The sequence below is a fragment of the Bilifractor sp. HCP3S3_D3 genome (genome assembly GCF_052063915.1).
GTDB lineage: Bacteria > Bacillota > Clostridia > Lachnospirales > Lachnospiraceae > Bilifractor.
In genome coordinates this window covers 1-57,194 of sequence record NZ_JBQHWP010000018.1, presented here as the reverse complement: position 1 = coordinate 57,194, position 57,194 = coordinate 1, and the positions used below count along the sequence as shown (strand labels likewise).

Here is a 57,194-nt window from a genome sequence, read left to right as displayed (position 1 = left end):
GGGCAGGGATCGTTGCGGCCGATTTTCTTCGGCTTCACAATAGTGCCGGACTTCTTCTGTTCGAGATAGAGAGCTTTCTTCTTTTCCGCGGAAAAAATCAGGTCCCACTCCGGCAGGTTGTATAACCAGTCTGCCTTTGCGTCAACCATGTTCTTGTAGAGCTTTTCCTTGTCGAAGCCAAGGTTTACCTCGGTGTCCTCTGTCATGGTTTCAATCGGATTCGGCACCTTCAGGGAATCGTTGATCCCGTCCAGAAATCCGGTCATCGTCATAACGTCGATCTTGTATCTATCCGCAAGCTCCTTGACCGTACCCTTTACTACCTCATTCGGGTTCGTCAGAAGCTTCTCATATATTCCCTTCTCAACAAGGAAATAATCCTGCCAGAACTTCTGAAGTTCATTCTTATTTGTCTCTTTATTGTAGGCAATTGCCTGCCAATCCTGTAATAAGGCCATTTCAAAATACCATCCTTCTGTTTTCTAAATGCCGCGCGGCTGTCTTCGGATCCGCCCCAAACGATAGGATGCCGCAAGCATTCTAAAACAGTATAGATGAATCCGCATAGAATTTCAAGTCTGGAAACTTCTCGTTCTCATTTCTGCTTTGTCTGTGGACTTTTTTCTTCCTCTTCGGAAGCATCCCCGGTGTTTTCCATCCGTTCCGGCAGCAGCGTCACAAGGGTATTCTCGATCCTGTGATCCTGAATACGGTACACGCGGATATGCATGGCGTCCGTATCCAGCTCGAAATGGCTTCCGTCCTCGGGGACGTAACCGAGGCGGCCCAGAATATAGCCTCCGAAGGTGTCGTAGTCCTCGTCTGGAAGATTTCTGCCAAGGGCCTGATTCACCTCATCGAGGGATGCGCCGCCCTGGATTCGCCAGGTTGTCGGAGAAATCTTGATGATGTCGTCCGGTTCATCCGTCTCGTCGTCTTCCGTAAGATCCCCTACCAGAACCTCGAGCAGATCCTTCATGGTGATCACGCCGTCCATTCCGCCATATTCGTCCAAAACGATGGCGAAGTAATTGCCTGTGGTCTTCATGTGCTGAAACATAACATCCGCCTTGACCGAACCGGGTACGAAATAGGCAGGATCGACCGCGCGGGCCATAATTTCCTCCTGTGTTGCGCCGCGAAGGCGGAAATAATCCTTCGCATCCAGAACGCCAAGTACATTATCCGGAGTTTCCCGCACAACCGGGAACTGGTCGTGACGGCTCTCGTGAATGGTTTTCTCCCACTCCTCGAGCGGATCCTCCTCATACAGGCAGGCGACATCCTTCCTGTGTGTGCAGATCTCATCAACAGAGATGTCATCGAACTCGAAGACATTGCGGATCATCTCCTGCTCATCCGAATTGATGTTGCCGTGCATGGTTCCCCGGTCTACCATCATCTTGATTTCGTCCTCCGTCACATTCATTCTCAGACTCGCAGGATCGATCCCGTTGAGCCTGAGGATTCCGTTTGAGATGCCTGAGATGATTTCCGTTAACGGGAAAAAAATCACGCCGAAGAAGCGATACCATCCGGCCAGATCACACGCGGTCCTGGCCGTTTTTCTTCCGGCAAATGCCTTGGGAAGAATATTTGTCAGAATCATCAGAATGGCAGTGAACACAAGGACACAGATCACTGTGACGGCTGCCCGGGCAGCGCCATCGCCTACGCTTATTCCCAGTGCTCCGCAGAGCTTATCCAGGCAGACTGCGGTCAGCGCAGCTGAGCTCCCCACGATACAGAGCATATTCAGTGTGTGAATCGAAGTGAGAAATCTTCCGGAATTTCCCTTCAATTTCTGAAGATAGGGAACCGCCGTATTTTCTTCTTCCTTCAATTCATCAATCTGTGTGTCTGTCAACGCAAGTACGGCTGTCTCACAGGCGGTAAATACTGCCGAAAGCGCAATCATCAGGATCGTCAGGATAACGTACCATATCCAGGGACCACTGTCCATTCGTTATTTCCTCCAAATCAATCGTTCATAAGTTGTATAAAAAAGCATTGCCGTATGTCAAACGAGATAAAACACGCTGCGCGAGTTTTATCTCGCTATCGCGACGCTCGCCGCACACGAATACTTCGCATTCGGCTGCGGCTCACTGTTCGCGTAAACAAAGAGGCTTCCGAACCGGAAGCCTCTGATCCGAAATCACCCGATGAAATTTCAAACCTGAAACCATCTGATGAAATTTGAAAATTCCAAAGTGTATTATCTGAAGTAATTTACACCGGATTCAAAAAGCTTCATGTCTTTTTCACCGTAGATGTTGACGGATACCCCGTCTCCGCGGCGTTCCGCATGGCACATCTTGCCGTATACGCGTCCGTCCGGGCTGGTGATTCCCTCAATGTTGAAGTAGGAGCCGTTAATGTTCCAGTATTCATCATCGGTGAAGTTCCCATCGAGATCACAGTATCTGGTGGCAATCTGACCGTTCTCCTGAAGTCTGCGGATCCACTCGGAGTTCGCCGCGAATCTTCCTTCTCCGTGAGAAGCAGGCATCGTGTAAATGCCTCCCAGCTCTGTTCCGGCAAGCCATGGGGATTTATTGGACACAACCTTGACATATGCCATCTTGGAAATATGCCGATGAATGGTGTTGAAGGTCAGCGTCGGCGAGTCCTCCTTCTGACCGGTAATCTCGCCGTTCGGTACAAGACCGAGCTTGATCAGTGCCTGGAAGCCGTTGCAGATGCCCAGAGCAAGTCCATCTCTCTTCTGCAGGAGGTCATTTACCGCTTCCTTTATGCTTGCGTTCTGGAAAGCAGTCGCGAAGAACTTGGCAGATCCATCCGGCTCATCTCCGGCAGAGAAACCACCCGGGAACATGATGATCTGGGACTGTTCAATCGCCTTGCGGAACTCCTCCACAGAATCCACGATATCTGTTGCGCTCAGATTGCGGAATACCTTTGTGATGGTTCTGGCTCCGGCCGCCTCGAAGACTCTCGCGCTGTCGTACTCGCAGTTGGTTCCCGGGAATACAGGGATGAATACGGTTGGCTGCGCGAGCTTGTGGCCGCACACATAGATGCTGTCTGCTTTGAATAATCCCTTGTCCTCAACGCCGGTATCCTTTGCGGGAACGCCGGAAACGGTCTTGAACACGCCGCTCAATGTCCCGTTCCACGCGTTCAGAGCATCGTCCATGGAAATGGAGGTATTGCTGTAACGGAATACTCCGTCGCCATTTACCTCACCGATAACCGTGTAAGAAGAAGCAAGCTTACCGACCTGATCGGAAGGTACCTCAAGGATAAGGTCTCCGAGATACGGGCTGAAAAGGTCTCTCGCATCCACACTGTGATCAATGGTAACGCCGAGCTTATTACCGAACGCCATCTTGCTTACCGCGACAGCAATTCCGCTTCTCTCGACAACGTAGGCAGCCTTGACCCGTCCCGCCTCGGTGTCTTCATGTACCCTGCTGTACAGATCCATAACCTGATCATAGACCGGCAGCTCGTACTGATTCTTCGGAATGCGGATCCAGACCAGCTTGTCTCCCGGGGTCTTCAGTTCCGGTGTGATCACATCCTTCAGTTCCGCGACATCTACCGCGAAGGACACAAGCGTCGGCGGAACATCGATGTCATTGAAGGTACCGGACATGCTGTCCTTGCCGCCGATGGAAGCAAGACCGTACTCGATCTGCGCCTCATACGCGCCGAGAAGAGCCGCAAACGGCTGGCTCCATCTTTCCGGATCTTCTGTCATTCTGCGGAAGTATTCCTGGAAGGTGAAATGAATCTTGTGGAAATCACCGCCTGCCGCGACAATTTTCGCGATAGACTGTGTCACAGCGTAAACTGCTCCGTGATACGGGCTCCAGCTTGACACATAGGGATCGAAGCCATAGGCCATCATGGTGACGGTATTGGTCTTCAGATCCGGAACAGGAACCTTGGCGATCATGCTCTGCGTCTCGGTCAGCTGATATTTTCCTCCGTAAGGCATCAGAACGCTCGCGGCGCCGATCGAGGAATCGAACATCTCGACCAGACCCTTCTGAGAGCATGCATTCAGATCCTTGAGAGAATCCAGCCATTTTACCTTTACGTCGTCAATATCTCCGCTTCTCTTAAGAACGCTGTCTGCTTTATTCGGAATATCGACCTTTACATCGGTCTCCTGATGCGCGCCGTTGGTATCCAGGAAGGCGCGGGACAGATCCGTGATGGTCTTTCCTCTCCAGTTCATCACAAGGCGCGGCTCTTCCGTAACGACAGCGACCTTAACCGCCTCGAGATTCTCTTCGTGTGCGTACTTCAGGAACTGATCCGCATCCTTCGGAGATACTACCACTGCCATCCGCTCCTGGGATTCGGAGATTGCCAGCTCTGTGCCGTCAAGACCCGCATACTTCTTCGGAACCTTATCCAGGTCGATCCGGAGTCCGGGAGCAAGTTCACCGATGGCAACGGAAACACCGCCTGCGCCAAAGTCGTTGCACTTCTTGATGATGTGACTGACCTCCGGGCGGCGGAACATTCTCTGCAGCTTCCGCTCTGTCGGCGCATTACCTTTCTGGACCTCTGCACCGCAGGTCTCAAGGGACTGTGTGGTATGAATCTTGGAGGATCCCGTCGCTCCGCCGATTCCGTCACGGCCGGTTCTGCCTCCGAGCAGAATGATGATGTCGCCCGGGTCCGAATTCAGCCTCTGCACCGCTCTTCTCGGAGCCGCGCCCATCACCGCGCCGATCTCCATACGCTTCGCCACGTAATTCGGGTGGTAGATTTCCTTGACATAGCCGGTTGCAAGACCAATCTGGTTTCCGTAGGAGCTGTAGCCGTGCGCAGCCTGTCTCGTCAGCGTCTTCTGCGGAAGTTTGCCCTTCATGGTTTCAGAAACCGGAACGGTCGGGTCCGCCGCTCCAGTGACACGCATCGCCTGATACACATAGGTTCTTCCGGAAAGCGGATCACGGATCGCGCCGCCCAGACAGGTCGCAGCGCCGCCGAAGGGTTCAATCTCTGTCGGATGGTTGTGCGTCTCATTCTTGAAATTGATGAGCCACTCCTCATACTTTCCGTCTACATCGACCGGAACGATGATGCTGCAGGCATTGATCTCATCAGATTCCTCCTGATCGGTCAGCTTTCCATCCGCCTTCAGCTTCTTTGCTGCAAGGCATGCCAGATCCATCAGGCAGATATATTTTCCGTTTCTTCCTTTATAAAGGACGTCAAAATCATGACGATACCGGTTGTAGCTGTCCTCAATCGGAGCCCTGTAATCACCGTCACCGAAGGCAATGTTCTTCAGCTCGGTCGAGAATGTGGTGTGACGGCAATGATCGGACCAGTAGGTATCCAGCACGCGAATCTCGGTAACGGTCGGGTTTCTCTTCTCATCGTTCGCGAAATAATCCTGAATGAATTTGAAATCCTTGAAGGTCATCGCCAGGTTGAGGGACTGATAGAGATCCTGCAGCGCGTTCTCGTCCATCTCGATAAATCCGTCAAATACCTTCACATCTGCCGGCTCTTCAAAGCTCATCACGAGGGTTTCCGGCTTCTCGGCGGCACTTTCACGGGAATCAACCGGATTGATGCAGTGTCCCTTGATCACCTCCATGTCCTTGTCGCTCACATCTCCGTCAATGACATAGGTGGTGGCAGTGCGGATAATCGGCTGCTCATCGCCCTTCAGGAACTGTACACATTGCACGGCGGAATCTGCTCTCTGGTCGAACTGGCCGGGAAGGTATTCCACGGAGAATACATGGGCGTTCTCCGCCTTCGGAAAATCCTCTTTGTACAGAGTATCAACCGGCGGCTCGGCAAATACGACATGGCATGCCTTCTCGAATACCTCGTCGCTGATGTTCTCGACATCATACCGGATAAGGATTCTGACATCGTTCACACCGGAAACGCCCATATAATGACGGATCTCGTGGCTTAATTCCTTCGCCTGACCGGCAAATTCCGGTTTTTTCTCAACATATACACGTCTTACCTGGCTCATTCTTGCTGTCCTTTCCTATTTCTGAAAGTATAGACTGTTACGGCATCTGTATGGAAGGTCTTCATAAAGCCGGATTTTCCCGTCCCTGAAGGCCGATCCGCATATTCAGATACAGAATAACACAGTTTTACCGACAAGTAAAATCAAAAACAGGCGATCTGCCGGCCAATTTTTTTCATAAAAAATTCATCTTCTTCTCACCAACACGTTAAAACTTAATAAAATTTTATTATTTCATCTTTACAGAACGGGTCTTTCGAAGCAAAATATAGCTTGTCAATCAGAGTCCTGATACGTGACATTGAAATACGTCACATTGAAAAATACAGATTTTGGAGTTGGAATATGGTAATACATGCAGTTCTGCTTGCACTCGGCATAGTGGTTGGATTGTTTCTGTTCTATCTTTGGGGTATTCATCCGAGAATCGATGGAAAGAGAAAACAGAAAACGCTGGATCTGGCAAGATGGGATTTTGCCCACCGCGGCCTGTGGGATATGACGCAGAACATCCCGGAGAATTCGCTCCCCGCATTTGCGCGGGCGGCTGACCAGGGATACGCGATTGAGCTTGACGTGCATCTGACGAAAGACAAGAAACTCGTCGTTTTTCACGATGACTCCCTGATGCGTGTCTGTCATGTCCGGGGAACCTGTGAACGGATGAATGCGGAGGATCTCATGAAGCTTTCTCTTTCCTTCACTGAGCATCACATGCCGCTTCTGGAAGATGTCCTGCGCCTGGTAAATGGAAGGGTCCCGCTTCTGATTGAGCTGAAACTTCCTTCGGTCAGCACGGAACTCTGCTGCTATGTGTATGATCTTCTCAAGGATTATCAGGGTCCCTGCCTGATTGAGTCTTTCAATCCTCTGGGCCTTAGAAAATACAAGCAGCTGGATCCTGACGCGATTGTCGGCCAGCTTTCCGGTAAATACACGGCAAAAGACAGGCTGAATCCGCTGATCGCCCTTCTTTCCTCTTCGCTTCTGGTTAATGCGCTCAGCAGACCTGACTTTGTCGCTTATAACTTCCGCACGTCTGATGCTTTTGGTTTTTATCTGAATCAGAACCTGTTCCGGATTCCTGTTTTTGCCTGGACGGTGAGAACTTCCGAGGAATTTCGGAAATGCAGACATGCCTATGACGGAATCATTTTTGAAAAATTCCTGCCGGCTGAAATTGCATGATGAAAATTGAGGGTAAAATCAATGATTGAAGAACCGGGATACCTCAATGCCCTGAATGATTAAGGAGGATTTTTTATGCTGACATCTGTAGCGGCGTTTTTCCGATCCAGAAAACAGTTCTGGATTCTTCCCGCCTATGCGGTCTTCTATTCTCTTGTATTTCGTTATCTGGAGAAAACCATCCGGAATCCGGGAAGCTATCATCTGATCTACTGCCCGCTCGACCGGTATATACCTTTTATTGAATATTTTGTTGTGTTCTACTTTTCCTGGTTTGTATTCATGTTTCTTGTGTTCGGATTTTTCACCGCAATCAACCGGGATGTAACGGAATATCACCGCTTCCTCCTCTATCTTTTCTCGGGAATGACTATTTTCCTGATCGTCTCGGCGATCTATCCGAACGGGCTGGATATCCGTCCCGCAGCGCTTCCGAATCACAACATCTTCAGCCGGATGGTCGCAAGGCTGTATCAGATGGATACACCCACCAATGTTTTCCCGAGTATCCACGTATACAATTCCCTCTCCGCTGCCCTGGCAGTCAATAACTGCAAGATGCTGAAGAATTACAAGGGCCTCCGGATCGGAACCTTTACGCTGGCTTTTCTGATCATTCTCTCCACAATGTTTCTGAAGCAGCATTCCGTATACGATGTCGCCGGGGGAATCTTCATGAGCATTATTCTGTATCGTCTGATTTACCAACCGGCAGAAGCTGCGGAACCGCAGGCAGAGGCTGACAGCTTTGCCACTTCCGGGAGGTAACCGGTCTCAGGCAGCCGGCATCAGCCCGGTTCCCTATCAGCCGGGTTTGAATCCTGTCTGGTATTAAATTCTATTCAGAATAAATTTTCTACAGGATCGGGTTCCATGAATTCTATAAATCCAGAAATGACAAAGGCGGATATCAGATATCCGCCTTTACTTTCTTTAATTTGGCGAAGGATGCAAACATCCTCTTGATGCCGAAGTTTTCAAAATCGACCGTCACCTCGTAGTCTCTCGGCCCGTCCTTGATCTCTTTCACTGTTCCGATTCCGAACTTCACATGTCTGACCGTGTCTCCGGTCTGATAATCCAGATGATCCGGCTTTGATACCCGGAATTCTTCCAGGCGGAACCGGCCCTTCGCGTTCTTTCCGCCCGGGCGGGATACGGACGGATTCCGGTATCCGGAGCTGCCATAACCGGAGCTGCCGTAGCCGGACGCACCGAACCGGTTTTTCTCTGCTCCGGATGAGCCGTATCCGCTTCCGGATACTCCGCCCGACGTGCCATATCTGTTCCCGGATACTGTACTGCCCGACGTGCCATATCCGCCTCCTGTCCGGTCATATCCGCTTTCCTGTCTGCCCATGCCCATGATATCATCAAAGGACAGCTTCGGAGGATTCAGGAAATTCCGGGTGTCTGTCGTCTCCCGCTCCAGCTCGATATATTCCCGCGGGATTTCCCTCACGAATCGCGATGCCTTCAGGAACTGCGGCTCGCCTCTCACCATCCGCATGCGGACCGCCGTCATCGTGAGATCCTTTCTGGCCCGTGTGATTCCTACATAGCACAGGCGGCGCTCCTCTTCCATTTCCTCCGTGTCATGTTCACTGATCGAAAGGTAGCTCGGGAAGGTATTTTCCTCCATTCCGGCCATGTAGACATTGTCAAATTCCAGCCCCTTCGCGCTGTGCAGCGTCATCAGGAGCACATAATCGCTGTCCTCCTCTACGCTGTCGATGTCTGCCACGAGTGAGACCTGCTGCAGAAAATCCGAGAGCGAGGGTGTCTCCGCTGAGTTCGTGTAATCCTCCGTCTTTGAAATCAATTCATTGATGTTCTCGATGCGGGCCTTAGCCTCATCGTCTCCCTGCGCCTCCAGCTCCGCGACATAACCCGTCTCCGAGATGATCAGCTCGAGGATTTCGCGGACAGTGTAGCCGTCCGCGTTCAGGCTCCGGTATTTTTCAATCAGATTTGTGAATCCGCGAATCTTTCCCGCGGCACGTGACATGCCCGGGATCCGGTCCACCTCCAGAAGAGCGTCGTAGAAGCCGATGTTCTTCTCCTGTGCGTACTGCTCCACCTTACCGATGGAGGTCTGCCCGATTCCCCGCTTCGGGATGTTGATGATCCGTTCGACGGCGAGGTCATCGCTGCCGTTATCTACCGTCTTCAGATAAGAAAGCAGATCCTTGATCTCCCTGCGGGCATAGAAATTGATGGCACCGACAATCTTGTACGGGATATTCCGGGCGATAAATTTTTCCTCGAAGATACGGGACATCGCGTTAGTCCGGTACAGGACCGCAAAATCATGATACGCCATTCCATCCCGGCTGCATTTGCTGCTGATGTCGCGGGCAATATACTCTGCCTCCTGATATCCGTCGTCAAACTCACGAAAATGGATCTTTGATCCCTCTGTGTTCTCGGTCCAGAGCTTTTTCTTCTTTCGGCCGACGTTGTGAGCGATTACTTCGTTCGCCGCATTCAGGATGTTCTGCGTAGACCGGTAGTTCTGCTCCAGTCGGATCACCTTCGCGCCGGGATATTCCTTTTCGAAGTTGAGAATATTGCGTATGTTTGCTCCCCGGAACTTATAGATGGACTGGTCATCATCGCCGACTACACAGAGGTTGCGGTACCGCGAGGCCAGAAGCTTCACAAAAAGGAACTGAACGGTATTGGTATCCTGGTACTCGTCGATCATGATGTACCGGAATTTTTCCTGATAATAGGACAGGACATCCGGCTCCCGGCGGAACAGTTCGACGGTCAGTACCAGAAGATCATCAAAATCCAGCGCGTTATTCTCCTTCAGCCGCTTCTGGTAGGCATAATAGCATCTCGCATACTGCTTTTCGACCCATCCGGACGCATTTTTCTCATATTCCTCCGGTCCGATCATCTCGTTTTTTGCCGAGGAAATCTGACGAAGAATCGCCTTCTCCTTATAGACCTTCGGATCCAGCTCCAGCAGGCGGATTACCTCCTTCATGACCTGTCTGCTGTCATCCGTGTCATAGATGGTGAAGTTATTCTCGTAGCCGATAAGATTGATGTATCTCCTCAAAATCCTGCAGCAGGTGGAATGAAAGGTGGAAATCCAGATGCTCTCGGATCCGGCCGTCACCAGCTGATCGACGCGCTCCCGCATCTCTCCCGCCGCCTTGTTCGTGAAGGTGATCGCCATGATATTCCACGGGCTCACCTGTCTCTGGGAAATGAGGTACGCGACCCGACAGGTCAGCGTCCGTGTTTTTCCGGAGCCTGCGCCCGCCAGAATCAGAAGCGGCCCTTCCGTCGTTGTGACCGCCTCCCGCTGCGGGGCGTTTAAACTGCTCAATATGTCATTCATGAATCAATTCCTGTCTTTATTTTTGCGAAATTCCTCATCTGCGTTTTACGCAAATTCCTTTCCGGTTGCCTCGAGAGCCGCGGCAATGACCTTATCCATGTCGTAATACTTGTACTGCCCCAGCCGGCCGCCGAAGATCACGCCGGTCTCCTTGTCCGCCAGTGTCCGGTACTTCTGATACAGACTGTTGTTCTCCTCATTGTTCACCGGGTAGTACGGCTCCATGCCTACCCTCCACTCGGAGGAGTATTCACGGGAGATGACGGTCTTCGGCTGTGTCCCGAATTCAAAATGCTTGTGCTCAATAATTCTGGTATAGGGCACATCCCGGTCCGTATAATTCACCACAGCGTTGCCCTGGTAGTTCTCCTCGTCCAGAACCTCTGTCTCAAAGCGGACACTCCGGTACTGAAGCGGTCCGTAGCAGTAATCAAAATATTCATCGATCATTCCGGTGAACACGGTCTTCGCCGCGATATCCGGGTTGCTCTTCCGGAACTCGAAATAATCAGTTCCGGTCATGACATCACTGCCCTCAAGCATCTTCTCGATGATCTGCGTATAGCCTCCCATGGGAATGCCCTGGAAACGGTCGTTGAAATAGTTGTTGTTGTAGGTGAAGCGGCACGGGAGCCGGCGGATGATGAAGGCGGGAAGCTCGGTGCAGGGACGTCCCCACTGCTTTTCCGTGTAGCCCTTCACCAGCTTCTCATAGACATCTGTTCCGACAAGAGAAAGCGCCTGCTCCTCCAGATTCTTCGGCTCAGTGATGTGCAGACTCGCGATCTGCTCCGCGATTTTATCCTTTGCCTCCTGCGGCGTGCGGATATTCCACATCCGGCTGAAGGTATTCATATTAAACGGAAGGTTGTAGAGCTCATCCTTATAGACAGCAATCGGGGAATTGATATAGTTGTTGAATTCGGCGAACTGACTGATATATTCCCAGATCTGCCTGTCCGAGGTGTGAAAAATATGCGCGCCGTATTTGTGAACGTTGATTCCCTCAATCTCTTCCGTGAAAATATTTCCGCCGATGTGATCTCTTTTGTCAATCGCCAGACAGTGGAATCCCCTCTTCGTCGCCTCATGGGCAAAAACAGCACCGAACAGACCTGTTCCGACAATCAGATAATCATATTTCATTTTCCTATCCCTCCTGCAATTACTAATATATTTTTGTAACGATTCCGCACGTACAGATCTTTCAGATCATCATGGCGCCCATCTGCGAATTCAGTCATCCGATTCAGCGCGTACAGATCATTCAGATCGTCATGGCGCCCATCGTTGACAGAATCGAGCTTACCAGAATGGCAAGAATCCCGATCGGACAGAGATACCGGATCAGTACATAAAAGAACTTTTTCAGATGGAAGGTCACATTGTTCTGCTCGACCTCCTCGATCAACGCCTGCGGCTTGATGATGTAACCCACAAAAATGCAGGTCAGGAGCGCGAGTACAGGCATCAGGATGCTGTTGCTCACAAAATCCAGAAGATCCAGAATCGACATACCAAAGATCTTAAAGGAAGAAAAAGCGCCGTATCCGAGAGAGCAGACGGTTCCGATGATCATGCAGTATACCGTCATGATGACTGTCGTCTTCGTTCGTCTCCATCCGGTGCGGTCCATGACATTCGAAACAACCGCTTCCAGAAGGGAGATCGATGAGGTAAGCGCCGCAAAAAGTGTGAGCGCAAAAAACATCAGACCGATAAATCTCCCACCCGGGAAGGCATCAAACACCTTCGGCAGTGTGATAAACATCAGGCCGGGTCCTGCGTTCAGCATGGATTCATCACCACCCGAGAAAATGTATACCGACGGAACAATGATCATGCCCGCGAGGATCGCCACAAAAGAATCGAAAAATTCAATCTGGAATACCGATGTCTCGAGATTGTCTTCCTTCTTCATATACGAGCCGTACGTCACCATGATGCCCATGGCGATGGACAGGGAGTAAAAGAGCTGTCCCAGAGCACCGAGAATCATTTTTCCACTGAGCCTGGATACGTCCGGCTTCAGGTAATAGCGAAGACCCGCCGCAGCGTCCGGCCTTGTGACCACATAGACCGCGATGATGACGATCAGGGCCAGCAGAACCGGCATCAGAATCACGCTTGCCTTTTCGATTCCCTTGTCAACACCGAGGAATACAACCACAGCAGTCAATCCCAGAAAAACCGCCATCCAGAGGATCGGCTGCGCGGTAGTACTGATGTAGCTGCTGAAAAATCCGTCGTTCGCGGCTTCCATGTTCTGACCGGTAAGAAATACAGCAAAATATTTCGTGACCCAGCCGCCAATCGTGCAGTAGTACGGCGTGATGATCATCGGGATAATCATGCCGAGGATTCCGCAGATGTTGCTTTTTTGTCCCAGCTTCCGGAAAGCTCCGATAGAGCTCTGTCTGGTTTTTCTTCCGATCGCGATTTCGGCCAGAAGAAGTGCAAAACCGAACGTCACTGCCAGAATCACATAGGTTAAAAGAAAAATGCCGCCGCCATATTTCGCGGCCAGATACGGAAATCTCCAGAGATTTCCGAGACCGACCGCGGATGACGCCGCCGCCAGCACGAAGCCGATTTTGCTTGAAAATGCCGAACGCTGTTTTGTGTCCATCTTTTATACCGCCTTCACTTAAGATGTAGTCTTAGACATCTGCCGCAGACCAGAATGAATCTTCATGAATCTTCGTCTGCCAAAACAGATGGGTAAAAGTATAGCACAAAACTTTATGCGGCGCTATCCGCATCGCAGTGGATTTCATTTTTCTTTATCACTACGCCGCGTAAAACCTCTGCCGAGCTTTCTCGTCTTGGGTCGTTTACCAATGCGATCGTTATTACACCTTCTTCACGATGGCTGTGATCAGCCTGCTGAACTGATCCGCCACCCGATCTGCCGTTTCCTGCACCTCCCTGTGCGAAAGCGGTTTATCGGATATTCCGGCAGCCATGTTGGTGATGCAGGAAATTCCGCATATTTCCATGCCCATATGCCTTGCCGCGACCGCCTCACAGGCAGTACTCATTCCCACGGCATCGCCGCCCCACGCTCTGCACAATCTTACCTCTGCAGGCGTCTCATATGCCGGCCCGGTGAACTGCACATAAACGCCCTCACGAAGCCCGATTCCCAGATTTTCTGCCTCCATCCGGATGATTTCCTGCATGCGTCGGCTGTAAATCTCACTCATATCGGGGAATCTCGGACCGAGCTGATCCGGATTTTCACCGATCAGCGGGCTCGGAACCGCCGTCGCAATCTGATCCGTAATCATCATCAGATCCCCGGGCCGGAAATCAGGATTGACGCCGCCCGCCGCATTCGTCAGAATCAGCTTCTTCGCCCCCAGCAGGCCCATCAGCCTGACAGGGAGTACTACATCCGTCATCGGGTAGCCCTCATAATAATGTACTCTTCCCTGCATGATCACAACGGGGATATCCTGAATCCACCCGAAAACAAATCTTCCCTTGTGTCCGGCGACCGTTGAAACCGGGAAGCCTTCGATTTCCGAATAATTAATGATCTCAGATATCCGCACATGATCTGCGTATTCCCCGAGACCGGAACCGAGAACCAGGGCTGTATCCGGCACAAAATCTGTCTTGCTCCGGACACAGGCAAGACATTTTTCAAGTTTTTCCATAATCATCATTCGCCTCCCGATTTTTCTTTTCCCTACTGATCTTTGTGCTTTTTTCTGTTTCTGCAAGAATCCGGACCGCTATCTTCTCTCCCTGTCTTTCCGGATTAGATTCCGGACGGCACCGACTGCGGTCCGCACCGCCTGATCCGTATCCAGAACAACCGGATTCTCAAGTCCCAGCTTCTCCCTCTCCTGATTCGCGATTACCAGAAAGCAGGCGCCCGCCCTGGCCCGCAGCTTGCCGGCACAGATAAACAGTGCCGCCGACTCCATCTCGGACGCGAGACAGCCCATCATCTTCCATGCATTCCATTTCTGAATCAGCTCATAACCGGCCGGCATCTTCTCCGGCTCGTGCTGTCCGTAAAAAGCATCCTTACTCTGCACAACACCGTAATGGCATCGAAATCCCTGCTCCTGTGCTGCGCTGACCAGGGCATTGGTCACATCAAGATCCGGTACCGCAGGATATTCGATCGGCGCATATTCCCTGGTGGTGCCTTCCATCCGCACCGCTCCTGTCGCGATGACGATATCTCCGCTTTTGACATCCGTCTGTATGCCTCCGCAGGTGCCGGTCCTCACAAAGGTATCCGCGCCGCAGCGGTACAGCTCCTCCATTGCGATCGCCGCCGACGGCCCGCCAATTCCGGTCGATGTTACACTGACCTTTTCACCGTCCAGATATCCGGTGTATGTCGTAAACTCCCGATTCTCTGCAATCTTCTCGGGTTTATCCAGATATTGCGCAATTTTTTCACAACGCTTCGGATCACCGGGCATAATGACATAGCGTCCCACCTCGCCCCTGCAGGTCTGAATGTGATACTGCCTCTCCGGATCCTTCGAATAATTCTTCAATGAAAAAACCTCCCTTCCGGATGATCATTACCTGATGCTATTTTACAACAAATCCATATCTCTGCGGGCAGAAAATGCAGCGCTGTGCGCCTGTTATTGAACAAAAAGCGCTTCCTGAAATCTGTTTCACTTTATGTCACGATGCGTTATAATGATAAACAGGTCCTGCAGTATTATAGATGCTGAATTGCAATGGTTTTCCGACTGCGGAGCCCGGCCGTTATGTTAATCGAAACAGAAAGAACATCTTACAGATGGTGAGAAGGAGGATTTTTGTATGAGCAAGACTTTAGTCGCATATTTTTCCGTAAGTAATACAACCAAAGCAGTTGCGGAGAAGATCGCGGAAGAGGAAAAAGCAGATATCTTCGCGATTGTTCCTGAGAAGCCTTACACAAAGGAGGATCTGAACTGGAAGGACAAGCAGGCAAGATCTACGGTTGAGATGGCGGATCCGAACTGTCATCCCGCTATGGCTGAGAAGACTCCGGATCTCAGTGCGTACAAGACGGTCATCCTCGGATTCCCGATCTGGTGGGGAAGAGAGCCAAGTATTGTAGACACCTTCCTGACCTCCGCCGATTTCGCGGGAAAGATCATCATTCCGTTCTGCACCTCCGGTGGAAGCGGCATGGGAAGAACATGTGAGCGAATTCAGAACATCGTCGGCAAGGATGCAAAAGTCATGGAGGGACGCCGTGTCGGCGGAGAAGTCTCCATGGAAGATCTGAAGCTCTGGTTTGACGGTTTCCAGGAGTGGAACTGAGTTCTCCCATCGTTCTGACAGCCCTGCGTCAAGTGGGCCATAAGCCCTATCCGCTTACCGGGTGTTTGAAGCTGAATGCAGTCACACCGCTTGCGTCAAATGGGTGGTGAGCCCTATCCGCACACCCCAGGGCGTGAAGCTGTATGAGTGATAAACGAGATAAAACACGCTGCGCGAGTTTTATCTCGCTATCGCGACGCTCGCCGCACACGAATACTTCGCATTCGGCTGCGGCTCACTGTTCGCGTAAATGAACAGCTCGCCGTGCGCGTCCAGATGGGCGTGTGCGGCGAGCTGTCGTTATGGTTGTCCGGAAAACCGGGAAAGTTCAATTCTTCTGGCTGTCTGGGTTCGGAAAACCCGGAAAGCTCAATTCTTCTGGTTATCTGTGCCCGGAAAGAACCGGCATCGCATCCGCTATCAGGGATGCGTCATCACCCAGGAAAATGCCTTCGCCGTTCTCCCATCCGAATCCCGGAAGTGATTTCCCTCATTCCACTCCAGGGTACAGGAAATCTTCTGGCTTTGAAGGATCTCATATGTCTCACGGATTCTGTCTCCCACAGTTGCCATGACCGCATTGCGGGTCCGCTCCTCCCTGTCTCCGAGGCTCAGATACACCGATTTGCTCTGAATTTTGTGCTCTCTCATGTAACCGGTGAACCCCGGAAACCACACGGAGGGAGACGCGGCGGCAGCTCCGCAGAACCGGTCCGACTGACAGGCCGCCCACAGGGCAAACAGTCCGGCGAGAGAATATCCTCCGATGTAGTAATTTCTTCTGCCGGAATCGTTTCTGCTGCCGTCTTCACAGTACTTTATGATTTCTTTCAGTGTCACGCACGCCCCGTCGCCAAAGGCTTCCTTTCCAAATACCGCCGGCGCCTTCCATGGAGACAGATCCCTGTTCCAGTCATCCACCAGAAAGGCGGTCAGCCTGAAATCCTTTCCGGTATCCGCATGAATCAGCCTGATTTCATTTTCAATCAAAGCCAGATCATGATCATCCACCGGCTGAAGAAGGATATTTTCTGCCGTACCGTCTCCATATTCAAATATCTTCATAAATTAAATCCTTTCCGGCTTTGCAGCCGGGAGCGAACGATGCCCCAGCAGTCTTTTGGGTTACGCATAGTGCTCCGGCCTTCGAAGCGAGAGGTACGGACGCGTCTTTCGTTGCGCAGCACATCCCGCAAGGTCTGTCTCCGCGATCAGCAGTTCTTCCTGATCTCCCGCCAGTGTCGTCAGGTTTCCGTCAAAATCTGACACAAGGGATTCCCCGGAGAATTCCATCTGTCCTTCCGTGCCACACCGGTTGCACATTGCTATATTGACAATATTCTGAAACGCCTGCGTCCGGATCTCCCAGCGAAACATCTCAGCCGGCTCAGCCTTCGTATTCGCTGTGGGGATCAGAATCAGCTCCGCGCCGCGGAGCGCCTCTGTGCGTATGCTCTCGGGATAGTGCCGGTCAAAACACACAACGATACCGATTTTTCCAAACCGGGTGTCAAAAACGGAAAAACCGTCATCCGAAGGCGTATAGTAATCCTGCTCATAGAACTGCTCACACTCGGCGATATGTACCATTTTCTGCGTTCCAAGGATCGTTCCCCCGTCATCGATCAGAAAGCTCATATCATACCGATGTCCGTTTTCCTCCACATAAAAATTCGGTGACGCGTAGATGCCGTTTTTCCGGCAGACATCACAGAATTCCCGGATATATCTGCTGTCCCGTGACAAAAGATACGCGGAAGCGTCTCGAGACGGGTACTGCGGGAAGAAGGGTGAAAGCTGAATTTCCGGGTAGCAGATCAGATCCGCGCCTTCTGCTGCCGCCCTCTCCGCAAGCCGCACTGACTTTTGAAAATTATCTTCCATATCTGCTGTTGTCTTCATCTGTGCAAGCGCAATCTTCATTTATTTTCTCCTGATCACAGCCTTATATCGTGCAGCCCTGGTTTTTTCCGTGGTGTTTTGCCAGATACATGGCCTTGTCCGCATTGTTGATCATAGTCTGGCAGTCTTTTCCATCACTCGTGATGCCGATGCATGCAGTCAGTGGTATTTCGACGTTCCCGTACTTTACGCAAGCCTTACGAATTTCACTTAGCAGATCGGATGACAGTTTCGAGAGATCTGTCCCGGGATCTCTGACCAGACCCACGAACTCATCTCCTCCATACCGATAGAAATCAATCTTTCTCGAAACGCCGAAATTCAGGAGCAGACTGCCGAGCGCACGCAGACATCTGTCTCCCGCGGCGTGCCCGTAACTGTCGTTAATGTCCTTAAAGTTGTCAAGATCAAGCATGATCGCCGCTGCGATTTCCCTCGGCTGTTCTTTTTCATCCTTTTCAAGAAATTCATTCAGGCTGAGACGGCTGTACAGACCGGTCAGATGATCATACCGCCTGTCGCGGTCCGCCTTTGAGTACATCTCCATTGCCATCCTGACCTGCTTCTGCAGAAGCTCCTTCTCCTGTTTTCCGTGAAGACGCTCGATCTCCAGCTCCTGAATATGTTTTGCCTCCCTGGAAATATCCACGCCGTATAGGATACTTTCAATATGGCCGTTCGAAGGGTTGTCAATCAGATGGGTGGTGATTCTGGACCAGCGGATTGATCTGTCATCGTAGTAGGATTCAGTCTCGTGCACGATCTGATGCTGATTGTTCTGATAGGCTTTCAGCTGCGCATCCCTGCAGAAAATCCGGAAGAATTCCTCCTGTCCCTCCGGCGTGGGCACAAAGGAACCGATCCTTTGAATCAAACTGTCGACATTTTCCATGTTCTGCATATTCCTGGCATTCTGGGCGTGTCCGCCGGAGCTAATCCACCTGTCCGCAGTCAGATCCATGTGAAAAACGCCCTGTCCGTCCGGAAGCGCCTCGAGAATGGAGCGGATCTGACCGGTATACCTGGTCTGCGCGGCTTTCGTTTCTGTGATGTTTCTTCCGTATTCCATGAAGACCCTTCTGCCGTTCCAGGTTGTGAACCGCGCCTTCAGCCGGAAGATATGCTCACCGTCATCCGTCTCGATTTCCTTCTCTGTCTCATCTCCCATCTGCTTCATCGGGCAATGCCCGCACGGCGCGTTCAGCCCCAGCATGTACTCGTAGCACTTTCTTCCCTGATACGGTTCGTCGGGATGACCGGATATATTCAGTGTCATCTCATTGGCGAAGACCATGGAGTAATCCTCCGGATGACACACCTGAATAAACTGACCGGAGTGATCGACAAGGTCCAGAAGATTGTAACTGTCTACCTGCTGTCCGGCAGTTTCGCTCACCTGGGAATTCGGAGAATCCATCTGGTCAAGCGTCTCCTGATAGGAGATTAACAGATTACGGAAATTCTCCTCGCTCATCGGGCGATAGAAATAGTACCCCTGGATATAATCGCAGCCGGCTTTCCGAAGAAAATCCGCCTGGCTTACATTTTCTACGCCTTCCGCGACAACCAACGCACCTGCCTTGTGACATACATCAATGATTGCGGTAATAATACTGCGTGTAACCGGCTGGCTCTCGATCCGGTCGATGAAGGTCTTGTCAATCTTGATGATATCAATCGGGAAATTGCCGATCATGCCAAGCGAGGAATAACCCGCTCCGAAATCATCCATCAGAACTTTTGCCCCGTTCTTCCGGAACTGGGAAAGGTAATAAGCGCAGTTTTCCTTCAGAACCGCCACGGAGGTTTCCGTCACCTCATAATTGATCATACCGTCCGGAAGCCGGCTCTGCATCCGGTAGCTGAAGATGTCGTTTATCATCTGATCATTGTAAAAATCCTGCCGGGACAGATTGATGGAAACAGGAACATACTTCAGGCCCTTTTCCTGCATGAATTTCTGGAATTGATATACCTTGCCAAGCACAAAATGGTCGAGCTGTGAAACCAGACCGTTTTTCTCCAGTTCCGGTATAAAGTCACCAGGTGATATCACTCCCATCTCCGGATGTTTCCAGCGCACCAGAGCCTCCGCGGAACTGATCCTCCCATCCGAGCATCGAACAACCGGCTGAAAATAAACCTTCAGCTCATCTCTCAGCAGGCTGTCCTGAAAGCTGGACAGAATTCCGGCGCGGTTCACATACCTCTTCCGCATTTCCAGATCAAAGATCGCGAAGTTTCCCGTCTCGCGATGGTCTGACGCTTCTTTTGCCAGAATTGTACGATCCACCATCTTTGTGACGGACTCTTCGCGCGAATCAATCGGATAGATTCCGCAGCGCAGATGCAGATTTACACTCTGCAGATCATTTGTCCACTGCAGATTCAGAAGCTCATCCAGACGATTGAGATCCAGCACATTCTTTTTTACCAGAAAAATAAACCAGTCTGATTCCAGACGCGCGGAAACGGACGGGCAGAGCCAGCTGTTCTTCAGCGTCTGAAAAACATACAGAAGAATCTGGTCACCACATGAAATCCCGAAGGTCTCGTTCATCGCCTTGAAATTCCGAAGGTCAAACATGATCATTGCATACTTGCGCGGATCATCCCGAAGGAAAATCTGTTCCGTCTCCCGGATGAATCCCTTCCGCGAGAACCCTTCAGTCAGAGAATCAAAATATTCATGTTCCAGAAGCCTGGTCAACTCTGCGCGGGATTGTGGAAGTCTTGCGGATATTGTCTCACTCTCGCCCACAGTACTGAGAACCAGCGCATGACCGGTGCTTCCATCCTGAAGAGTCATATTCACGGCATCAACCGTCTCATATATGCCCCTGATCGGGTCAAGATATGTCTGCGGCCCGTAGATATGGTTTGCCACAGGACATGGGGGACATGGCTCATCCAGATTCATGAGGCATTTGTAGCACTTTTTCCCTACTTCCAGCCCCGGATACAACTCAAGAATCGTATCGTTGCAGCTGATTACATTGTAATTATTGTCGATGACATATACACCGGAAGACTTATTACTCATATTGTTTCTTATTCTAACCCGTTTCTAACCCGTAATTTTTTCGCGGGAGCCGCAATTGATGACCCCGCATGAATACCTTTGTCCTGTTACCGAATCCCTGATGATCTGATTCACACTGAATGTACTGCGCCGACAATCACCGGCGTTCTGATCTGCATTGCGCGAACAGCGCCGATAATCAGCGGCGTTCTGAACTGCATTGCATGAACTTCGCCGATAATCATTGGCGCTCTGATCTGCAATGCGTAAACTTTGCCGTAAATCACCGTCCGCGCCTGGCTGAAAATTTGATTTGATACATCTTACGGTCCGCCACTGCGATAAACGTCTTCGGTCCGTCTGATCCGTTCCACACGGATGTACCGGCACTGAAGGTGATCGGACATGGCATCTTCCTCTCCTCCGCCAGCATTTTTGTTTTTTCCCTGATTGCAATCAAATCCCGTTCAATCTCGGAGCTGTCATCCGAACAGAGAATAATCGCGAATTCATCTCCTCCGTAACGGTAAAGGATCGATCGGTTTCTGGCGCCTTTCATGCACGTCGTGATGGCATCTCCGATGATGGTGAGAGCAATGTCTCCGGTATCATGTCCAAAGCGGTCATTTATGGATTTGAAATTATTCAGATCAATCATCGTAAAAGAAAGCTCCTGACCGGGCCGAAGGTTTTTCATCATCGATGTAATGTTGTGGATAATCATTCTCCGGTTTTTCAGCCCCGTCAGCGGGTCCAGATATATGAGATACTCCATCGAATTCACATAGATAATGACCGCAGAGACGCTCAGAACCGGACAGAGCACCGGGATCTCCGGCACAAAAAACTGAACGAAAGCAGCACCCAGCGGAATCAGCGGGTATGTACCGTAAAAAATATAGATACCTCTGACGGCGAAATTATCTCTTCGGAACGCATCCAGATATGACCGTATCATCGAGACGATATCGTAGGCAAAGCAGATCGCATAGATCAGAAGATACGCACGTCCCCTCCGGTAGATTCCATCAGCATCTATATAGAACAGAACTTTCAGGAACAGATTCAGAATGATCAGTACAATGAATAAAAATACGGGAATGAAGGCAAGACCAATTTTCCCGGGATTCCGGATCACTGCGGAATCCCTGCAGGATTCAAAGTACAGAAAAGCCTCACACGTTATCACGACAATCGCAATGAAGTAAATGCTCTTAAAAAAAACCGCAAGACTATCTGTGTATTCCCTGTTACGATTCATCATCAACAGTGAGGAAGCATCCGACAGAAAAAGAACGATATGCCACGTCAGCAGCCTTCGAAAATACATCTGCCCCTTAATTCTGCTGTTCAGAATCAGTTTCAGGATCAGCACAAACATGATAGTCGAACCGAAAACATTGATTTCCAGATATAGCAGGCGAAAAAGGCTCGAGATTTGCAGCATGAAGAATCCTTCCTTCGAAAACGTTTTGACGTGTGACAATTACAGAAAGAGGCATCTGCGCAGACCGCCGGTAACGCAGAACGCCCCTTTTTCTAATCGTTAAGTATACTATCGACCATATGATTATACAATAGCCATATGAGAATATCAGAATTCCGGACGCGCCTTCATCCGGTCTACATCTGTAATTTTCCGGATCACCCGGCAGGGCACACCCACAGCAAGTGAATCCGGCGGAATATCTCTGGTCACGACGCTTCCAGCGCCGATTACGCATCCCTCCCCGATCGTAACTCCTCCGCAGACAGTAACGTTACCCGCAAGCCAGCAGTTGCTGCCGATGTTGATCGGCTTTGCGTATTCACTGTCCGTCACTGTTCCGTCCTGCTTGACGTAAGGATTTCTTTCCTGCCAGCGAAATGGATGCACGGGCGTGAGAAGAGAGACACCAGGTCCGAAAAAGACATTGTCTCCGATGGTCACCGGACAGCAGTCCAGGCAGGTAAAGTTGAAATTGGCATAGAAATTTTTCCCGACAGAGGTAAAGCAGCCATAATCGAACTGAACCGGTCCCTGCAGAAAGAAGGAATCCCCGGAAATTCCAAGCTCATGCAAAATTTCCGTACGCCTCTTATCTGTCTCGGGAAGCCCGTTATACTCCAGGCAAAGACGATGCGCCTTTGTCCGAAGAGCGGACAGTTCTTCATCCGACGGATCGTACAATTCCCCCGCCAGCATTTTTTCCTTTTCACTCATTATTGTCTGCTCCTAATATTAATTACAGGCAATTGCCTGCTATTTTTTCTTCAGGCAATTACCTGTGATTCTGCTTTTCTTCCGGTGATTGTCCGTTAACCCGCTTCTCTTCAGGTTAATGCCTGTCATCTCATTTCTTTTCCGATATTATATGACCTGTCTTCTTTTATCGCTCCTGGAAAATCTCAATCGACTCTCCGGCCTTTCCTCTGACGAAAGCCACCCGGATATTCATCTTCGGTTCCGTGTCAAGAACCAGATCCGCAGGCTCGGAATCAATCGGCAGCCCTTCCTTCCGGAAAAGTTCAACCGCCTCATCTGCACTCTCAACCGTCAGCGCCAGATGACCGATCACGCCATCTCCGCGCTTCTGCTCCGCGTTGTCCCACAGCTCAATCGTACCTGTTCCGGTATCGATCATCGCCATATTTCCCAGTCCATCCACGTAACATCCGGCCGTTTTTCGGAAGCCAAGAACGTTGCAGTAAAAGTCAATAACCTCGTCCATTTCCTTTTTTCCATGACAATTCAATGCAACATGATTCATACCTGTGATTGTACTCAAAGCTCTTCTCCTTGTTCTAGAAACATAATCGATTCGTTGTTCATGAAATGAAATGATTCGTTGTTCTTCAAGTCCTTGAAGTGCAAGGATCCACTGCTGAAACTTAAGGAATCATCCGCTTTTTATTATAGTTTTTCAGAACGGTCCGGTCAATCTTATCCTTGCAGCAATCAGCCTGTTCATAGCCTTCCAGCAAGCAGCCTGTTCACTGCCCAGAGCAGGTCCCGTATAGGATGCCCGCCTGGACAAAACGAGATAAAACACGCTGCGCGAGTTTTATCTCGCTATCGCGACGCTCGCGTAAATAGAAAAGGCTCTGGCAGTCATCACCAGAGCCCAGATACATTTCAATTATATGACACAATTCATCGGACAAGTATAATATTTCCTGATACCTGTTACTGTTCACCGATCTTCAGGATCGTCTTGCCTTTTGATTTTCCCTGTTTCACCTTGTTGAGTGCCGCATTGACTTCATCCAAAGTAAAAACAGTATCAATGGAAGTCTCCAGCGGATGTTCACGGTCAAACAGTCTGCCGATCCTGTCCAGCTGGCTGCCGTCCTCGTGCACAAACAGAAAATCATAGGTCTGTTTTTTGGCTGCCGCCATGCGGTCATATCTGCTGCCTGCCAGCTGATAGAGGATCCGCTTGAATAACGGCATGCCGCTTCTTCTTGCAAATCGACCGTTTGGCAGTCCGCGCAGAGAAACCAGATTTCCGCCTTCCTTCAGAACCTTGAATTCATTTGGAAGCTCACGATCGCCGAGGGTATCCAGAACATGATCTACATCCGAGAGAACATCTGCATAGTTTTCCTTCCTGTAGTCGATAAATCTCTCTGCCCCGAGCTTTTTGACACGTTCCTCATTGTCACCGCTTCCATTTGTATAAACGTGCAGTCCAAGGCTTTTGGCTACCGGTATGGCCATTGCGCCGAGGCTTCCCGTCCCTCCGGAAATAAAAACAGATTCACCGGCACGCACATTCATGATATCAAACGCCTGCATCGCTGTCAGCGCCGTCAGCGGGACCGTCGCCGCCTCCTCAAAGGAAAGATATTCCGGGATCGAAGCCACTGCCGATTCTTTCACAGCGGCATACTCCGCAAAGGCACCGATCTTCTTCAACGGCATTCTCCCGTAGACACGATCCCCGGGTTGGAACCGGGAAGCGTTCTTCCCCGTTTTCTCCACGATCCCGGCAAATTCATTGCCCATCACCAGAGGCATCGCATAGGGAACGATCAGCTTTACCTCGCCGCGGATGATCATATTATCCAGCGGATTGACTGCCGCTGCGATAATCTTCACCAGAATCTCATCTTCTTCCGGGACCAGCGTCGGAATTTCACGGACATCCAGGTCCGTACCTTTTTTATCGTAATTTGTCAAAACAGCAGCCTTCATTTTATCGATTCCTCCGATTTCTCTGTACTGTGCTCCACAATGTACCTGCTCATATCCGTGATACAGTCTTCAAGTGTCATGCTCTGCAGCCGGCTCTCCACATCCCTCTCCATGCCCCGGAACATACTGCCCAGAACCGGACGAATATTGTGTCCGACGATACAGGCATCGTTTGGATTCTGATGAAGATCGAACAGATGGAGAGAATCTGTTTCCATTACTGCCTTGTAAATGTCAAGCAGGGAGATCTGCTCCGGTTTCTGCCGCAGACGGAACCCGCTGATCCCGCGGTGGCCCTCAATAATCCCCGCCTTGCTAAGCCTGGTCGTCAGCTTTCTGATGTAGCTTGGATTAGTTCCAACGCTCACTGCAATCTGATCCGAATTCATCGGGCTCTCCGATTCCGAGATCAGAATCAGCGCATGGATGGCAGATGAAAATTTTGTATCCATACTTATTTCTCCAGTTCGTAGGTGGCGATATATTCTGTGTTCTCCGGTGCTGCAATTCCGGGATCGGACTGTATAAATCTGCCGCCCAGTCCGGCCTCCTTTGCAGCGATATCAAAATGACAGAGGGCGATTCCCAGGTCAACCTTCTGAATATCTCCTGTGGATTCTCTGTCGTAGCCCTTCGTTTTTGCTTCGTAGAAGTGCACTCTGCCTTCCTCTTGCACCGCTCTCCACGGCTGCTTGTTTGTCGCAGAAGGTGCCAGGCGCACCAGTTCAAGAGGGCCTGTCCACTTACCGGCATTCTCTTCCCTGAGAGGATGCTGAAAATCTCCTTCAAAGAAAAGCTCTTCAACCGGCAGCCGGTGATCTGATTTCATTCCCTTTCGCATCAGGTTCTCCCGGATTGAACGCTTCTGTGCGGCATAGCCCAGCGGTGTCACCGCGGGCATAACTTCATTCTCACCGAGATTTATCGCTTTTTCAAACGCCTTGCGGTCAATGGTCGCTGCCAGCCATACTGTTCCAAGCCCCAGAGACGTCGCATACAGAACAAGCTTTTCAAAGGAATAACCGAATGCAATCTCCGCGTTTTTCTGTTTCTGATATTTCCCGGCCACATAGGTATCTGCGCCTACAATCACCGGACTGCTGACTCCGTCCTTTTCCGTATTCAGAATGGAGAATGTAATCGGAACGCCGAACGGATTATCATCCTGCTCCAGATATTCCCGGACCTGCTGCATAATCTGCTCAGGAATCCTTTTCTCTTCGTAGGTTCTTACGCTTATTCTCTTTCTGATTGTCTCTGTATTCATGATTACCTCTTCTTCCTTCGCGCTGTGTGCTGTATTTCAGTATATTTGTATTTGTATCTGTTGCAGATACATTATCATGTGCAGTTCAATCTGTCAAGGCTTCTTGTCTGAATTATTTTTTTCCCCCCCCTCGGAAGCTGTATGCGGAAAAAGTGGAGAGGGAGATAAAAAGGATATTCAATCGGAATCATCTGTGTGCGGAAAAGATTCGGATCAGGCAGAACAAGCGAAGGATAAACGCAAAGATGCGGCCGGAAAGCAGCCGCATCAGTCTCCGCTGTCAAGTATGGTCTCCCATTTGTCTGTGAGTTCCTTTGAGCAGGTGTTCAGATCCGCGACGCCGTACACATATTTCGCGGCTTCGTCATTGAAGGCATCGATGATATCCATATTTTCATTCGACGGTCCCATCGTCTCGAAGCGATTCAGATTGCGCAAGACATAATTTCCGGCCTCGGCGTCATAATCATTCAGCGATCCGTTCTCTCTCAGGATTTTTCGTGCTTTTTCGCTGACAGGAATTCCTTTCTCCGTTCCCTGCAGCAGAACCATATCCTTGTCATTGACCAGAAAGTTCAGAAGTTCAGCAGATTGCCTGGGATGCTTTGTATTTTTGCTGATGGCATACATCGTGGCTGGTTTCACGTACCATCCGTAGAGTGCTTCATTCGCGGAGGTAACAGGAGGGTTAGCCAGCACAGGTGATATTCCTTTGTCCTGCAGCTGACTGCAGTAATTGTCTGCGTCACTCGCCCAGATGCCAACGCCCGCACAGGTTCCGTTGCTGAAATCCGTGTCTGTGCTCTTACCATTCAGGCAGATCACCTGATTGTCGTAGAGATCTTTGTAAAATTCCAACAGTTCTCCTGCATCCCCGGTTCCTCCGATATATTTTCCGTCCTGGTCAAAAAGAGTCTTCCCGGTTGTCTGCTCATAGCGCGCAATCACAGAAAGAAATAGGTGCTTATCGCTCAGGTGAACAGGATAGCAACCGTCCTTGCTCATAATGGACGCTGCATGAAACAGATCATCCCATGTCTCAGGAGCTTTCAATCCATATTTGTTGAGAATGTCCGGATTGTAGTAGAAAACCACAGCGTTATAGGCGATCGGGATGGCGTTCAGCACGCCGTTCGATGTGCCATAGCTCAGATCTTTTTTGCTGTAGTTGCCGAGATCAATGTAATCCGAGAGAGCATTCAGATCATAATAGCCGGAGCCGTCAGCAGAGTACTCACGGATCCAGTTATAATTGATCTGCATCACATCAGGCGCTTTGCCCGAAAGCATGTATACGCGATTACGGCGCTCATATCCATTCCACACATTATAGGAGCAGTCGACCTCGATCTGCGGGTATTTTTCCTGAAATACATCAATACCTCTCAGGGTATACAGATGCCTGTCGTCATTTCCCCACCAACCGAAGGTAATGGCGGTGTTTTTTTTCGTGTTTTTCGTGACGGTATGACTCTCCGGTTTATATACGATATAATAATAGCTGAAGCCAAAGAAAAACAGGAGAAGGAGAATCCCGATGATAAAACGGAATGCGTTATGCTTTTTCGCAAATTTCATCATATTGTGTCACTTCCCTTGTCTTCGAAATAATCCTGGCCTTTTCCGTTCTTCTTTCCTCTGTAGAGAAGCGCGTCTGCCCTGCTGAAAACCCTTTCGAAATCATGATCGTCGCTGAGCACGATAGAGGTACCGCTGCAGAACGAAAGCCCGTCGCCTGCATAATCCCTCCCGAGACTTTCTTTGAATCGGGACCGCAAAGCGTCGGTATATTCTCTGAGCTCTCTCCGGGCGCTTTCCTCATCCACGATATCCATGCATCCAAAAACGCCAAACTCGTCGCCACCGAGTCTGCCGAGTATAAACTCGGATCCGTAGGTTTCCGACAGAAGGCCGGAAAAGCGACGAAGGACATTATCTCCTTCCAGATGGCCGTGCTGATCGTTGATCAATTTGAAATTATCCAAATCGAAGATGGTAAAACTCATCATTTTGTCTGCGGACATTTCCTGAATGAAGCGGTTTGCCATTATGTGAAATTCCTCGTTGTTGTACAGACCGGTCATTCGGTCATGGTGGGCTTCTTCCTGCAGCGAATCAACATAATGATTCGCTGTGACATTGATCCGGCTTGTTTCTATTATACCGAAGATCAGGATCAGCCCAACAACGGCAAGAATGACAAGCATGGTGGTCTCCATGAAACGGTTGTTGTCCTGTACGATCAGGCGCACGGGCACCGTGCAGATCACACGCCATCCATTGCTGCATTCATCGCTGGTGATCAGCGCCTTGTCCGCCATCACGCTGCCGTTTCTGAGGCTGCCAAGGTACGACACGGTAGATGCCGGAAGCTCTGCTCCAATTTTGTCGCTATCATTCGAATAGAGGATCCGGTTATCGTCGTTTACCAGAGACACATTCATACCATTCAGCTGTTCAGGAATCTGAAACACATTCTTCAGTTCACGGGAGTAGAAAGAGATCAGGATGACACTGTACTTATTTAAACGTTCAAAGTAGTAAATGTGTTCAATGTCGTTGTTCAATCCGAAATACCAGGCACTGTTTCCCTCATTCTGCTCCAGGATCTTACTGAAGGCCTCATACATTCCGCCGTCAGCGTACATATTCTTTGTGACTTTTGACAGTGACCCGATGACTTCATCATCACTGTAGATGATAGCAAAATCGGCATAATTGTCCAGAAGGCTCAGATCTGTGATATTGTCATTGATTTCATTGGAAATCTGAAGCTGCGTATACGGATCCGCGTTTTTATCTGTGGGGTTATAGGTATAATTGGTACTGTTAGAAAAAAGAAGCGCGGAAGCCTTCTCAACCTTGGTCAGATAGGAATCTATGTTCAGTTCCATCTGGCGGTTGCTGGCGCTGATCAGACTGGCAGCATTCTCCCGCATGAAAATATTTGATCTTCCTGTAAGAAGCAGAACAATATACAACGAGATCCCCAGGATCAGCGTTGAAAAAAGAATAATGGTACGAAGTTGTGTTTTCTTAAATTCATTACCCATATCTACAAAACTGTTAAGTTCAAAAGTGTGTATGCTGATAGGTATGCTGAATATCAAAAAATAATAAAAATATATTATCACTGAAAATGACGGGTGTCAATTTATGCAAATTCAGCCGGAGCATTACACACAACGTGTGTATACCCCGGCGACATATTCACCGACCAATCGCCGCCATTCAGGGGAGCATTACAAACAACGCGTCTATACCCCGGCTGCACTCTCCCTTCAATCCGGATTTCTCCTGTCAAATTCCTGCTGCTCGTAATACTGCTTCTTCTCCTCGTACATGTGGTGGTCCGCAACGCGGAGGGCTTCCTCGATTTTACTGCTGTCAGGGCACCAGAAGCAGCCAATGGAGAGCAGATGCGGCATTGTCCGGCAGTATCCGGCTGCCAGCTTTTCTTTTTTCTCTGTAAACACTTCTTCCCGGATCCCGGGAAGGATGACAACGAATTCATCGCCGCCCGCGCGGTAGACATGCCTTCTTCCAAAATTTTCCCCAAGAAGATCCGCGGCGCTCTGCAATGCCTGATCGCCGGCTTCATGCCCCTGCTCATCGTTGATGATTTTAAGACCATTGACATCTGCATACACAAGACCGGTCGGAATGTTCTGCTCTGCCAGCGCATTCATCCTGGCAATCATCGCGTTGCGGTTGAAGACATTTGTCAGGGTATCCATGTGGCTGAGCCGGTTCAGATCCTCCATCAGCCGGTGATTGACGATCTTGGCACCGATAAAATACGAGATCGAATTCAGAACGAGCTGCGTATTGATCAGATCACTCTTCTCATAGTTGTCCGCGCCGAGATATCCAATGAGCTTTCCTCTGTTGTAAAACGGCGCAGCCGCAAGGCATCGGATTCCCTGACGCCTGAGGTTTTCATAGTCAATGGGATCATCCGCCCTGAGTTCCTCGATGTCCGCGATGACAACACTATCGCTTTTCTCCAGATATTTCTCCCATCCGCTCAGATATCCGTCATAGTCCAGATTCTGAAGCGTATCCATCTCCGGCTCCACGCCCGGAGCACACCATTCAAAGGTATTGCTCGCGGTGATTCCGTCCGTCTCCAGGACATACAGCCGGTCCGGGTGAATGTACCGGCTCAGATCCTCCAGCGCGTGATTCATACCTGCCTCAAAGTCTTCTTCATTGTTCAGAAGCTTTGAGATGCGCAGGATGATGCTGTCGGTTTTCGTCACCCTCCTGGTCTTTCGCACGCTCTCATCGACATCAGTGAAGATAAAGGCGACGGCATTCTCTGTCGTGGCGGGGCCCACGGTAAAGTCCAGCCAGCGACCTATCTCCTTAGAGTACACACAGGCATGAACCGGCAGTTTCTTCTCCCTTGCCTCCTGACAATACGGCATCCACGAGACTCCCTCGGGATAGATGTCCAGAAAGTTCCGGCCGATCAGGTTCTCCCTTCGAAAGCCTGCCATACGGCAGTAGGCATCATTGACATACAGATATCTCGTATTTACCACAGTGGCGGCGGTGTCATAGATCAGAGTGAATACCGCAAAGGGTACCGGTATGTCCTGATCAAGATCCAAAAGCGGGATATCCCTCATTATCGTTTCTCTCATCTGCTGCTATCAGACACATGCTTCTCGATGTGCCTATACTCCTCCTGTATAGAACAACAGAAACCTGACATTTGCAATACGCATGGATGTACCGATGTATGTATCGATGGATATACCGATGGATGTACCGATGTATGTATCGAAGAATGTACCGATGGATGTATCGATGGATGCATGCGTACCATGGCGTCAATTTCTGTTGGTAATACTTATATTGTAACACAATACATAAATCTTCATACACTTTTTTTCTTCTTCAGGATCCACTCCCGGACGCGAGATGTATCGTTTTCTTTCATGAGATGTCCCCATAGGAAAGAATATTTTGTCTCCTGCGGTTCTTATGCTATACTGATACATATTTCCCTATTGTTTACAGGGGAATGTCCGGAAACCTGATTCACGAACGAATAATAAAGAGAGGAAAAAACGATGGCAGACTTTCATATGGAAACCAAATGCGTTCAGTCCGGCTACCGCCCGAAAAACGGTGAACCCAGAGAGGTTCCTATCATTCAGAGCACAACCTTCAAATACGATACCAGCGCAGACATGGGAAAGCTGTTTGACCTGGAGGCATCCGGCTATTTCTACAGCAGACTGCAGAACCCCACAAATGACTACGTAGCCGCAAAAATTGCGGATATGGAGGGCGGAACCGCTGCGATGCTGACCTCTTCGGGACAGGCAGCCAACTTTTTTGCCGTATTCAACATTGCCACTGCGGGCGATCATGTGGTGGCGTCTTCCTCCATTTACGGAGGAACCTATAACCTGTTTCATGTCACCATGCGTAAAATGGGAATCGATTTTACCTTTGTCAGCCCGGACTGCACGGAAGACGAATTAAACGCGGCATTCCGGCCGAACACCAGGGCTGTCTTCGGTGAAACGATTGCGAATCCCGCGCTGACCGTATTTGACTTCGAAAAATTTTCAAAAGCGGCACATGCACATGGCGTACCCCTGATTATAGATAATACCTTTGCCACACCGGTAAACTGCCGCCCGTTCCAATGGGGAGCAGACATTGTCACCCACTCTACCACAAAATACATGGACGGACATGGTTCCTGTGTGGGCGGCGCCATTGTAGACTCCGGGAGCTTTGACTGGATGGCTCATGCGGAAAAATTTCCAGGACTGACCACACCGGACGACAGCTATCATGGAATTGTATATGCGGAAAAATTTGGAAAAGAGGGGGCCTTTATTACCAAGGCAACCGCACAGCTGATGCGGGATTTCGGCGCCATACCAAGTCCCTACAGCTCCTATATTCTGAACCTCGGCCTGGAAAGCCTGCACTGCCGCATGAAACAGCACTGCGCCAACGGACTGGCTGTCGCAAGATTTCTGTCTGAAAGTGATATGGTGGAGCAGGTAAGCTACCCGTCCCTGCCCGGAGACCCGTACTACAGCCGCGCCCAAAAATACATGAACGGCGGGGACACCTGCGGCGTCGTTTCTTTCCGCATAAAAGGCAGCCGCACCGATGCGGAAGCCTTTATGAAGCATTTGAAAATATTTGCGATTGAGACTCACGTTGCGGATGCACGTTCCTGCTGTCTCCATCCCGCAAGCTCCACACACCGGCAGCTGACCGACCAGGAGCTTCTGGATGCCGGAATCAACTCCAATCTGATCCGTATGAGCTGCGGACTGGAAAACACAGAGGATCTGGTGCAGGATATTGCACAGGCTCTGGACGCTGTAAAGGCCTCCCGGTGATGCCGGCTGCAGTCTTCGAGATATAAAGCACGAGTAAAAAGCAGGAGTGATTCGATCGAATCACTCCTGCCGGCAGTTCAGGCACAGTTTCTTCAGCATATTCGGGTCTGTAACGTATATTTTTCCTCTTCCCGCGCGAAGCATCCCTTCCTCGGCAAGCCGCTTAATCATCCTCGCCACGACCTCCCTGGCCGTGTTGATGTCTCTTGCAATCTGATCGTGCGTAACCGTAATTTCGGTGCTTCCGCTCTGCTCGCAGGTCTGTACAATCCAGGAGGCAATACGCTGATCAATGCGCAGAAACAGAACCTCCTGAAACGTCCATGTCACATCCGAAAAGCGCCTGGCAAGCAGCTCATAAATTATACATCGGACATAGATATTGTTTTCCTTCAGTCTTGCAAGGACCATGGACGGAACAATCAGAATGCGGCTTTTTCCCTCTGCTTCCATCTGCGTGTCAAAGGTAATCTGAGACACAACGCAGGACGCGGAGAGGACATCGTCCTCTCCGGCACGAAGATGATATAGCGTTACTTCCCTTCCCTCTTCCGAGGTCAGATATGTCCGGACGGAGCCGGAGAGCACGCGTATAAAGCCCAGGCACTCGCTTCCGCGTGAAAAAACCGTACTGTGCTTGTCAAAAACACGGATTAGAATATGTTCACGAATCAGCTTCTGCTCCGCATCACTTAACTTATTCCAGAAGGGCAGCGCCGCTGAAAGCTTGTCTGTCTCTGCGCCGACACACAGCTCCTCTTTCTCTTCGTTTTTCTCCATAATCCTCCGCTCCCTGTCAGATCTGCCCGCCGTTTTTATTCGATGAGATCTGGCCGCCGTTTTATTAGATGAAAAGATTCACATTCGACTCTTCTGCATCTCCCAGATAGCTTCCGACGCCACCGATTTCCACGCCGTCGATCAGTTCTTCCTTCCGGATTCCCATCACATCCATGCTCATGGAACAGGCAATAATCTTTACGCCGTTTTTCATGGCTTTTTTCATCATGTCCTCCAGCGAATCAATGTTCTTATCCTTCATGATCCGGCGCATCATTGCAGTCCCCAGTCCTCCCATATTCATGTGGGAAAGCTTTAACTTTTCTGTGCCTTTCGGCAGCATTTTTCCAAACATGGCCTCCACAGGAGATTTTTTGACACCAGAGGCCGTTGGTTTCCTCAGTGCCGTAAGACCCCAGAATGTGAAAAACATCGTCACCGGGCGTCCCATGGCCAGCGCGCCGTTGGGTATCACAAAGGCCGCCAGAACCTTATCCATATCTTCATCAAAAACAATGATGGTTTTTCCCTGCGGTGTGTCCATTATAACATGATCCTCGGAAGCCGGAACACTAATTCCCTGCACCGGAGTCACCAGATCCATATCCGTTCCCTTACAGAGAACAGCAACATAGTCTGTTCCCTTCTTCTCATTGGAAAGAAGCATGTTCTGCTTTTCCATCCGACTTCCCTGTGCCGGGATTTTCTTTCCACGTCGAAACGGAACCGCTTTCAGCTCCGCCATCTGTCCCGGAGTCTGCGGTCTGACAATCCGGATGAAGAGAACGGAAAACCCTGACTCCTCCAGGATAAACCTTGATGTGTTCAAATCCGTGCTGCAGGAGTATTCTTGCCGCACTATACGCCCGTACTCCAACCGCACACAGGATGATATAATGTTGTTTACGATCCAGCTCCTCCAGTCTGCCGCGCAGCTGACCCAAGGGTATATTCACCGATTCCTTCAGAGCCCAGGCCAGTCTCTCGGCATCTTCTCTGACATCCAGAATAATTTCCCCGCTGTCCGGCCTTGGATCATCCCATTCCGCAAAGGAGACCAGCTTCCGGATCACATTTTCTGCCGCAAAAGCTGCCATATTGACCGGATCCTTGGCGGAGGAATACGGCGGTGCATACGCCAGCTCCAGATTTTTCAGCTCTGCAATTCCTCCTCCCATCTGCATAACCGTTCCGATCGTATCAATTCTTTTATCCGCACCATCTCCGCCGACAATCTGGGCTCCAAAAATCTTTTTTCCATCCGGAGAGAACAGAAGCTTAAGGATCAGCGGAAGCGCACCGGGATAATAACCGGCATGAGAATTCTGGCTGATCATGACTTTCTCATAATCTTTTCCGCTTACCATGCCGCGGCGGATCAGCTTCTTTTCCGCTGCTCCGACAGAAGCTGCCGTCAGATCAAATACCCTGGCAACAGAAGCGCCCTGTGTTCCTCTGTATCTCTCCTGTCCGCCTGCTATATTATCGGCCACAATCCTTGCCTGCCGATTCGCCGGACCTGCCAGCGGAATCATCGTCTTCTCTCCAAAAATCGGATCGGTAACCTCTATCACATCTCCGGCAGCATAAATATCCGGGTCCGATGTATGAAGCTGATCATCCACACAGATTCCGCCCCTTTCATTGCACTTTAATCCGGCCTGCACGGCGAGCTGGCTGTTTGGCCGCACGCCTATGGAAAGAATCACAAAATCCGCGGAAAGCTCTTTTCCACTCGAAAGTCTGACAAATACCGTATGATCCTCTGTCCGGAACGAAGCGACTCCGTCAGACAAATAAAGATCCACCCCATTCTCCCGGATATTTTCTTCCAGAAGCATAGCCATTTCCCGGTCAAAGTGCGCCATAACCTGCTCCAGCGCTTCCACAATGGAAACCTGCAGGCCTTCCCTCCGAAGATTCTCTGCCGTCTCCAGTCCGATGAATCCGCCGCCCACCACAACAGCTCTTTTATTTCTGCTGTCGGTGACCATATGGCGTATCTTTTCCGCATCCGGAACTGTCCACAGTGTAAAAATCCGGTCCGACTCTATCCCCGGAATCTCTCCCGAAGAACCTCTTCCTTTGTCACCAGAAGCGCTTCTTCCGATTTGATCACATTCCCGACATAGTAGGGCAGGCCGCAGTTTGCGTACGAAATATATGGTCCTCTTTCCAGAAGCACAATCTCCGCATCCTCATCCAGCCTGCGCAAGCGGGCAGCGCAGCCCGCGCCCGCTGCCACTCCTCCGATAATCACGGTTTTTTCCAACCCTAATTCCTCCTTTTTCTCTGCTTTGTCCCGCAGCTTTCTCCCACTGCTTTATTCCACTGCTTTATCCCGCAGTTTTTTCTATACTCCGCCTCGTTCTGTCCTGCTTTCTCTTCCTGTCACCCGGATATCTGATTTACAGTCCCAGCATATCTTCAATTTCATCCCTGGACTGAACGCCAACCGAGCTCGTCACTGCCTTACCATTCCGAAAGACAAGCAGGGTAGGGATGCTTGCTATCCGATATGCCGCAGCAAGCTCTGGTTCCTCATCTACGTTTACCTTGCCTACCTTGTATTTTCCCCCTGCCTGCGCAGCAATTTCCGAAATGACCGGTGAAAGCATCCGACAGGGTCCGCACCAGGCGGCCCAGAAATCCACCAGAACCGGTACCTCTGCCTCTAAGACTTCTCTCTGAAAATTATCCCTGGTAATTTTTATTTCCGCCATGTCAAGCTCCTTTCGCCTCATAGATAACAGTTTTCACGTATTCCCAGCAAGTCTGCTGATAAGATTACTTTATTCCTTCCCCCTCCTGATTTCCGTGACATGGTCACATAGAGAAGAAAAAACACAAAAAACTTTTTTCCGAAAATCAATCCCGTTATTAATGTTTTCATAACTAATGCCATCAATGAGCGGATAATCCGTAAAAGGTTCCATTCATTTTGCATACCTCCCATAGCACCAAACGGCGATCTCTGCAATCAGATCTTTCGGCAGCGGTTTTGTATAGGGCAGCCGGATCGTTCCCTTACTCACATCATAATCCACCAGTTTATCAGCAAAAACTGTCGTTGCTTCTCCACCCGGATAAAGCCCCAGATGCTTTTTCGACGCCGCGAAGTGAATGAGATTTCTGCCCTTCCAGTATGTTGGCATACTCCATGAAATTTTCTCCTGTGCTTCCGGTATGACGCTGCGGATGATCTGGCGGACCTCATTCAGGTACGCCCTTACGCTTTCATCCTGTTCTTCAATGTACTGATCTACTGTTTCGATCTTGCCGCAGTAATGGCCCTGTCCTTCACGGCTGAAACTCCGACCGCACTTGGGGCATCTCCACATATCCGCTATCCTCCCGATTACAATATCGCCCGGATATCTCCGACAATTCTCTTGTTGGCGAGATTCCGCAGATACTTGATGAATTTTTGCAACTAATTCTCCTGTACTAAATGGCTTTGTAATATATTTATCTGCTCCAAGCGCATACAACAAAAGTTTAATAAGTAACGCTTATACATTCCTCACTTATTTCAAGTCATCTCTAATGAAGTTTGTCCATGCGTGTTCTTCCTTTTCAGGCATGCCATACTCAGCCTTGCCAAGCGCTATACTCTTCATCAAAAATGTCATGTTCCTGGCAAGAACTCGCATATTGTAAAGTCCCTCCTTATCATAGGCAGCCTCACCCTTCTCCATGCCGTGTATACTGTTCCAGTATTCACTGGAAGCCACCGGCATACCCGATATAGTGAAGTACTTATTCAACTCATCAAACGTAGCAGATAGGCCGCCTCGTCTCGCCACAACGACCGAAGCACCTACCTTCATCGTCTTGTCAAAGTGTGTACTGTAGAAAAGTCTGTCTAAGAATGCTATCAAGGTTGCATTTGCAGACGCATAATACACCGGGCTTGCTACCACAAGCCCATCAGCCGCCTCGAACTTCGGTGCAGCCTGATTGACCACATCATCGAAGACGCACTTGCCCTTGGTTCCGCAGGAGTTGCAGGCTATACAGCCTCTAATGTCCTGATTCCCGATGTTCAGGACTTCCACCTCCACACCTTCCTTCTCAAACACATTAACCATCTCGCCAAGAGCTATCGTTGTGTTGCCCTTAAGTCTGGGTGATGCATTTATAATTAGTACCTTCATCGTTGTTTTCCTCCTTAGCTTCATATTCTTTCCGAGTGATTGCACCAGCATCAAAAAGTCTTTTGTACTTAAAGAATTTCATCCGCAAAGAGTGAAATTGAATACGGGTGCGTTAACATCTTTACTGATGGCAGCGCACACGACATTTTATTTACGCGAACAGTGAGCCGCAGCCGAATGCGAAGTATTCGTGTGCGGCGAGCGTCGCGATAGCGAGATAAAACTCGCGCAGCGTGTTTTATCTCGTTATAAAAGATGCTCGATGGCGGCCTCATTTCTGTGGATGAATTCTACAAATTAACCACCATCAATCGAGAAACTTTCTATGGTTTTCTATGGAGAAATGCTTATAAAGAACAGAAAGAGACAACAACAAAACCGCAGACGCTATAAGAGTGCACCAAGACACCCCTCCGGCTGCATGGATATGACATCATACCTTGCGATAAGGAAAACGTGACACGTGAGGAGAAACAGAAGCCGTCATGGAAAGATCCACGGGAAGCGCGGTGACAGATAAAAAGGCCGCCCATTGCAGACGGTCATTGTTACATGTTAAAGAGATCTGCATGGCTTCCAGTGTCTACCAGTGTCAGTGTAAGGATGTCGTTCTCTATCAGATAGATGAGAAGCCAGTCCGGCTGAATGTGACATTCACGGAAGCCTTTTAGCATCCCCTTCAGTTCGTGGTCATGGTACTTCTCATCCAGTGCTTTACCCTGACGTAAAGTGTTGATGACGTCATCAAGAAGAGAAAGATCCAGCCCACGCTTCTTCATCAGCTTATAGCTTTTCTTATAAGCGGAAGTATATTTGACAGTTAAGATCATTCAGGCTTCAAGAGCTTTCTTAAGAGCTTCCATGCTGGTGTATCCCGGGACGTCAGGGTCACGGGAAATACGCTTTGCTTCATCGGCAGCGCCAATCAATTCTTTAGAGTACTGCGGAATCTCCACCTTGAAAGGAAGTCCACCTCTCAAGATGCACTGTCGTAAAAAAATATTAACGGCGCTGGACATATCCATGCCAAGTTCATTGAAGAGTTCATTGGCCTGATTTTTAACACTGGAATCAATACGAATCTGAGTTGGAACTGTAGACATATAAATCATCCCCTTTCATCTCGAATTATATTACATACAGTTTACGTTGTCAATCAATATAGCAGCAATAGTTGTCTTAGGGGCGGGATAAATCCCTGAAAGCAAATTGCTAAAAGACCGGCGCCCCTAACGCGTACTTTCCCGATGGTCTCATTTTTCAGAGGGAAACTCTGTTTAGGCAGTTTCAAAACCGCCAAGCTGGGAATATTATTTTTCGAGCAGCGCAAGGCCGTGGCTTTGCACATTACCGTTTACGGCGGCATAGATCCAATCTGCAACGCTGACGTCGTCCTCTTCAATCTCAGCCAGCACCTCTCTACCATATTTTTCTATCATTCGTGCGATGAATGCAGCACACTTCTCCATATTCCGACGACTCACTGCATCCAGCTTGGCACGCCGCTCTTCATTTCTCTGTCTGATTTCTTCCTCTGTCATTTCCGGTAAACCTCCCATGTTTTTTGGGAAGGTTTGAATAACCAATCTTGTCCGAAGTCAGCTTGTATATCTGCACCAGAACATCGATAAAGCTCTCAAAGTCAAGTTGCTGTTCTTGAGTCATATTAAGCCCTTCATCATTCCCATCAATACTTAATACACTTTACTGTTTTATAGTTAAAATCTCTTCTAACGGAAGACGCGTTGATGCAAGCCCGTTCAGATTGTCTTCCGACGCATAACCCAAAGCAATTCCCATAATGATCTCTTCATCATCCGATACAGAAAGAAGCGGACGAAGTTCCGCAGGGAACTTGACGATCTCATAAGCCGGGATCGAATCCACACCATGATCCTTTGCCGCCAGCATCAAAGACATACCAAAGGCTCCAAGATCGTAAATCGGCCATCCCGTATGGTCTTTCTCAAGGGTCAGATAAACCAACGCCGGAGCATCAAACAGCTTTTCGTTCATATTCAGAAAATGTACAATGTCCGGATCTCCAGTATAATCTGCAATGTAGCTCATAAAATCTGCCATGTTCTTCTGGCTGCGTTCTGAAAAATTGGTTCGATGGCCTGTCGGCATATCCGGCGATCCCTTAATCTTATCCGCATACTTCGCAATCCAGATCTTCTTAATTTTTCTCATGGTTCCGTATGATATTATGATGGTTATTTCTTGTCCTGCTCTATCTGGGCATCCTTGATTCTGTAGTAGTCTTCCATCTTCAGATTCAAGTGCACATTAATTAATGACACCTCCTCCATATCTGCCTGCTGCCAAATTCGTCTTTCTTGAAATCTGAATTCAGGCAGGTGATCTCTATCGGTATGATCTTCAAAAGCCACATAGGCTCTTTAAGTTTCTTCAATGCTTGCAGCGGTATCTTTCTGAACTCCGCGACATTCTTATATTCATCGGAGAACGGCTCGACTAACTCCACTGTTCCTTCGATCTGCAGTGACCTAAGTTCGCCAAAGGAAGCACTCGTCTCGAAGACCGTTGCCGCAATATGCTTATTCTCCTTCAAGGCTTTGAACTTGAGCCCGCCTTCGGTGAAGATCCAAAGTGCTCCCGCATACCAACTGTACTCAAGCGGCGTGCAGCGAATAAAATCCTTCGTGGCCGTTGCCAGGGCAAGAACCTTATGGGATGATAAGAACTCGTCTATCCAGCTATACAGAGCATCATCATCTAGCTTCTTTTCGATTTCATCTTTTCGAGTCCAGAAGGACTCAGCTTGTGCGTACTGTTCGTCAGTCATTTATTCTTCCTCTTTCCCTGATCGTTGTTCTGAGAAATATATTGATTGCCGCGGTCATGTTCAGACCCAGCTCGGAAAAAATCCTGTCGGCCTGGTCTTTTATTTACGCGAACAGTGAGCCGCAGCCGAATGCGAAGTATTCGTGTGCGGCGAGCGTCGCGATAGCGAGATAAAACTCGCGCAGCGTGTTTTATCGCGTTTCTTTCTCGGTTCTGATATTCAAATCCGCAGTCGGCATAATATTCATCTCCATTCTGTCTATATAATATGCGTTTACTCGTCGACTATCAATACATTGTCATTATATATTGTGCGATCTCCTATAATACCACCTTTACAAGTTGTGATTGAATGCTACATTCTATAAGTTCCATTTCACAAGAAGCCATGACTGAAACTCGACAACCATCTCAAACCCGGGCTCCCGATTGATATCGGGGCATAATCCCGCATACGCAAAAATGTCCCTAAACCATGATGGCTTAGAGACATTTTTACGTGCGCCTGGCGGCACACGTATAAAAAGACCTCTCACTCTATTTGCCGTTGAGTGAGAGGTCTGATAACCCTTGTATTCAATTTATTTGAAAATTATTTTTTCAAATAAAGACAAGAACAGTACTTTCCAACCTCCAAAAGAGGAGAGACACATTTTTCATTCCTTTTTAGCTGTATCACAACGCATCTGCCCAATGCGGATTTTTCAGTAATTCGCGTCCAACTCCAATCAGATCAGCAGCTCCAGATTTCAGGAGCTTTTCTGCATCATCTTTTGTCTTGACGCCTCCTGTCAGCATGACGGGGATGGTTACGGCTTTCTTGATAGCAGAAGACATATCCTGAAAATATCCCGGCTCAGTATGCCCTTTTCTTGAATAACGACACATCCCGCCAGAAACATTGATCATATCCACGCCTGCTTTTTCCAGCACCTTTGCTGCATATACACTGTCTTCGATTGTACTTCCTCCGTCCATATAATCGCAGCCGCCCAAACGGACGGAGATGGGGTAGTTATTACCAACGGCATCTCTGACAGCCTCAATTACTTCTCTGTGCAACCTTAATCTGTTGTCCAAAGTGCCACCATACTCATCATTTCTGTGATTTGTCAACGGCGAATAAAACTGATTCAGCAGGTAAGCGTGCGCGGAATGAATCTCAATACCGTCATACCCGGATTCTTTTGCCCGCACCGCCGCTTTTGCGAAGCATTCCACAATTTCGGCAATCTGCCTCTTTGTCAACTCGTCCGGAGCAGTTCCGTCGCCCATCATCGGAGTTGACGGAAGGACTATTCTGCTTGCCGAAACAGCTTTCAGACCAGTCACGGAACTAGGTGCGGCGGAACCGGCATGATTAAGTTGAACCATAGCTTTTGTCCCGCTTTGATGAATGACATCGGTCAGCTTTCGCAAGCCGTCTATATCATCATCACTTGAAATGGAGAGTTGCTTTGCTTTTGCCTTTCCCTGCTTCATAATATAGCTGTGTTCGGTGATGATCATTCCGAGATTCCCGCTCTTTGCCCTTTCCCCGTAATAATCCAACATCGTATCCGTAACTTTCCCATCCTCCGTACTTTGATAAGTGGCAATCGGGGGCATAATGATTCGGCTGTTCAGTTCCATCGTGCCAACCTGTATTGACTGTTTTATCATGATAAAGTACCATCCTTTCTTTTATCTGTATCTTTGCTTTTCGAGCCCTACCGTTGTTTGAGCCGAGTGCCCCGAACAAAGAACCGTCTCGTTTGGCAGGGAAAAAATTTTGTTGATGATACTGTTTTGTAAATCTATCAGATTCCCGCCCGGATATTGATAGTTCCCAATGCTTCCCTTGAAAATCGTGTCTCCCACAAATGCAACGTGATCATTGGAGGAGTAGTAGGTGACGGAATCCGTCGTGTGTCCCGGCGTATAGATTACGTGCAGGAAAAAAGACGGGTTTGCTTCCAGCGTGATATTGTCCCCATCATCTATAAATGTTGCATCTCGTATCGTAATCGGAGGTCCGCAGAGAGCCGACAGATTTTTTCTGGCATCCAGCAGATAATCGTTCGCTGTTCGATAGGCGAGTACGGGAAGATTTAATACACGGCGGAGTTCGTTTGCCGCTCCGGTATGATCAAAATGCCCATGTGTAAGCAGTATTTTTTCGATTTCCCAGCCGTTTTCTTTGATAAGCTCAAGCAGTCCTGCAGCTTGTGCGCCGGGATCAATTAAAAAGCCATGCTGTGTTTTATCGTCAATGTAAAAGAAGCAGTTTTCTTCAAAATATCCTTTTACCGGAACCTCTATAATCATAGCTCAACCAATCCTGCAGCCATCCGGACCGCAGGTCATTCCTTGTTCCATGCCAGCCTCCGTCTCCTGCTCCAATGCTTTTTGAAGCGTGGCCTTCATGCCCTCTACACTCTGTGCGCCGGAAATTCCATACTTTCCTACTACAAAAAACGGAACCGCGTGGATGCCGTTTTCGAACGCTTCCTTCTCGTCTAAAATCACTTCATCCCGGTACTTGTCTGAATCCAGGACTTCTCTGACCTCTGCTGCGTCCAGTCCGCACGCTTCACCGATACTCTGGAGAAGCGCTTTGTCCGCAAGTTCTTTGTTATCGGTAAAATATGCTTTGAACAGTGCAGAGATAATACGCTCTGTCAGTGCCGGATTTCCTTTGCTCTGGGCCAGTTTCGTCAGGCGATGTGCATCCATTGTATTTGTAAAAAGCGTAGAGGCGTACTGGAAATCAAGTCCCTCAGCAATTCCCATCTGAGAGATGGTTTCAATCTGCCTCCCGGCAGCTTCAAACGAGATTCCGTATTTATCAGCAAAACGTGTCTGCGTGTCGCTGACTGCGTGTTCCCCTGCGGAAGGGTCTAACTGGAAGGCTTTCATTTCAAGCTGCACATTTCTCATTTCAGGGATAGATTCAATCGCTTTCTTTAGACGCGCCTCACCGATATAGCAGTAGGGACAAGCGTAGTCTGACCAATACGTAATTTTCATCGTTGCAAACTCCTTCAAAATAATCGAACGTGTTATATTTGCTTCTGCTTGCAATTGTACTGAACATGTTCTATTATGTCAATAGTCAAAATGAACTTGTTCTAAAAGGAGAATGACATGGCAAAAAAATGTGGGCGGCCTGCGAAAAGTGCAGATCAAGTAGACAGCAAACAGAGAATCATAGATACAACCATTGACCTGATCCGAAAAAATGGAGCGGATGATATCACCGTGAGAAATGTGTGCGCCGCAGCAGATCTTTCCATCGGAACATTTTACCATTATTTCAGAGACAAAGATGACCTGCTTATGTACTTTGTCCGTGAGACTTCCTTTGAAAGCTGTTCTCTGAAAACACCCCTCAACAAGATCGATGAGCGCATTTCAGAACTGTATATGCTTCTCATAAACCGATACATGAGTTTCGGCCTTGACTTTATGAAGAGCTTCTATACTGCCGGAAACCGTTCACTTTCAGCCTATATGTCGGAAGTTGAAGGACAATTTGAGCCGGATACCGTGATGGCCCGCAGCGAACGGGAAATAACGGCGGCGCAGGCTCAGGGAATTATCAAAAAAAGTGCAAATATCCATGAAATATGTATGGACATCTGCACAATCGTTAAAGGCTGTATTTTGGAATGGTGCCTGATGGAAGGAAATATGAATATAAATAGTGCTCTGCAACGGATTATAAATCTGTATTTCCAGAGTTACCTGAATTAGAGATTTTAGGAAATGTAGTAGTCAATTGCGCTCCCTGCCGATCTGAGCATCTTCAGTCCGCCAAAGGAAGTGCTGTGTCGCATGATCCTTCCACAGCATCCGCAAATCACCCTGCCTACAAATGGCCACCTCCCTCCGGACATGAAAAGAGAGCCGCTGTTACACGACTCTCGGATATTTATAGTGCTTGTATTTACTTATCTGCCAGCGGCAATTTCCTCTTTGTAAATTTTATGCGCATATATCAATGTTGCAATCGTAATTATTATTCCAACCACAAGTGTAGCCATCACTGCAGCAAATGAGCTTCTCATAATAATAGCCGCTACTATTGCAAACACTCCTTCAAACATCAATGTTACGGCTCCAAAGAAATTCGTTTTTCTCCACGTGTTGTCATTATACATACTCCAGCTCACTCTCACTCCAACCGTACCATTAATGCGTGTTTTTGTCATGAAATTGCCTAGTATAAGAAATCCCAAGCCCATTAAAATGCATGCCACTCTTCCAATATCAACATATTGCTTTTCAGCACCTGACACAGCCTCAGTATATGAACCATATAAAATAAAGCCCTGCATCACTGTAAACATTACAGACATACACAAACCAACAATACTAAGCACTTTTGCGTTTGATTTTGCACCAGCAATTTCTTTTTCATCCTGGGACTTGTCAGCTTTATTCTCATAATATCTCGTAAACAAGGTCCAGAATAATGACATTGCCAGAATAATGACCGGGAATAACAAGTTCTCATACTTCGAGCCCCAGCGATCTATATTTCCAGCCATGTCATAATGCATCGGAACATTATCCGGCATAAACTGTAAAACGATTGCCGTACCAGCTAAAGAAACAAACGAAATAATCCACATGATCTTTTTCATCACTTGCCACCTCCGAATTGTCCTATCCACAGGATCAACTCATCAAAAACGGATGTATTGATCTCGTAGTAGATAAAGTTCTTCTGCTTATATTCCATGATCAGGTCAGCACCTTTAAGCAGTTTCAGGTGATAAGACAATGCCGCTGGCGTTATTCCAAGCTGTTCTGCGATTTCTCCGGCATTCATCCGACCATTTTTCAGCATTACGAGTATGTCTCTGCGTTGCTTGTCAGCTAACACTTTGAAAATATTAGTATCGCTCATAACTCACGCTCACTCAAAATCTATTTCAAAATATTTTTAAATTACATGGTCAGTATAAATCCGAAACCATATTTCTGTCAACAACTATTTCAAAATATTTTTAAAAAGAAAAGAGCCATATTTGCTATGACTCTCTTCCAAACTTCTCAATTCCTCAATTATTCTTCCCAGAACAACTCATCCAATGTTTTGTCCAAAGCTTGTATGCTCTGATTTTATAAACCGGATTTAATTATTATGGATCATGATGCTTTATTAAGCATATCATGGATATATGTCCGAAGACCATCCTCCGTGTCTATGCCGTATTTCTGGTTTATAAGGATATAATCCGTTCTTTCGGCAGAAGCTCACTGGAAGGAATGCTGTCTCCATATCCTTTTCTCGCTTCCATATCCCATCACTTCCTGATAAACTGGTCTTCTGTGTCCGGAGCCTCGGCGTCGATATAGCGTTCTGCTCTCATATGCAGGTCATATTTCTCCCGAAGTGCCGATATCTTTCCCATCATCGGTGAAGCATGATGCAAATCGATCGCTGCCTGATCCTCCCAACTGTCGATCAGTAAAAACTGTTTCCGGATCATTCATTGGCAGGAAGTACTCATATCGAAGATTTCCGGCCTCTGCGCGGATCGCTGCAGCAGTCCCGGAGGATTCCATCTCCTCCGCAAATTTACGTGCACTTCTGCCTTTTCCTGTATAGTACAGATTAACTGTGATAGCCATGATCAGTCCCCTTCCTCATCTGTTCTCCGTATTCCGATCCTCTCAAGCAGTTCTCGGTTGCGCTCCAGCATGTTCCAGATACCGTCCTCCGAGAGTACACCTCTCTTCAGCTTGTCCGGGAACTGCCCCGCTTCATCCGCCGCGAAGTCCGCTTTCCACTGCGGGCTCGTATAATAAGCTTCCAGCTTCTGTATCTCCGCCTGGAATGCTTCATATTCCTCGATCTTCTTTTCCAGGGCATCCATCTTCTGAATGGCATTATCCAAGATGTTTTCCATCCGGTAGACGTGCTGAGGCACGTTTTCGCCGACAAGGCGGTTCCGAAAGTGGCTCTTTTTCGCGTGATAACGGTTTACAATCTCATAATCCGGTATCCAGATCTGTGCCTCTTCGATCTGATCAAACACGAGCTGCAGAGCATCCTCCTCTGAAAGTCCTTCTTTTACCTGCTTCTTGTAGGCCTGAAACATCCACTCCGCAATTTTTTCTCTCTGCTTCTGCTTAAGCTGGCCGAAACTCTTATTCATTTGAAGCAGACGTCCGTCCACCATCTTATGCTTACTCATAACGCCATAATCTCCAGCGGCTTACCACTTCCCGGTACAAATCATCGGCCCAGAAGTCATAGAGATTCCTGTATCCCGCGACTCTTGCCTTAGCCTGCATTTCAAGCCGATACGGGACCACGCCGTCCATTGGTTTTACTACTCCGTAAAAACCCGAAAGTATTCGCAGATGCTCCTGTACATAATCAAACTGACCGTCCTCAAAGACGGCCGGAGCCATGTAGGTATACTGGATTCCATCATAGGCGATCAAGGCCGGCGTCAGGTTTCTGTGCAGATCTATATCGACCCGCATCTGTTTTGCTGGGGAGATAATTATCCTCATGCCAGTTCTTCTAGCATCTGTGCCGGGTTATCTGCCGCCTTTACTTTGTCGAAGGCCTTCATGACAATACCGTTCTCATCAATCAGATTTCAACATTATAACACTTCGATTAAAATGATTCCACTCTGCCACTCAACACAAAAACACCCCGCCGGAGCGGAGTGTCTGTCGCCTGATTTATGTTCAGTTATACCTCTATCTCGGTACCGTCCCGAAAGATGAAAATCATCTCCTTCCGGCGGCCTACTGTGACGAAATCCACCATGCGGTTTTTAAACTCCGTCTTGCTGATCGTGATTGGTTCAAATATTTTCGTCAGTTTCATAATGCCTTCCTTCAAATAGCTTATAAACAACCTGTACCGTCGATATTACAGGCAACGGGCGTATTGTCTTCATCATTGAGGAGCCCGCCCTTTTCCTTAATGATATTCAGATTTTTCTCTAAATCATTGAGGGTAATTGCACTTCCTTTTAAGTCATAATATTTCCCATTTATTTCAAGAAACAGCGTCGGGAAGGATGTGACTCCTATTTTTCTTGCCTCATAAAAGTCCGGATGGTACTTGCCCTCTTCAGAAATACGGATGAACTCCTCTGCGATCTTGTCTGCAGGAAGGTCATAGGATTTGGCGATTGATCGGATCGTCTCCACGTCAGAAAGTGATTTGCCATCCAAATAGAATGCTTCATGCATCTTTGACGCAAGATTAACATGTTCTCTTTTAGGTAAGAAGCTCCTGAGAACTCCAAATCCTATTGCGGCATCATTCGAGTCAGGAACCATACTTCCCGTCTCTAACAGGTTCAGATATGGCTTGCCGAATTCCACTCCAAAAGTATCCGCAATTCTTTTATTCGTATCACTCATATACGGAAATGCCGAAAGCGGATGACCATCCATAAATAATCCACCTGATAACGCCGTTACTTCCAATTCCGGATGTGCTTCAATAAACGGTTTAAGAATTGTTTCAAACCCATAGCACCATCCACAATAGCTGTCAAAAATATAATACACTTTCATCTAAATACCGCCTTTCTGATTTTTATCCTGGTCACAGACTTCTCATACTGTCTCTTCGCATCCGCAATCGCTCTTCTCCCTGTTCGTCTGCACCCTGTTTGAGCATCGCCAGTATCTTCTCTTTGTCCTCCGGAAGATGTCCATATACCGGCATCATGTTGGAGACATTCGTCGCATCCAGCAGAGTGTGGATATCAAGCGTCTTCACAAAGGTATACAGTTCCTGTATCTTCTCTGTCTCTGTAGCCTCTACGAACTCACCTCTTCTTACTTCCTCCATAAGCGGTGTGTCAGGGAAGATCGAGAGCCCGGAAGCCAGTACTCTGACGGGCGACAGGTGGTTTAACACTTCTGCTGTTTTGACGGCATGCCCCATACCATACTCATGACCTCCCAGCCCGTATAAGAAGATGACAGAATAATGCATTCCCGCCTCATCCATCTTGGAGAGCTGCTCCACGATATCACTGGCATGATAGCCCTTGTTCATCTTATCGAGGACAGCATCATCGCCCGACTCGATCCCGAATACGATCATGTCGTATCCCATCTCTTTCAACGACTTCAGCTCACCTACAGACTTGTTCCTTACACTATCCACCCGGCCATATCCGCCGACGGAAACACCCCAGGGCAGGTATTCTTTTATCAGGTCCATGATTCTTTTAAGCCTGTCGTAGCTCAGCAGGAACGGATCTGCCCCCTGCAGAAAAATCCGCTTTACCTTCCATCCGGAATCCCGGATCTCCTGAAGATCCTCCCGTATCTCACTCTCCGGAGATACGGAAAAAGGTGCTTCCTTGTAAAAGGTGCAAAAGCGGCACTTATTATGCGAACAACCCGACGTTACTTGTAAAAAACAGGAACCAGCCTCATAAGGCGGTCTGACGATTCCACATGAAAAATGCATACGAATTCCTCCTCATTTCTATATATCCTTACATCTCGCTTTATCGATATGTAATGGTTTAAATTAAACGGGATCTTCATCCCGTCTAATCTATGCACAACTTAAATTTCGTGACCGAAGTAGTCTGCCAGCGCAGCGAGGGTCTCTTCATTCCGTCTGTAATATGTCCACTTTCCGTGCCTTTCGGAAAGAAGCAAGCCTGCTTTTTGCAGCATATCCAGGTAATGAGATACGGTTGACTGTGATATCCCGGCTTTGTCGCGGATGCTTCCAACACACACACCGCCTTTCAGATCCACCACATCATCAAAATGTCCTCCCTGCGGCGGAAAGTTTTTCTCCGGTTCCTTCAACCACTCAATAATACTTAGCCGTGTTTCATTTGATAGTGCTTTAAAAATTTCAATCTTATCCATACGTTTATTATATCTAGCTTTCGCGATATGTCAATACTTGTAAGCAAAAAAACGGCTGATAGAGAAATATATCCTTTATACAGCTATTTCATATTTCTCTTTCAAATTATTCAACATACTGTACTTGATCATTCCCTCCAACTGCATTCTCCCGACTACTATCCCCGGAGCAATTCCCTGAGCTTTTGCAAATACCTTTTTCCATTTTGCTTATCCTTTCTTTTGTTTTTCATGTCTGATCAACAAATCCGACTTTATACAATCCAATGTTCTGCATTCTCTGCTCCGGCAAACCTTTCAAATGCATCTTCTGCATCACAGAGCAGTGTGTCGAGATCAATGTTGTTTTCAAAACAGTAGATTACAACAAGAATGTCCGTTGCAGAGTCAGTGACCATCGCCCTCGTAGAATCAGACATGGAGGATCCGAAAATTCCTTCATCATCCGCCAGCACAAGCATGTTCTCCATATCCAGAAAATCCTTGCCGATCCCAGTATAACCTTCGCCATGTTCCGCTTTGCGCAGCTTGATCGCACCATGAATCTGGCCGAGATCATATGACCCGACGGACAGGCCGCTTTTCACAGAGACCAGGTTATTCACATCGACGACAGAATTGATGTGGTACAGTTCATCCCCACGGCGAACTCTGCGAATCAAAGCTTCAGATGAAACTCTATAGCGGCCCGGGTTTCTGCCAAAAGCCTTATAAGCCGAACGGCTGCCCTTTATGCCCGGAATCTCGCTCCACTCTTTTCCTTCCACGCAACTTCTCACCTGCGGCAGGACTTCCGCATTCATATAATTCCAGAAAAGATCATCCGGCGCTTTCACATTTGCATGGAATCGTAAGATCCCAAGTCTGATCTCCGGATAGACGCTGAACAATTCCTTATCGATAGTCACATCATAATATTTCATACTGTCGCTTCCGAAATTGAAATTATTTTAAAGTTTCGCACCTGTGTTCGGAGTTTACTCTGAATTGCTCTGCTTGTCAATGTGAGAAGGCCCTTCGGCCTGTTTCAGGTCAAGCCGGAACTTAAACAGGCTTTCAATCAGCTTTGTTCTGATGTAGTCCTCCATATCAGAGTTATAATAGCCGTTCATCTTAGAGAAGTAGCGGATATATCCGGCATAGCGGTCAAGGACAGCCTGTATCGCTATTGGGTCGCCCTCTATGGCATCTGATAGAGCTTTCCTTGTATTGCTGAAGAATACACTTGGATCCATCCGGCACCGCGAGTTTATCAACGGACAGAAGATCTTTGCCACAATGTCAAGTGATGAATTCAATAAAAGTCAAAATCAAAGAGCAACATAACGTAATTCTATATTTTCTATCTTTCCTTACGCGACGATTGACTTGAGTTTCCGTAAACTGCAATAAAGAATAGATATGAAAGTTGTGTATATTCAACACAACAGATTTAGAGTTTCGTGAATAAGGCAGCGAAAACTCAAGAAGATTGACGCTTGACAGTTTCCTGAAAGTTCGCTACAATAATGAACGCAAAATTTAGTGGACTTTTCCGGATTCGATCATCTTTTTGCCACACAACTGTCTTGTGATAGTTGTGTGGCTTTTTTGTTGCCTGTATCTCGGAAGTATTAGCAGAATGGAGGACTATATCTTTATGGAAAAAAATTTTTTGTCTCTTATCAAGACGCGCCGTAGTGTACGGGCTTATAAATCGGAACCCGTCCCTTCCAAGGCTTTGGACGCTGTACTGGAAGCAGGGACTTACGCTCCTACCGGCGGAGGACATCAATCTCCAACCATCATTGCAATTACAGACCCCAAATATAGGCGGGAGATTGCATTGGGTTATCCGGCCCAGGAAGCCGGTCAGCACGCAGCACGCAAACAAAACTATATTGTTCGGATTTAATGTTCCGCTGTCTGGCGCAATTTTTTTGCACCGGACAATTTGTGGAGAGGAGGGAAAGTATGCAGACTAATAATAAAATGGCGGTTGCTCCTGTTGGAAGGCTCATTTGGCAAATGTCGATACCGCCGCTAATCTCCATGTTCCTGCAATATTCCTATAATCTGATAGACAGTGCGTTTATAGCGCGGTTGAGTGAGAATGCACTAACGGCTGTTTCTCTGTCATTCCCGATTACAACACTGATGAATGCGGCGTCTATCTGGATCGGTGTCGGCGTGAATGTACTGATTGCAGGGTATCTTGGGGAGAAAAAGCAGGATGAGGCAAATACCACCGTCACACATGGATTGTTACTGGCCTTTGGAATTGGTGCTTTGCTCAATCTTCTGTCATTACTGATTATGAAACCCTACTTTGGGGCATTCACCAATAACGAAGAAATTTATCAGTTGAGTCTTGACTATATGAGCGTATGTTCGTTCATGCAAATTCCAAACATGGTGCATATCGCAATCCAGAAGATGATACAGGCTACTGGGAACATGGTTGCGCCTATGTGGTTCCAGATTGCAGGAGTGGTCGTTAATTTTGTATTTGACCCACTCCTAATTTTTGGTATTGGTGTTTTTCCAGCTATGGGAATCCGTGGCGCTGCGGTGGCTACTGTTGCGGGCTATTTGTTATCCATGATTTTGGCATTTGCCTTGCTGCTGGGCAAAAAGCAGAAAGTGCAGATAAAGATCAAAGGATTTCATTTGCAAAAGTGGCTGATTGGCCGTATTTTCACCCTTGGACTGCCGTCTTTTATTATGAATGCCCTTAGTTCTTTTATGGTGACTTTTGTAAACTTTTTTCTGGTCGCCTATTCCGATACGGCAATCGCTTTCTTCGGTGCGTATTTTAAGGTACAGCAGTTGATTGTCATGACAGTCAACGGGCTGATCCAGGGCTGTCTTCCTATTATGCGGTTTAACTACGGTGCGGGAAACAGAGATAGGCTGCACTCTGCTTTCCGCTACGGAACCGCTTTGGTCTCCGGTATGATGATACTGGGAACATTGACCGTCATTCTCTTTCCGGCGCAGCTTTTGGAATTATTTACGGCGTCGGAAGCCATGCGCTCCTTTGGAATATCCGCTATGCGGATAATGGCGGCAAGCTATCTGTTTTGCGGCCTTTCCACCATGATTTCCACCTATTTTCAGGCCACAGAAAAAGTAGGCTTCAGCATGACAATCCAATTATGCAGGCAGATGCTTTTCCTTGTTCCCGCCTTATGGTGTCTGGACAGATTGTTCCATCTGAACGGGATCTGGCTTGCATTTCCGGTTGCTGAAACCGCCACTTTTCTCGTTGCGCTTGTGATGATGGCATGGCATCGCCGCAAAATATCTCATAAGGTATTCCAAGGAGGAAAATGATGAATGACACTTTCATGAAAGAAAAACCGGTATTACCGCTGATTTTATCCATGACCCTGCCTATGGTTTTATCCATGCTGGTTAATTCTCTATACAACATTATCGACAGCTTTTTCGTCGCACAGATTAGCGAGGAAGCTATGACGGCGTTATCACTGGTTTACCCGGTTCAAAATTTTATCAATGCTGTTGGAATTGGATATGGCGTTGGAATCAACGCCGTAATCGCCTTTTATTTGGGCGCTGGGGATCATGAAAAAGCTGATCAGGCCGCCACGCAGGGACTTGTGCTTGCCGTGATTCATGGCGTTGTTATGACAGTCTGCTGTATTACGATCATGCCGGTTTTCCTGCGGATGTTCACTTCATCTGAAGCGGTCATTGAACTTGGCGTCCGCTATTCTGTCGTTGCGTTCGCCTTTACACTCATTGTTACCGTCAGCATGGTGTTTGAGAAATTGTTCCAGGCAGTAGGAAACATGAAAACGACCATGATAAGCCTGATGTGCGGTTGCATCACAAACATTGTCTTAGATCCCGTTCTGATTTTTGGCTATGGCCTATTCCCGGAAATGGGAATCGAAGGCGCTGCACTGGCAACCGGCATCGGGCAGACTCTGACGCTTGCGATTTACCTTGTAGTCTATCTTATGCGGCCAATTCGCGTGCATATTCGCAGGCAGTACATTCTGCCCAGCAAAAAGATGGTAATAAAGCTATACTCCATCGGCATTCCCGCAACCCTGAATCTTGCGCTTCCGTCTCTTTTGATTTCGGCGCTCAATGCGATTTTGGCGGCATATTCCGAAGTGTATATTCTGGTTTTAGGAATCTATTACAAATTACAGACCTTTATCTATCTGCCAGCGAATGGCATTGTGCAGGGGATGCGCCCCCTGATTGGCTATAACTACGGCGCGGGGGAGCACAAACGGGTCAGCCAGATTTATCAGATCGTTTTGTGCATGAGTGGCATCATTATGGTGTTTGGGACAGTAATATGTCTGCTGATCCCCGGACAGTTGATGGGGCTGTTTACCCACACAAAAGCGACGATTCAGGCCGGGGAAACCGCCTTACGCATCATCGGGGCCGGGTTTATCGTCTCTGCGGTTTCTGTTACATCTTCCGGCGCATTGGAGGGACTTGGGAAAGGAACTCCCTCCTTACTGATTTCCCTTTGCCGGTATGTAGTGGTCATCATCCCGGCTGCGTTTTTACTCAGCAGGTTTTTCGGAGCGGTTGGCGTCTGGAATGCGTTTTGGATCACGGAAGCGATTACTGCGATCATTTCCCTTGTCATTTACCGCAAGGCAATCACAGGCCCGTGACGGCGACCCGAAAGCGATGTACAACGTCCTTACTCCACCGCGACGGATAAATTCCTGCTTCAAAGTATCAGGAGCTGCTGATGTTCTGAAACAAACCGATAAGTTCCTGCTGTTACGCCGTCGGCAATGCGCTTTCGCAGATCCGAACGCGCGGTCGGGGAGGCGATGCCGCCGAAAAGATCGTGCTGTTTCCACCTCCCTCAATTCGCCGTTTGACACCATGATGGCTTAGAGACATTTTTACTATTCATTCTTTAGTTCATTTTGAATATCCGTCATCACATCGGCAAGGGTAATCTTTCTCATTTCATCTTCCATGCACCACTGGACTCTTTTCAATTTTGAATCCATCGCCTTATGAATATTTCTGCCTATCGGACATTCTGGATTCGGATTCTCATGAAAGTGAAACAGTCCTTCATCTTTTACGCTGTCTACAGCCTTGTAAACATCATAGAAGGTGATCTGATCAGGAGTTTTTGTTAAAGATATCCCGCTTTTGCCCTGACTGATGCTTATAAGGCCCCCTTCTTTGAGGTTACCCATGACATTTCTGACGATGACGGGATTTACACCTATGCTGCTCGCCAGAATATTGCTGGTCACTTTTTCATCTTCACCCAGATAATCTATAACCGCAAGAAGATGGACTCCTATTGTGAACTTACTTGAGATTTGCATAGCATCGCCTCCATCTTGTAATATATGAAATTACAGGAGAAAAGTCAATGCAGGTAACAAGAATCGTTATTCACTTACAACGCTGATTCTTTCTTTTATGTGCGTGCCGGATTCGATCTCATCGACCATGGCAATCGCATAATCGGCATAGGAAATCACGCTTTCGCCCTTGCTGTTGAGAACCAGTTCCTCGCCGCCCAGAATGTACTTTCCGGTTCTTTCGCCATCAGCCTGAAAATCTCCGGCAGGGCTGACATATGTCCAATTCACATCGTCAAACTTACGAAGCTCCTCAAGTGCTTTTCCATGACCATTTACAACGGGCATAGCTGCTTCTGGGAATGGTGTCACATCAACAACTGTCTTGGTATGCTCAGGATTAACATAAAGGCTTCCTGCTCCACCTACGACCAGCAGGCGTGCATCGCTGCCGGAGAGCACTTTAGCCATATGAACGGTAGCCTCCGGGATGAGGTGAATGGCGTCGGGCGTCCAGTTGCCAAAAGCATCCACAACAACTTCAAACCCTTTTAGATCTTCGCTGGTAAGATCAAAGAGATCCTTTGTAATGGTCTTGGGCGCAACAGTCTTATTTTCTCCCCTTACGATAGCTGTAACATCCATACCACGACGCACAGCTTCTTCGACAATCAGCTTACCGGCTTTTCCGTTTGCTGCTACAACCGCAATCTTCATAATAGAATCCTCCTTAAATTTGATTCGTTCTAACATGTAATATCTACAATTACATGTTTATCATAGCAGCGCCGGTCAAACCTGTCAATACATATGTTACATGTTTTTGCAGATTATTTACGCCGAATAAGAGAATCCGATTAATAGAGGGAGGACGGTACAGCATAATGTCTGTACCGTCCTCTGTTTGTATACTCCAGCGGTTATAGCATTTCCACAGCCACAACCCCCGATAATAGCAAAGTCACAGTCTCGCCTGACAAGAATTCATCAAAATAGCCTTCCCACAGCCACGCCAGACCAACTTTCACATTTTTTCTAAAAGAAAACGCGGCACCCGCCTCACCTCTCAGAAAGACGGATGCCGCAGAAATGGCTTAAACACAGGCTTTTCCAGCCCTCTTTCAATTTGTTCTTGTTAGCAGAACCACGGTCTTAACATGCCTGGAGGCGCCGGTATGAATGTCGGGGCTCCGTCTGAAATTGTCCGTTATTTTGATTCCAACTAAAATTATCGACCAGATTACAGGCTTATTCTATCACAAAGGGAAGGCTACCGCCTCCAGATACAAACCCTTTAGCACCTCAATAAATTCATTCACTCCGTCTCTCGCATCATTCTTATGTGTGCACAAAACACAGGAAAAACTTTCTCTACAGTCGAACGGTGTCCAAGCAAACTGCCCACTATGATCATTAAGGAATCCCGGTGCCAGGCATACACCTCTTCCAGCAGCCACATTCGTAAGCGTTGTATCGTGGTCCGCACTGTTAAAAAAATTGATCTTCCCCGAAGCTATCAGCCTGTGCTGCACTGCTTTCAATGCCGGCGGTGATCCTCCGCCCACCATCAGCGTCCGCCCATACAAATCCCCTTCTGTAAGAAGATTCTTCGAAGCCAGTTCATCCTCTTTTCGGGAGATCAAATAGATATGGCTATCAAACAGATCATGTACATCAATCCCCGGTATCTGCTTTGTCTGCTCCTTCAGGGCAAACAGGATATCTGTTTCATTCCTTAAAAAACCTTCCACACCATTCTCATATTCAAACTTTGGTGTGATCTGAATATCCGGATGTCTGTCTGAAAAGATCCTCATGGCTTCAGGAAGAAAGTACACGGCCTGTCTCACCATCATGCTGATCGTGATATTATCCTTATACTTTGCGCTGAAGTTCTGCCCCTGCTCGATAGCCCGTTTCATCTCTTCCCTCATATTGGCAAGGTATGTGACAAACTGAGAGCCCGCCGGAGTAAGCGCAGCGCCTTTCCCGCTTCTCTCAAATATCGCAAATCCAACTTCATCTTCCAGAAGCTTGATCTGATAAGTCAGTGTAGGCTGGCTTACAAACATATTCTCTGCGGCTCTGCTAAAATTCAATGTGTGTGCCAGCTCTATGCAATAATCAATCTGCTTTGTATTCATAGGTTTTTGCCTCGCTATTTAATTATTAAATCAATAATAATACTTTTCGATTGGATTTCTCAAGTGCCATGTGCAACAATATACACAGAAAGAACAAACGTACAAGACAACATAATGAAATGGAGGACATACAAATGGCAAAAACATTAATTGCATTCTTTTCAAGAGCAGATGAAAACTACTTCGGCGGTGCAATGAGATATGTGAAGGTCGGCAACACGGAAATCGTTGTAAACGAGATGAAGGAGCAGATTTCCGCGGATACCTTTAAGATCGAAATGAAAGCCCCCTACTCCCCAGTTTACTTGACATGCATCGAGGAAGCAAAAAAGGATCTCAGGACAAACGCAAGACCGGAACTTACAAACTACCTGGACAGCATTGACGAGTATGACACCGTGATCCTGGCTTATCCGAATTACTGGGGAACCATGCCGATGGCTGTCTACACCTTCCTTGATGTTTATCGTACAATAAATGTACCTGAAATCGGAAAAAATATTCCCTGGAATCGGATAGGGAATTTCCCTGAAATCAGAAGGACATATTGAAACACACAACCCATATCTCT

The 57,194-nt window shown here is 48.3% G+C and carries 58 protein-coding genes and 2 pseudogenes (1 of these 60 running past the window's edge); 9 read left to right on the top strand and 51 right to left on the bottom strand.

Annotated elements, in window-relative coordinates:
- The 3 genes from ACTNDI_RS11085 to ACTNDI_RS11075 all read right to left on the bottom strand — a co-directional run.
- Window positions 1–458, bottom strand: partial view of an SEC-C metal-binding domain-containing protein gene (locus ACTNDI_RS11085; protein ID WP_441101046.1) — the 5' portion only. Its footprint begins 49 nt before the window's first position; 458 of the gene's 507 nt are visible here — the first part of the coding sequence; the start codon lies at window positions 456–458; the stop codon falls past the left edge of the window.
- A gap of 137 nt (window positions 459–595) precedes the next feature.
- On the bottom strand, window positions 596–1,963 hold the full coding sequence (locus ACTNDI_RS11080; RefSeq protein ID WP_441101045.1) for a hemolysin family protein: 1,368 nt from the start codon (window positions 1,961–1,963) through the stop codon (window positions 596–598).
- A gap of 255 nt (window positions 1,964–2,218) precedes the next feature.
- A complete protein-coding gene (locus ACTNDI_RS11075; RefSeq protein WP_441101044.1) occupies window positions 2,219–5,983 on the bottom strand; it encodes a phosphoribosylformylglycinamidine synthase in 3,765 nt (1,254 codons plus the stop codon).
- A 345-nt stretch (window positions 5,984–6,328) separates the two neighbouring features.
- Between ACTNDI_RS11075 and ACTNDI_RS11070 the strand changes: the two genes are divergently transcribed.
- Window positions 6,329–7,171 carry a glycerophosphodiester phosphodiesterase family protein gene (locus ACTNDI_RS11070; RefSeq protein ID WP_441101043.1) on the top strand — a complete coding sequence of 281 codons (843 nt, stop codon included), beginning with the start codon at window positions 6,329–6,331 and terminating at the stop codon, window positions 7,169–7,171.
- A 75-nt stretch (window positions 7,172–7,246) separates the two neighbouring features.
- Complete coding sequence (locus ACTNDI_RS11065; RefSeq protein ID WP_441101042.1) at window positions 7,247–7,939, top strand: phosphatase PAP2 family protein; 693 nt, start codon at window positions 7,247–7,249, stop codon at window positions 7,937–7,939.
- 142 nt (window positions 7,940–8,081) lie between these two features.
- Here the strand turns inward: ACTNDI_RS11065 and ACTNDI_RS11060 are convergent, their stop codons facing one another.
- The 5 genes from ACTNDI_RS11060 to udp all read right to left on the bottom strand — a co-directional run bounded on the left by ACTNDI_RS11060 (window position 8,082) and on the right by udp (window position 15,049).
- A complete protein-coding gene (locus tag ACTNDI_RS11060; protein ID WP_441101041.1) occupies window positions 8,082–10,526 on the bottom strand; it encodes an ATP-dependent helicase in 2,445 nt (814 codons plus the stop codon).
- A gap of 45 nt (window positions 10,527–10,571) precedes the next feature.
- Window positions 10,572–11,672 (bottom strand): UDP-galactopyranose mutase, encoded by a 1,101-nt coding sequence (glf, locus tag ACTNDI_RS11055; protein ID WP_441101040.1) that lies wholly within the window; start codon window positions 11,670–11,672, stop codon window positions 10,572–10,574.
- A 121-nt stretch (window positions 11,673–11,793) separates the two neighbouring features.
- Window positions 11,794–13,155, bottom strand: coding sequence for a sodium-dependent transporter (locus ACTNDI_RS11050; protein WP_441101039.1), 1,362 nt, complete (start codon window positions 13,153–13,155; stop codon window positions 11,794–11,796).
- Window positions 13,156–13,378: 223 nt separating this feature from the next.
- Entirely contained in the window at window positions 13,379–14,194 is an 816-nt protein-coding gene (locus tag ACTNDI_RS11045; RefSeq protein ID WP_441101038.1) for a purine-nucleoside phosphorylase, read from the bottom strand.
- Window positions 14,195–14,266: 72 nt separating this feature from the next.
- Entirely contained in the window at window positions 14,267–15,049 is a 783-nt protein-coding gene (gene udp, locus ACTNDI_RS11040; RefSeq protein WP_441101037.1) for a uridine phosphorylase, read from the bottom strand.
- A gap of 277 nt (window positions 15,050–15,326) precedes the next feature.
- On the opposite strand from udp, the gene ACTNDI_RS11035 reads away from it, so the two are divergent.
- Complete coding sequence (locus tag ACTNDI_RS11035) at window positions 15,327–15,815, top strand: flavodoxin (protein ID WP_441101036.1); 489 nt, start codon at window positions 15,327–15,329, stop codon at window positions 15,813–15,815.
- A 420-nt stretch (window positions 15,816–16,235) separates the two neighbouring features.
- On the opposite strand, the gene ACTNDI_RS11030 is transcribed toward ACTNDI_RS11035, so the two are convergent.
- The 12 genes from ACTNDI_RS11030 to ACTNDI_RS10975 form a co-directional block, all read right to left on the bottom strand.
- On the bottom strand, window positions 16,236–16,880 hold the full coding sequence (locus tag ACTNDI_RS11030) for an esterase (protein WP_441101035.1): 645 nt from the start codon (window positions 16,878–16,880) through the stop codon (window positions 16,236–16,238).
- A 60-nt stretch (window positions 16,881–16,940) separates the two neighbouring features.
- Window positions 16,941–17,738: a carbon-nitrogen hydrolase family protein gene (locus ACTNDI_RS11025; protein ID WP_441101034.1), complete on the bottom strand. Its 798-nt coding sequence runs from the start codon at window positions 17,736–17,738 to the stop codon at window positions 16,941–16,943.
- Window positions 17,739–17,760: 22 nt separating this feature from the next.
- Entirely contained in the window at window positions 17,761–20,760 is a 3,000-nt protein-coding gene (locus tag ACTNDI_RS11020; RefSeq protein ID WP_441101033.1) for an EAL domain-containing protein, read from the bottom strand.
- Window positions 20,761–21,022: 262 nt separating this feature from the next.
- On the bottom strand, window positions 21,023–22,186 hold the full coding sequence (locus ACTNDI_RS11015) for a GGDEF domain-containing protein (protein ID WP_441101032.1): 1,164 nt from the start codon (window positions 22,184–22,186) through the stop codon (window positions 21,023–21,025).
- 147 nt (window positions 22,187–22,333) lie between these two features.
- Window positions 22,334–22,942 (bottom strand): sugar O-acetyltransferase, encoded by a 609-nt coding sequence (locus ACTNDI_RS11010; protein WP_441101031.1) that lies wholly within the window; start codon window positions 22,940–22,942, stop codon window positions 22,334–22,336.
- 166 nt (window positions 22,943–23,108) lie between these two features.
- On the bottom strand, window positions 23,109–23,507 hold the full coding sequence (locus ACTNDI_RS11005) for a VOC family protein (RefSeq protein WP_441101030.1): 399 nt from the start codon (window positions 23,505–23,507) through the stop codon (window positions 23,109–23,111).
- Between the two features lie 398 nt (window positions 23,508–23,905).
- Window positions 23,906–24,901: an NADP-dependent oxidoreductase gene (locus ACTNDI_RS11000; RefSeq protein WP_441101029.1), complete on the bottom strand. Its 996-nt coding sequence runs from the start codon at window positions 24,899–24,901 to the stop codon at window positions 23,906–23,908.
- Window positions 24,902–24,912: 11 nt separating this feature from the next.
- Window positions 24,913–25,368, bottom strand: coding sequence for an Rrf2 family transcriptional regulator (locus ACTNDI_RS10995; protein WP_441101028.1), 456 nt, complete (start codon window positions 25,366–25,368; stop codon window positions 24,913–24,915).
- Between the two features lie 2 nt (window positions 25,369–25,370).
- Window positions 25,371–26,183 (bottom strand): nitroreductase family protein, encoded by an 813-nt coding sequence (locus ACTNDI_RS10990; protein WP_441101027.1) that lies wholly within the window; start codon window positions 26,181–26,183, stop codon window positions 25,371–25,373.
- Window positions 26,184–26,450: 267 nt separating this feature from the next.
- Window positions 26,451–27,764, bottom strand: coding sequence for an ABC transporter substrate-binding protein (locus tag ACTNDI_RS10985; protein ID WP_441101026.1), 1,314 nt, complete (start codon window positions 27,762–27,764; stop codon window positions 26,451–26,453).
- Window positions 27,761–29,236 carry a diguanylate cyclase gene (locus ACTNDI_RS10980; protein ID WP_441101025.1) on the bottom strand — a complete coding sequence of 492 codons (1,476 nt, stop codon included), beginning with the start codon at window positions 29,234–29,236 and terminating at the stop codon, window positions 27,761–27,763. Before ACTNDI_RS10980 ends, ACTNDI_RS10985 begins: the two co-directional genes overlap by 4 nt.
- A gap of 228 nt (window positions 29,237–29,464) precedes the next feature.
- A complete protein-coding gene (locus ACTNDI_RS10975) occupies window positions 29,465–30,799 on the bottom strand; it encodes a diguanylate cyclase domain-containing protein (RefSeq protein ID WP_441101024.1) in 1,335 nt (444 codons plus the stop codon).
- A gap of 465 nt (window positions 30,800–31,264) precedes the next feature.
- On the opposite strand from ACTNDI_RS10975, the gene ACTNDI_RS10970 reads away from it, so the two are divergent.
- On the top strand, window positions 31,265–32,563 hold the full coding sequence (locus ACTNDI_RS10970; protein WP_441101023.1) for an O-acetylhomoserine aminocarboxypropyltransferase/cysteine synthase family protein: 1,299 nt from the start codon (window positions 31,265–31,267) through the stop codon (window positions 32,561–32,563).
- A 60-nt stretch (window positions 32,564–32,623) separates the two neighbouring features.
- Here the strand turns inward: ACTNDI_RS10970 and ACTNDI_RS10965 are convergent, their stop codons facing one another.
- From ACTNDI_RS10965 to ACTNDI_RS10890, 16 genes are all read right to left on the bottom strand, one after another.
- Entirely contained in the window at window positions 32,624–33,343 is a 720-nt protein-coding gene (locus ACTNDI_RS10965; protein ID WP_441101022.1) for a Crp/Fnr family transcriptional regulator, read from the bottom strand.
- Between the two features lie 64 nt (window positions 33,344–33,407).
- Window positions 33,408–34,025 carry a DsrE/DsrF/DrsH-like family protein gene (locus tag ACTNDI_RS10960; RefSeq protein ID WP_441101021.1) on the bottom strand — a complete coding sequence of 206 codons (618 nt, stop codon included), beginning with the start codon at window positions 34,023–34,025 and terminating at the stop codon, window positions 33,408–33,410.
- On the bottom strand, window positions 33,994–35,373 hold the full coding sequence (locus ACTNDI_RS10955; protein WP_441101050.1) for an FAD-dependent oxidoreductase: 1,380 nt from the start codon (window positions 35,371–35,373) through the stop codon (window positions 33,994–33,996). The genes ACTNDI_RS10960 and ACTNDI_RS10955 overlap by 32 nt, the downstream gene beginning before the upstream one ends.
- 20 nt (window positions 35,374–35,393) lie before the next feature.
- Window positions 35,394–35,615: an FAD-dependent oxidoreductase gene (locus ACTNDI_RS10950; RefSeq protein WP_441101020.1), complete on the bottom strand. Its 222-nt coding sequence runs from the start codon at window positions 35,613–35,615 to the stop codon at window positions 35,394–35,396.
- A 136-nt stretch (window positions 35,616–35,751) separates the two neighbouring features.
- Window positions 35,752–36,066, bottom strand: coding sequence for a thioredoxin (gene trxA / locus ACTNDI_RS10945; RefSeq protein ID WP_441101019.1), 315 nt, complete (start codon window positions 36,064–36,066; stop codon window positions 35,752–35,754).
- Window positions 36,067–36,279: 213 nt separating this feature from the next.
- Entirely contained in the window at window positions 36,280–36,684 is a 405-nt protein-coding gene (locus ACTNDI_RS10940; RefSeq protein WP_441101018.1) for an iron chaperone, read from the bottom strand.
- A 186-nt stretch (window positions 36,685–36,870) separates the two neighbouring features.
- Window positions 36,871–37,500 carry a flavodoxin family protein gene (locus ACTNDI_RS10935; protein ID WP_441101017.1) on the bottom strand — a complete coding sequence of 210 codons (630 nt, stop codon included), beginning with the start codon at window positions 37,498–37,500 and terminating at the stop codon, window positions 36,871–36,873.
- A 548-nt stretch (window positions 37,501–38,048) separates the two neighbouring features.
- The gene (locus ACTNDI_RS10930) at window positions 38,049–38,330 is read right to left on the bottom strand and encodes a type II toxin-antitoxin system YafQ family toxin (RefSeq protein WP_441101016.1); all 282 of its coding nucleotides are present in this window, start codon (window positions 38,328–38,330) and stop codon (window positions 38,049–38,051) included.
- Window positions 38,331–38,603 carry a type II toxin-antitoxin system RelB/DinJ family antitoxin gene (locus ACTNDI_RS10925; RefSeq protein WP_441101015.1) on the bottom strand — a complete coding sequence of 91 codons (273 nt, stop codon included), beginning with the start codon at window positions 38,601–38,603 and terminating at the stop codon, window positions 38,331–38,333. It lies immediately after the preceding gene.
- Window positions 38,604–38,810: 207 nt separating this feature from the next.
- Entirely contained in the window at window positions 38,811–39,041 is a 231-nt protein-coding gene (locus ACTNDI_RS10920; protein ID WP_441101014.1) for a hypothetical protein, read from the bottom strand.
- Complete coding sequence (locus ACTNDI_RS10915) at window positions 39,010–39,165, bottom strand: hypothetical protein (protein WP_441101013.1); 156 nt, start codon at window positions 39,163–39,165, stop codon at window positions 39,010–39,012. Before ACTNDI_RS10915 ends, ACTNDI_RS10920 begins: the two co-directional genes overlap by 32 nt.
- Window positions 39,166–39,204: 39 nt before the next feature.
- Complete coding sequence (locus tag ACTNDI_RS10910; RefSeq protein ID WP_441101012.1) at window positions 39,205–39,693, bottom strand: nitroreductase family protein; 489 nt, start codon at window positions 39,691–39,693, stop codon at window positions 39,205–39,207.
- A gap of 100 nt (window positions 39,694–39,793) precedes the next feature.
- On the bottom strand, window positions 39,794–40,309 hold the full coding sequence (locus tag ACTNDI_RS10905; RefSeq protein ID WP_441101011.1) for a pyridoxamine 5'-phosphate oxidase family protein: 516 nt from the start codon (window positions 40,307–40,309) through the stop codon (window positions 39,794–39,796).
- A gap of 674 nt (window positions 40,310–40,983) precedes the next feature.
- The gene (locus ACTNDI_RS10900; RefSeq protein WP_441101010.1) at window positions 40,984–41,970 is read right to left on the bottom strand and encodes an NADH:flavin oxidoreductase; all 987 of its coding nucleotides are present in this window, start codon (window positions 41,968–41,970) and stop codon (window positions 40,984–40,986) included.
- Between the two features lie 21 nt (window positions 41,971–41,991).
- The gene (locus tag ACTNDI_RS10895) at window positions 41,992–42,615 is read right to left on the bottom strand and encodes an MBL fold metallo-hydrolase (protein ID WP_441101009.1); all 624 of its coding nucleotides are present in this window, start codon (window positions 42,613–42,615) and stop codon (window positions 41,992–41,994) included.
- Window positions 42,616–42,618: 3 nt separating this feature from the next.
- Window positions 42,619–43,317, bottom strand: coding sequence for a DsbA family oxidoreductase (locus tag ACTNDI_RS10890; RefSeq protein WP_441101008.1), 699 nt, complete (start codon window positions 43,315–43,317; stop codon window positions 42,619–42,621).
- 117 nt (window positions 43,318–43,434) lie between these two features.
- On the opposite strand from ACTNDI_RS10890, the gene ACTNDI_RS10885 reads away from it, so the two are divergent.
- Window positions 43,435–44,043: a TetR/AcrR family transcriptional regulator gene (locus tag ACTNDI_RS10885; RefSeq protein WP_441101007.1), complete on the top strand. Its 609-nt coding sequence runs from the start codon at window positions 43,435–43,437 to the stop codon at window positions 44,041–44,043.
- A 197-nt stretch (window positions 44,044–44,240) separates the two neighbouring features.
- Here the strand turns inward: ACTNDI_RS10885 and ACTNDI_RS10880 are convergent, their stop codons facing one another.
- From ACTNDI_RS10880 to ACTNDI_RS10825, 12 genes and pseudogenes are all read right to left on the bottom strand, one after another.
- Window positions 44,241–44,936 carry a DUF1648 domain-containing protein gene (locus ACTNDI_RS10880; protein ID WP_441101006.1) on the bottom strand — a complete coding sequence of 232 codons (696 nt, stop codon included), beginning with the start codon at window positions 44,934–44,936 and terminating at the stop codon, window positions 44,241–44,243.
- Window positions 44,936–45,202 (bottom strand): autorepressor SdpR family transcription factor, encoded by a 267-nt coding sequence (locus ACTNDI_RS10875; protein ID WP_441101005.1) that lies wholly within the window; start codon window positions 45,200–45,202, stop codon window positions 44,936–44,938. Before ACTNDI_RS10875 ends, ACTNDI_RS10880 begins: the two co-directional genes overlap by 1 nt.
- A 473-nt stretch (window positions 45,203–45,675) precedes the next feature.
- Entirely contained in the window at window positions 45,676–45,930 is a 255-nt protein-coding gene (locus ACTNDI_RS10870) for a hypothetical protein (RefSeq protein ID WP_441101004.1), read from the bottom strand.
- A 2-nt stretch (window positions 45,931–45,932) separates the two neighbouring features.
- Window positions 45,933–46,496, bottom strand: coding sequence for a DUF4298 domain-containing protein (locus ACTNDI_RS10865; RefSeq protein WP_441101003.1), 564 nt, complete (start codon window positions 46,494–46,496; stop codon window positions 45,933–45,935).
- Between the two features lie 7 nt (window positions 46,497–46,503).
- Window positions 46,504–46,821, bottom strand: a pseudogene (locus ACTNDI_RS10860) (YaaA family protein); the annotation flags it as partial.
- Window positions 46,818–46,907, bottom strand: a pseudogene (locus ACTNDI_RS10855) (peroxiredoxin); the annotation flags it as partial. The pseudogenes ACTNDI_RS10855 and ACTNDI_RS10860, both read right to left, overlap by 4 nt.
- A 101-nt stretch (window positions 46,908–47,008) precedes the next feature.
- The gene (locus tag ACTNDI_RS10850) at window positions 47,009–47,146 is read right to left on the bottom strand and encodes a hypothetical protein (protein ID WP_441101002.1); all 138 of its coding nucleotides are present in this window, start codon (window positions 47,144–47,146) and stop codon (window positions 47,009–47,011) included.
- A 20-nt stretch (window positions 47,147–47,166) separates the two neighbouring features.
- Window positions 47,167–47,847 carry a DsbA family protein gene (locus ACTNDI_RS10845; RefSeq protein ID WP_441101001.1) on the bottom strand — a complete coding sequence of 227 codons (681 nt, stop codon included), beginning with the start codon at window positions 47,845–47,847 and terminating at the stop codon, window positions 47,167–47,169.
- Window positions 47,848–47,878: 31 nt separating this feature from the next.
- The gene (locus ACTNDI_RS10840; RefSeq protein ID WP_059075260.1) at window positions 47,879–48,757 is read right to left on the bottom strand and encodes a radical SAM protein; all 879 of its coding nucleotides are present in this window, start codon (window positions 48,755–48,757) and stop codon (window positions 47,879–47,881) included.
- 101 nt (window positions 48,758–48,858) lie between these two features.
- A complete protein-coding gene (locus ACTNDI_RS10835) occupies window positions 48,859–49,173 on the bottom strand; it encodes an ArsR/SmtB family transcription factor (RefSeq protein ID WP_044919614.1) in 315 nt (104 codons plus the stop codon).
- A 254-nt stretch (window positions 49,174–49,427) separates the two neighbouring features.
- Window positions 49,428–50,096 carry a B3/B4 domain-containing protein gene (locus ACTNDI_RS10830; protein ID WP_441101000.1) on the bottom strand — a complete coding sequence of 223 codons (669 nt, stop codon included), beginning with the start codon at window positions 50,094–50,096 and terminating at the stop codon, window positions 49,428–49,430.
- A gap of 54 nt (window positions 50,097–50,150) precedes the next feature.
- Window positions 50,151–50,408: a helix-turn-helix domain-containing protein gene (locus ACTNDI_RS10825; RefSeq protein WP_441100999.1), complete on the bottom strand. Its 258-nt coding sequence runs from the start codon at window positions 50,406–50,408 to the stop codon at window positions 50,151–50,153.
- A 404-nt stretch (window positions 50,409–50,812) separates the two neighbouring features.
- Here ACTNDI_RS10825 and ACTNDI_RS10820 point away from each other — a divergent pair, with 404 nt between their 5' ends.
- From ACTNDI_RS10820 to ACTNDI_RS10810, 3 genes are read left to right on the top strand one after another with little or no spacing between them, the layout of a single operon-like run.
- Complete coding sequence (locus tag ACTNDI_RS10820) at window positions 50,813–51,067, top strand: nitroreductase family protein (RefSeq protein ID WP_441100998.1); 255 nt, start codon at window positions 50,813–50,815, stop codon at window positions 51,065–51,067.
- A gap of 59 nt (window positions 51,068–51,126) precedes the next feature.
- Window positions 51,127–52,488: an MATE family efflux transporter gene (locus ACTNDI_RS10815; RefSeq protein WP_441100997.1), complete on the top strand. Its 1,362-nt coding sequence runs from the start codon at window positions 51,127–51,129 to the stop codon at window positions 52,486–52,488.
- Entirely contained in the window at window positions 52,488–53,819 is a 1,332-nt protein-coding gene (locus tag ACTNDI_RS10810; protein WP_441100996.1) for an MATE family efflux transporter, read from the top strand. Before ACTNDI_RS10815 ends, ACTNDI_RS10810 begins: the two co-directional genes overlap by 1 nt.
- Before the next feature lie 243 nt (window positions 53,820–54,062).
- Here ACTNDI_RS10810 and ACTNDI_RS10805 read toward each other — a convergent pair whose 3' ends face one another.
- The 3 genes from ACTNDI_RS10805 to ACTNDI_RS10795 form a co-directional block, all read right to left on the bottom strand.
- Window positions 54,063–54,500, bottom strand: coding sequence for an Rrf2 family transcriptional regulator (locus ACTNDI_RS10805; protein ID WP_441100995.1), 438 nt, complete (start codon window positions 54,498–54,500; stop codon window positions 54,063–54,065).
- A gap of 66 nt (window positions 54,501–54,566) precedes the next feature.
- Entirely contained in the window at window positions 54,567–55,196 is a 630-nt protein-coding gene (locus ACTNDI_RS10800) for an NAD(P)-dependent oxidoreductase (RefSeq protein ID WP_441100994.1), read from the bottom strand.
- Window positions 55,197–55,735: 539 nt separating this feature from the next.
- A complete protein-coding gene (locus ACTNDI_RS10795) occupies window positions 55,736–56,623 on the bottom strand; it encodes a LysR family transcriptional regulator (RefSeq protein ID WP_441100993.1) in 888 nt (295 codons plus the stop codon).
- Window positions 56,624–56,757: 134 nt separating this feature from the next.
- Between ACTNDI_RS10795 and ACTNDI_RS10790 the strand changes: the two genes are divergently transcribed.
- Complete coding sequence (locus ACTNDI_RS10790; RefSeq protein ID WP_441100992.1) at window positions 56,758–57,174, top strand: flavodoxin; 417 nt, start codon at window positions 56,758–56,760, stop codon at window positions 57,172–57,174.
- The last annotated feature ends 20 nt before the right edge of the window (window positions 57,175–57,194 follow it).

Excerpts from the sequence above, each read along its gene's own strand:
- ACTNDI_RS10935 (WP_441101017.1), bottom strand. The coding sequence starts at position 37,500 with ATGAAGGTACTAATTATAAATGCATCACCCAGACTTAAGGGCAACACA.
- ACTNDI_RS11010 (WP_441101031.1), bottom strand. The coding sequence starts at position 22,942 with ATGAGTGAAAAGGAAAAAATGCTGGCGGGGGAATTGTACGATCCGTCG.
- ACTNDI_RS10910 (WP_441101012.1), bottom strand. The coding sequence starts at position 39,693 with ATGAGAAAAATTAAGAAGATCTGGATTGCGAAGTATGCGGATAAGATT.
- ACTNDI_RS11080 (WP_441101045.1), bottom strand. The coding sequence starts at position 1,963 with ATGGACAGTGGTCCCTGGATATGGTACGTTATCCTGACGATCCTGATG.
- ACTNDI_RS11035 (WP_441101036.1), top strand. The coding sequence starts at position 15,327 with ATGAGCAAGACTTTAGTCGCATATTTTTCCGTAAGTAATACAACCAAA.
- ACTNDI_RS10800 (WP_441100994.1), bottom strand. The coding sequence starts at position 55,196 with ATGAAGATTGCGGTTGTAGCAGCAAACGGAAAAGCCGGTAAGCTGATT.
- ACTNDI_RS10940 (WP_441101018.1), bottom strand. The coding sequence starts at position 36,684 with ATGTGGAGATGCCCCAAGTGCGGTCGGAGTTTCAGCCGTGAAGGACAG.
- ACTNDI_RS10895 (WP_441101009.1), bottom strand. The coding sequence starts at position 42,615 with ATGATTATAGAGGTTCCGGTAAAAGGATATTTTGAAGAAAACTGCTTC.
- ACTNDI_RS11045 (WP_441101038.1), bottom strand. The coding sequence starts at position 14,194 with ATGATTATGGAAAAACTTGAAAAATGTCTTGCCTGTGTCCGGAGCAAG.
- ACTNDI_RS10970 (WP_441101023.1), top strand. The coding sequence starts at position 31,265 with ATGGCAGACTTTCATATGGAAACCAAATGCGTTCAGTCCGGCTACCGC.
- ACTNDI_RS10805 (WP_441100995.1), bottom strand. The coding sequence starts at position 54,500 with ATGCAAATCTCAAGTAAGTTCACAATAGGAGTCCATCTTCTTGCGGTT.
- ACTNDI_RS10870 (WP_441101004.1), bottom strand. The coding sequence starts at position 45,930 with ATGGCTATCACAGTTAATCTGTACTATACAGGAAAAGGCAGAAGTGCA.
- ACTNDI_RS10835 (WP_044919614.1), bottom strand. The coding sequence starts at position 49,173 with ATGGATAAGATTGAAATTTTTAAAGCACTATCAAATGAAACACGGCTA.
- ACTNDI_RS10980 (WP_441101025.1), bottom strand. The coding sequence starts at position 29,236 with ATGGGTAATGAATTTAAGAAAACACAACTTCGTACCATTATTCTTTTT.
- ACTNDI_RS10995 (WP_441101028.1), bottom strand. The coding sequence starts at position 25,368 with ATGGATACAAAATTTTCATCTGCCATCCATGCGCTGATTCTGATCTCG.
- ACTNDI_RS10830 (WP_441101000.1), bottom strand. The coding sequence starts at position 50,096 with ATGAAATATTATGATGTGACTATCGATAAGGAATTGTTCAGCGTCTAT.
- ACTNDI_RS10990 (WP_441101027.1), bottom strand. The coding sequence starts at position 26,183 with ATGAATACAGAGACAATCAGAAAGAGAATAAGCGTAAGAACCTACGAA.
- trxA (WP_441101019.1), bottom strand. The coding sequence starts at position 36,066 with ATGGCGGAAATAAAAATTACCAGGGATAATTTTCAGAGAGAAGTCTTA.
- ACTNDI_RS10890 (WP_441101008.1), bottom strand. The coding sequence starts at position 43,317 with ATGAAAATTACGTATTGGTCAGACTACGCTTGTCCCTACTGCTATATC.
- ACTNDI_RS10795 (WP_441100993.1), bottom strand. The coding sequence starts at position 56,623 with ATGAATACAAAGCAGATTGATTATTGCATAGAGCTGGCACACACATTG.
- ACTNDI_RS10810 (WP_441100996.1), top strand. The coding sequence starts at position 52,488 with ATGAATGACACTTTCATGAAAGAAAAACCGGTATTACCGCTGATTTTA.
- ACTNDI_RS11015 (WP_441101032.1), bottom strand. The coding sequence starts at position 22,186 with ATGCTGCAAATCTCGAGCCTTTTTCGCCTGCTATATCTGGAAATCAAT.
- ACTNDI_RS10965 (WP_441101022.1), bottom strand. The coding sequence starts at position 33,343 with ATGGAGAAAAACGAAGAGAAAGAGGAGCTGTGTGTCGGCGCAGAGACA.
- ACTNDI_RS11060 (WP_441101041.1), bottom strand. The coding sequence starts at position 10,526 with ATGAATGACATATTGAGCAGTTTAAACGCCCCGCAGCGGGAGGCGGTC.
- ACTNDI_RS10845 (WP_441101001.1), bottom strand. The coding sequence starts at position 47,847 with ATGAAAGTGTATTATATTTTTGACAGCTATTGTGGATGGTGCTATGGG.
- ACTNDI_RS10825 (WP_441100999.1), bottom strand. The coding sequence starts at position 50,408 with ATGGATCCAAGTGTATTCTTCAGCAATACAAGGAAAGCTCTATCAGAT.
- ACTNDI_RS10960 (WP_441101021.1), bottom strand. The coding sequence starts at position 34,025 with ATGGAAAAGCAGAACATGCTTCTTTCCAATGAGAAGAAGGGAACAGAC.
- glf (WP_441101040.1), bottom strand. The coding sequence starts at position 11,672 with ATGAAATATGATTATCTGATTGTCGGAACAGGTCTGTTCGGTGCTGTT.
- ACTNDI_RS11075 (WP_441101044.1), bottom strand. The coding sequence starts at position 5,983 with ATGAGCCAGGTAAGACGTGTATATGTTGAGAAAAAACCGGAATTTGCC.
- ACTNDI_RS11020 (WP_441101033.1), bottom strand. The coding sequence starts at position 20,760 with ATGAGTAATAAGTCTTCCGGTGTATATGTCATCGACAATAATTACAAT.
- ACTNDI_RS10915 (WP_441101013.1), bottom strand. The coding sequence starts at position 39,165 with ATGACTCAAGAACAGCAACTTGACTTTGAGAGCTTTATCGATGTTCTG.
- ACTNDI_RS11030 (WP_441101035.1), bottom strand. The coding sequence starts at position 16,880 with ATGAAGATATTTGAATATGGAGACGGTACGGCAGAAAATATCCTTCTT.
- ACTNDI_RS10925 (WP_441101015.1), bottom strand. The coding sequence starts at position 38,603 with ATGTCTACAGTTCCAACTCAGATTCGTATTGATTCCAGTGTTAAAAAT.
- ACTNDI_RS10985 (WP_441101026.1), bottom strand. The coding sequence starts at position 27,764 with ATGATGAAATTTGCGAAAAAGCATAACGCATTCCGTTTTATCATCGGG.
- ACTNDI_RS10930 (WP_441101016.1), bottom strand. The coding sequence starts at position 38,330 with ATGATCTTAACTGTCAAATATACTTCCGCTTATAAGAAAAGCTATAAG.
- ACTNDI_RS11050 (WP_441101039.1), bottom strand. The coding sequence starts at position 13,155 with ATGGACACAAAACAGCGTTCGGCATTTTCAAGCAAAATCGGCTTCGTG.
- ACTNDI_RS10885 (WP_441101007.1), top strand. The coding sequence starts at position 43,435 with ATGGCAAAAAAATGTGGGCGGCCTGCGAAAAGTGCAGATCAAGTAGAC.
- ACTNDI_RS10880 (WP_441101006.1), bottom strand. The coding sequence starts at position 44,936 with ATGAAAAAGATCATGTGGATTATTTCGTTTGTTTCTTTAGCTGGTACG.
- ACTNDI_RS10905 (WP_441101011.1), bottom strand. The coding sequence starts at position 40,309 with ATGACTGACGAACAGTACGCACAAGCTGAGTCCTTCTGGACTCGAAAA.
- ACTNDI_RS10820 (WP_441100998.1), top strand. The coding sequence starts at position 50,813 with ATGGAAAAAAATTTTTTGTCTCTTATCAAGACGCGCCGTAGTGTACGG.
- ACTNDI_RS10920 (WP_441101014.1), bottom strand. The coding sequence starts at position 39,041 with ATGACAGAGGAAGAAATCAGACAGAGAAATGAAGAGCGGCGTGCCAAG.
- ACTNDI_RS10790 (WP_441100992.1), top strand. The coding sequence starts at position 56,758 with ATGGCAAAAACATTAATTGCATTCTTTTCAAGAGCAGATGAAAACTAC.
- ACTNDI_RS10850 (WP_441101002.1), bottom strand. The coding sequence starts at position 47,146 with ATGAAACTGACGAAAATATTTGAACCAATCACGATCAGCAAGACGGAG.
- ACTNDI_RS11065 (WP_441101042.1), top strand. The coding sequence starts at position 7,247 with ATGCTGACATCTGTAGCGGCGTTTTTCCGATCCAGAAAACAGTTCTGG.
- ACTNDI_RS10900 (WP_441101010.1), bottom strand. The coding sequence starts at position 41,970 with ATGATAAAACAGTCAATACAGGTTGGCACGATGGAACTGAACAGCCGA.
- ACTNDI_RS10875 (WP_441101005.1), bottom strand. The coding sequence starts at position 45,202 with ATGAGCGATACTAATATTTTCAAAGTGTTAGCTGACAAGCAACGCAGA.
- ACTNDI_RS10865 (WP_441101003.1), bottom strand. The coding sequence starts at position 46,496 with ATGAGTAAGCATAAGATGGTGGACGGACGTCTGCTTCAAATGAATAAG.
- ACTNDI_RS10840 (WP_059075260.1), bottom strand. The coding sequence starts at position 48,757 with ATGCATTTTTCATGTGGAATCGTCAGACCGCCTTATGAGGCTGGTTCC.
- ACTNDI_RS11070 (WP_441101043.1), top strand. The coding sequence starts at position 6,329 with ATGGTAATACATGCAGTTCTGCTTGCACTCGGCATAGTGGTTGGATTG.
- ACTNDI_RS11025 (WP_441101034.1), bottom strand. The coding sequence starts at position 17,738 with ATGAAGATTGCGCTTGCACAGATGAAGACAACAGCAGATATGGAAGAT.
- ACTNDI_RS10815 (WP_441100997.1), top strand. The coding sequence starts at position 51,127 with ATGCAGACTAATAATAAAATGGCGGTTGCTCCTGTTGGAAGGCTCATT.